The sequence below is a fragment of the Hominiventricola filiformis genome, from assembly GCF_020686965.1.
GTDB lineage: Bacteria > Bacillota > Clostridia > Lachnospirales > Lachnospiraceae > Hominiventricola > Hominiventricola filiformis.
The window spans coordinates 173014-230684 of sequence record NZ_JAJEPS010000003.1 but is presented as its reverse complement, the minus strand read 5'-3'; the positions used below and the strand labels follow the sequence as shown (position 1 = coordinate 230684).

Annotated in this window: 53 protein-coding genes (2 of these 53 only partly in view); 48 read left to right on the top strand and 5 right to left on the bottom strand. The window is 45.8% G+C overall.

What is annotated here, in order from left to right; translation table 11 throughout:
- The 12 genes from LKD36_RS05380 to LKD36_RS05325 form a co-directional block, all read left to right on the top strand.
- Positions 1-1334 carry the 3' portion of an MFS transporter gene (locus tag LKD36_RS05380; protein ID WP_308458983.1) on the top strand. The gene continues 61 nt to the left of window position 1, outside the view, so the window shows 1334 of its 1395 coding nt (coding positions 62-1395); the start codon falls outside the window, past its left edge; the stop codon is at positions 1332-1334.
- A gap of 13 nt (positions 1335-1347) precedes the next feature.
- Positions 1348-2151, top strand: coding sequence for a sugar phosphate isomerase/epimerase family protein (locus LKD36_RS05375; RefSeq protein WP_308458982.1), 804 nt, complete (start codon positions 1348-1350; stop codon positions 2149-2151).
- Positions 2152-2165: 14 nt separating this feature from the next.
- Positions 2166-3302 (top strand): Gfo/Idh/MocA family protein, encoded by a 1137-nt coding sequence (locus tag LKD36_RS05370; RefSeq protein ID WP_118769211.1) that lies wholly within the window; start codon positions 2166-2168, stop codon positions 3300-3302.
- A gap of 69 nt (positions 3303-3371) precedes the next feature.
- Complete coding sequence (locus tag LKD36_RS05365) at positions 3372-4403, top strand: zinc-dependent alcohol dehydrogenase (protein ID WP_308458981.1); 1032 nt, start codon at positions 3372-3374, stop codon at positions 4401-4403.
- Between the two features lie 27 nt (positions 4404-4430).
- Positions 4431-5294: a transketolase gene (locus tag LKD36_RS05360; RefSeq protein ID WP_308458980.1), complete on the top strand. Its 864-nt coding sequence runs from the start codon at positions 4431-4433 to the stop codon at positions 5292-5294.
- Between the two features lies 1 nt (position 5295).
- Positions 5296-6243, top strand: a complete 948-nt coding sequence (locus tag LKD36_RS05355) for a transketolase family protein (RefSeq protein ID WP_308458979.1) — start codon at positions 5296-5298, stop codon at positions 6241-6243.
- A 12-nt stretch (positions 6244-6255) separates the two neighbouring features.
- Positions 6256-7413: an iron-containing alcohol dehydrogenase gene (locus LKD36_RS05350; RefSeq protein ID WP_308458978.1), complete on the top strand. Its 1158-nt coding sequence runs from the start codon at positions 6256-6258 to the stop codon at positions 7411-7413.
- A gap of 15 nt (positions 7414-7428) precedes the next feature.
- Entirely contained in the window at positions 7429-8415 is a 987-nt protein-coding gene (gene pfkA, locus LKD36_RS05345) for a 6-phosphofructokinase (protein WP_308458977.1), read from the top strand.
- Positions 8416-8776: 361 nt separating this feature from the next.
- Positions 8777-9361 (top strand): DJ-1/PfpI family protein, encoded by a 585-nt coding sequence (locus LKD36_RS05340; protein ID WP_308458976.1) that lies wholly within the window; start codon positions 8777-8779, stop codon positions 9359-9361.
- 138 nt (positions 9362-9499) lie between these two features.
- On the top strand, positions 9500-10567 hold the full coding sequence (locus LKD36_RS05335) for a FecCD family ABC transporter permease (protein WP_308458975.1): 1068 nt from the start codon (positions 9500-9502) through the stop codon (positions 10565-10567).
- A 12-nt stretch (positions 10568-10579) separates the two neighbouring features.
- Positions 10580-11362, top strand: a complete 783-nt coding sequence (locus LKD36_RS05330) for an ABC transporter ATP-binding protein (RefSeq protein WP_308458974.1) — start codon at positions 10580-10582, stop codon at positions 11360-11362.
- 15 nt (positions 11363-11377) lie between these two features.
- Complete coding sequence (locus tag LKD36_RS05325) at positions 11378-12382, top strand: ABC transporter substrate-binding protein (protein ID WP_308458973.1); 1005 nt, start codon at positions 11378-11380, stop codon at positions 12380-12382.
- Positions 12383-12481: 99 nt separating this feature from the next.
- Here LKD36_RS05325 and LKD36_RS05320 read toward each other — a convergent pair whose 3' ends face one another.
- Positions 12482-12823 carry a hypothetical protein gene (locus LKD36_RS05320; protein WP_308458972.1) on the bottom strand — a complete coding sequence of 114 codons (342 nt, stop codon included), beginning with the start codon at positions 12821-12823 and terminating at the stop codon, positions 12482-12484.
- A 531-nt stretch (positions 12824-13354) separates the two neighbouring features.
- Between LKD36_RS05320 and nikB the strand changes: the two genes are divergently transcribed.
- From nikB to LKD36_RS05260, 12 genes are all read left to right on the top strand, one after another.
- Entirely contained in the window at positions 13355-14299 is a 945-nt protein-coding gene (gene nikB, locus LKD36_RS05315) for a nickel ABC transporter permease (RefSeq protein WP_308458971.1), read from the top strand.
- A complete protein-coding gene (nikC, locus tag LKD36_RS05310) occupies positions 14296-15159 on the top strand; it encodes a nickel transporter permease (RefSeq protein ID WP_308458970.1) in 864 nt (287 codons plus the stop codon). Before nikB ends, nikC begins: the two co-directional genes overlap by 4 nt.
- Positions 15160-15188: 29 nt before the next feature.
- Complete coding sequence (locus LKD36_RS05305) at positions 15189-16778, top strand: ABC transporter substrate-binding protein (RefSeq protein ID WP_308458969.1); 1590 nt, start codon at positions 15189-15191, stop codon at positions 16776-16778.
- Positions 16778-17563: an ABC transporter ATP-binding protein gene (locus LKD36_RS05300; RefSeq protein WP_308458968.1), complete on the top strand. Its 786-nt coding sequence runs from the start codon at positions 16778-16780 to the stop codon at positions 17561-17563. The genes LKD36_RS05305 and LKD36_RS05300 overlap by 1 nt, the downstream gene beginning before the upstream one ends.
- A gap of 2 nt (positions 17564-17565) precedes the next feature.
- The gene (locus tag LKD36_RS05295) at positions 17566-18324 is read left to right on the top strand and encodes an ABC transporter ATP-binding protein (protein ID WP_308458997.1); all 759 of its coding nucleotides are present in this window, start codon (positions 17566-17568) and stop codon (positions 18322-18324) included.
- Entirely contained in the window at positions 18324-18566 is a 243-nt protein-coding gene (locus LKD36_RS05290) for a hypothetical protein (protein WP_308458967.1), read from the top strand. The genes LKD36_RS05295 and LKD36_RS05290 overlap by 1 nt, the downstream gene beginning before the upstream one ends.
- A gap of 419 nt (positions 18567-18985) precedes the next feature.
- Positions 18986-19465, top strand: coding sequence for a gamma carbonic anhydrase family protein (locus LKD36_RS05285; RefSeq protein ID WP_308458966.1), 480 nt, complete (start codon positions 18986-18988; stop codon positions 19463-19465).
- The gene (locus LKD36_RS05280) at positions 19462-20601 is read left to right on the top strand and encodes an MFS transporter (protein WP_308458965.1); all 1140 of its coding nucleotides are present in this window, start codon (positions 19462-19464) and stop codon (positions 20599-20601) included. Before LKD36_RS05285 ends, LKD36_RS05280 begins: the two co-directional genes overlap by 4 nt.
- Positions 20602-20640: 39 nt before the next feature.
- A complete protein-coding gene (locus LKD36_RS05275; RefSeq protein WP_308458996.1) occupies positions 20641-21972 on the top strand; it encodes an MATE family efflux transporter in 1332 nt (443 codons plus the stop codon).
- Positions 21973-22135: 163 nt separating this feature from the next.
- Entirely contained in the window at positions 22136-22606 is a 471-nt protein-coding gene (locus LKD36_RS05270) for an RNA polymerase sigma factor (RefSeq protein ID WP_308458964.1), read from the top strand.
- Between the two features lie 15 nt (positions 22607-22621).
- A complete protein-coding gene (locus LKD36_RS05265) occupies positions 22622-24055 on the top strand; it encodes a DUF4367 domain-containing protein (RefSeq protein ID WP_308458963.1) in 1434 nt (477 codons plus the stop codon).
- 191 nt (positions 24056-24246) lie between these two features.
- Positions 24247-25581, top strand: coding sequence for an MATE family efflux transporter (locus LKD36_RS05260; RefSeq protein ID WP_308458962.1), 1335 nt, complete (start codon positions 24247-24249; stop codon positions 25579-25581).
- A gap of 62 nt (positions 25582-25643) precedes the next feature.
- Here the strand turns inward: LKD36_RS05260 and LKD36_RS05255 are convergent, their stop codons facing one another.
- Positions 25644-26003, bottom strand: a complete 360-nt coding sequence (locus tag LKD36_RS05255) for a molecular chaperone Hsp90 (protein WP_118769235.1) — start codon at positions 26001-26003, stop codon at positions 25644-25646.
- A 359-nt stretch (positions 26004-26362) separates the two neighbouring features.
- Here LKD36_RS05255 and gltB point away from each other — a divergent pair, with 359 nt between their 5' ends.
- From gltB to LKD36_RS05185, 14 genes are all read left to right on the top strand, one after another.
- Positions 26363-30913, top strand: coding sequence for a glutamate synthase large subunit (gltB, locus tag LKD36_RS05250; protein ID WP_308458961.1), 4551 nt, complete (start codon positions 26363-26365; stop codon positions 30911-30913).
- Positions 30914-30928: 15 nt separating this feature from the next.
- The gene (locus tag LKD36_RS05245; protein WP_308458960.1) at positions 30929-32413 is read left to right on the top strand and encodes a glutamate synthase subunit beta; all 1485 of its coding nucleotides are present in this window, start codon (positions 30929-30931) and stop codon (positions 32411-32413) included.
- Positions 32414-32590: 177 nt separating this feature from the next.
- Positions 32591-33799, top strand: coding sequence for an ROK family transcriptional regulator (locus LKD36_RS05240; RefSeq protein WP_118769237.1), 1209 nt, complete (start codon positions 32591-32593; stop codon positions 33797-33799).
- A 119-nt stretch (positions 33800-33918) separates the two neighbouring features.
- The gene (locus tag LKD36_RS05235; RefSeq protein ID WP_118769238.1) at positions 33919-34785 is read left to right on the top strand and encodes a class II fructose-bisphosphate aldolase; all 867 of its coding nucleotides are present in this window, start codon (positions 33919-33921) and stop codon (positions 34783-34785) included.
- A 25-nt stretch (positions 34786-34810) separates the two neighbouring features.
- Positions 34811-35494 (top strand): D-lyxose/D-mannose family sugar isomerase, encoded by a 684-nt coding sequence (locus tag LKD36_RS05230; RefSeq protein ID WP_118769239.1) that lies wholly within the window; start codon positions 34811-34813, stop codon positions 35492-35494.
- A gap of 14 nt (positions 35495-35508) precedes the next feature.
- Positions 35509-36630, top strand: a complete 1122-nt coding sequence (locus LKD36_RS05225) for a carbohydrate kinase family protein (protein ID WP_308458959.1) — start codon at positions 35509-35511, stop codon at positions 36628-36630.
- Between the two features lie 188 nt (positions 36631-36818).
- A complete protein-coding gene (locus LKD36_RS05220) occupies positions 36819-37853 on the top strand; it encodes a sugar ABC transporter substrate-binding protein (RefSeq protein WP_308458958.1) in 1035 nt (344 codons plus the stop codon).
- Positions 37854-37939: 86 nt separating this feature from the next.
- A complete protein-coding gene (locus LKD36_RS05215) occupies positions 37940-39424 on the top strand; it encodes a sugar ABC transporter ATP-binding protein (RefSeq protein WP_308458957.1) in 1485 nt (494 codons plus the stop codon).
- A 25-nt stretch (positions 39425-39449) separates the two neighbouring features.
- Entirely contained in the window at positions 39450-40421 is a 972-nt protein-coding gene (locus tag LKD36_RS05210; RefSeq protein WP_118769242.1) for an ABC transporter permease, read from the top strand.
- Between the two features lie 123 nt (positions 40422-40544).
- Positions 40545-41489, top strand: coding sequence for a sugar ABC transporter substrate-binding protein (locus tag LKD36_RS05205; protein ID WP_118769243.1), 945 nt, complete (start codon positions 40545-40547; stop codon positions 41487-41489).
- Between the two features lie 10 nt (positions 41490-41499).
- Positions 41500-42810 carry a sensor histidine kinase gene (locus tag LKD36_RS05200; RefSeq protein WP_308458956.1) on the top strand — a complete coding sequence of 437 codons (1311 nt, stop codon included), beginning with the start codon at positions 41500-41502 and terminating at the stop codon, positions 42808-42810.
- On the top strand, positions 42803-43480 hold the full coding sequence (locus tag LKD36_RS05195) for a response regulator transcription factor (protein WP_118769245.1): 678 nt from the start codon (positions 42803-42805) through the stop codon (positions 43478-43480). Before LKD36_RS05200 ends, LKD36_RS05195 begins: the two co-directional genes overlap by 8 nt.
- Positions 43481-43490: 10 nt before the next feature.
- On the top strand, positions 43491-44804 hold the full coding sequence (locus LKD36_RS05190; RefSeq protein ID WP_118769246.1) for an ABC transporter substrate-binding protein: 1314 nt from the start codon (positions 43491-43493) through the stop codon (positions 44802-44804).
- An 18-nt stretch (positions 44805-44822) separates the two neighbouring features.
- Positions 44823-46094, top strand: coding sequence for an AI-2E family transporter (locus tag LKD36_RS05185; protein WP_308458955.1), 1272 nt, complete (start codon positions 44823-44825; stop codon positions 46092-46094).
- 21 nt (positions 46095-46115) lie between these two features.
- On the opposite strand, the gene LKD36_RS05180 is transcribed toward LKD36_RS05185, so the two are convergent.
- From LKD36_RS05180 to LKD36_RS05170, 3 genes are all read right to left on the bottom strand, one after another.
- Positions 46116-46556, bottom strand: a complete 441-nt coding sequence (locus LKD36_RS05180) for an aspartate carbamoyltransferase regulatory subunit (RefSeq protein ID WP_308458954.1) — start codon at positions 46554-46556, stop codon at positions 46116-46118.
- The gene (pyrB, locus tag LKD36_RS05175) at positions 46550-47470 is read right to left on the bottom strand and encodes an aspartate carbamoyltransferase (RefSeq protein WP_118769249.1); all 921 of its coding nucleotides are present in this window, start codon (positions 47468-47470) and stop codon (positions 46550-46552) included. Before pyrB ends, LKD36_RS05180 begins: the two co-directional genes overlap by 7 nt.
- A 98-nt stretch (positions 47471-47568) precedes the next feature.
- On the bottom strand, positions 47569-47958 hold the full coding sequence (locus LKD36_RS05170; protein WP_308458995.1) for a putative ABC transporter permease: 390 nt from the start codon (positions 47956-47958) through the stop codon (positions 47569-47571).
- Between the two features lie 92 nt (positions 47959-48050).
- Here LKD36_RS05170 and LKD36_RS05165 point away from each other — a divergent pair, with 92 nt between their 5' ends.
- The 10 genes from LKD36_RS05165 to LKD36_RS05120 form a co-directional block, all read left to right on the top strand.
- Positions 48051-49331 carry a bifunctional folylpolyglutamate synthase/dihydrofolate synthase gene (locus LKD36_RS05165; RefSeq protein ID WP_308458953.1) on the top strand — a complete coding sequence of 427 codons (1281 nt, stop codon included), beginning with the start codon at positions 48051-48053 and terminating at the stop codon, positions 49329-49331.
- Between the two features lie 35 nt (positions 49332-49366).
- Positions 49367-50497, top strand: coding sequence for a prephenate dehydratase (gene pheA / locus LKD36_RS05160; protein WP_308458952.1), 1131 nt, complete (start codon positions 49367-49369; stop codon positions 50495-50497).
- A gap of 102 nt (positions 50498-50599) precedes the next feature.
- Positions 50600-51775, top strand: a complete 1176-nt coding sequence (locus LKD36_RS05155) for an NAD(P)-dependent malic enzyme (protein WP_308458951.1) — start codon at positions 50600-50602, stop codon at positions 51773-51775.
- 145 nt (positions 51776-51920) lie between these two features.
- Positions 51921-52388, top strand: a complete 468-nt coding sequence (locus LKD36_RS05150; RefSeq protein WP_308458950.1) for a ribosome maturation factor RimP — start codon at positions 51921-51923, stop codon at positions 52386-52388.
- A 17-nt stretch (positions 52389-52405) separates the two neighbouring features.
- Positions 52406-53551: a transcription termination factor NusA gene (gene nusA, locus LKD36_RS05145; RefSeq protein ID WP_118769254.1), complete on the top strand. Its 1146-nt coding sequence runs from the start codon at positions 52406-52408 to the stop codon at positions 53549-53551.
- 29 nt (positions 53552-53580) lie between these two features.
- Entirely contained in the window at positions 53581-53835 is a 255-nt protein-coding gene (rnpM, locus tag LKD36_RS05140; RefSeq protein ID WP_308458994.1) for an RNase P modulator RnpM, read from the top strand.
- Complete coding sequence (locus LKD36_RS05135; RefSeq protein WP_118769256.1) at positions 53792-54130, top strand: L7Ae/L30e/S12e/Gadd45 family ribosomal protein; 339 nt, start codon at positions 53792-53794, stop codon at positions 54128-54130. The genes rnpM and LKD36_RS05135 overlap by 44 nt, the downstream gene beginning before the upstream one ends.
- A 17-nt stretch (positions 54131-54147) precedes the next feature.
- A complete protein-coding gene (gene infB, locus LKD36_RS05130; RefSeq protein ID WP_308458949.1) occupies positions 54148-56958 on the top strand; it encodes a translation initiation factor IF-2 in 2811 nt (936 codons plus the stop codon).
- Between the two features lies 1 nt (position 56959).
- Positions 56960-57343 carry a 30S ribosome-binding factor RbfA gene (gene rbfA / locus LKD36_RS05125; protein WP_118769258.1) on the top strand — a complete coding sequence of 128 codons (384 nt, stop codon included), beginning with the start codon at positions 56960-56962 and terminating at the stop codon, positions 57341-57343.
- 2 nt (positions 57344-57345) lie between these two features.
- Positions 57346-57671 carry the 5' end (the start) of a DHH family phosphoesterase gene (locus LKD36_RS05120; protein ID WP_118769259.1) on the top strand. Its footprint extends 634 nt past the window's final position, so only the first 326 of its 960 coding nucleotides appear in the window; the start codon lies at positions 57346-57348; its stop codon lies beyond the right edge, outside the window.

Sequence of the window (57671 nt, the reverse complement as noted above, 5' to 3'; positions counted from 1 at the left end):
TTAGAGAGCAGATCTGTTACGGCCTGGGGGATTCGGCCTGTAATGTGGTCTATGGACTTTGCAGTACGCTGCTTACATTTTTCTATACTGATTATGTGGGGGTAAATCCACTGACAGTCGGTATGGTCTTCCTGATTACAAGAGTGTTTGACGGAGTATCAGATCTGATTATGGGATTTATTACAGACCGTACAAAATCCAAATGGGGAAAAGCAAGACCATGGATTCTGTGGATGTCTGTGCCCTACGCAGTCACATTTGTACTGCTGTTCCTGATACCGGCGAATGCAAGTAACATGGTTCAGGCAATTTACATTTTTGTAACGTACAATCTGGTAAACACCATTGTGTACACTGCATTGAATCTTCCGTACTCTACGATGGCATCTCTGATTACCAGAGATGGTCAGTCGAGAGCATCTACTCAGGCAATCCGTATCTTCTGCGGACCTGGAGGAAAAATGGTTGTTACGGTAGCAACGCTTCCGATGGTTACCATGTTTGGTAATGATCAGCGTGCATGGATTATCACAGCTGTAATTTTCGCAGTGATTGCACTGATTCTTCTTCTGATCTGTTTCTTCAACATTGAAGAAAGAGTTGTTGTAGAAGCGGCAGAAAAAGAAAAAATACCGGTAGGAAAGAGCCTGAAGGCACTGTTTTCCAATCAATACTGGGCTATCTGTCTTGGACTCTGGGGATTCATGGTAATGATGAGTACAGTATCCGGTACGATTGCAACTTACTATTGCAAATATGTATTACATAATCAGGATCTTTACAGTCTGATCTATGCAGCGGAACTGATTGCACAGTGCGTAGTTGTACTGATCGTTCCGAAGCTGATACCGAAATTCGGAAAACGAAATCTGACAATGTATGGAATTTTTCTGGTGATAGCAGCACAGATTGTCTGGATGACAAGTCCGGTAAGTGTAACGGTAGCTGTTGTCAGTGCGGTATTAAGAGGTATCGGAGTTGCACCGCTCTGGGCCTGCGTATTTCCGATGATTGCGGATTCTGCAGAGTTCGGACAGTGGAAAACTCATGTGCGGCAGGATGGCATGATTTTCTCTGCAGCATCTGTAGGATCAAAAATCGGCGGAGGACTTTCTTCAGCAGGAATTGGTCTTCTGATGACTTCTGTTGGATATAACGGACTTCTTGCAACACAGTCTGAAGAAGTTATGAAGATGATTAAACTGATCTGCATGTATGGACCGATTTTCTTCTCGGTTATTATCATTGTACTTTGTCTGCTGTATAAACTGGATAAGATTTATCCGCAGGTAATGGCAGATCTGGCAGAGAGAGACCGGCAGGGAATTTTATAAGGAGATATGGAACATGATAAGTCAGGCAATTAATCTAGAGCCTTTATATCCGGGGGCGACACTTTGCGAAAAAATTCGAAAGGTATCGGCTGAAGGATTTAAAGAAGTAGAATTCTGGGGCTGGGATCAGCTTGATCTGGAAGAAGTCAGAAGGACCTGTGAAGAGACAGGTGCAAAAATCAGGGCATTCAGTGGAACTAAAGAATGGTCACTTTGCGATGTGACTCATCGGACGGAATATATGGACTGGGTTCAGAAAAGTATTGAAGCAGCAAAAAAATTGGACTGTGATACACTGATTCTTTTCCCGAATCACTTTACTTCCAATGGCTGTGCAGATTTCAGAAAACAGTACAGCCAGGATGCGATGATTGCAAATGTTGCTGCAACATTGACCATGTTAGTGCCGATATTAGAAGAACATCATATGACAGTTCTTCTAGAACCTCTTGCGAATAAAGGTACCGATGCAGGCATGTCAGTGACAGATACCAGTCAGGGAGCAGCAATTGTCCGGGCAGTGGGAAGTTCTCATGTGCAGCTGCTGTGTGATGTGTTTCACATGCAGATGATGCATGGAAATCTGTTGAATAACCTTCTGACTAATTTGGATATTGTACATTATATCCATATTGCAGATGCACCTGACCGTCATGAACCTGGAACAGGTGAGATTAACCTGGATTATCTGGCAGAGCAGATACAGAACAGTGAGTTTGAAGGAACTGTATGTATGGAATATTTTCCGGCAGCAGAAACAGAAAAAGGAATGCCGGCAGTGAAAGATTTTTTGAAAAACTTAAATAAGGGATTATAAGGAGGAATTTAATCATGGCAGAAACTTTAAAATACGGAATGGTTGGTGGAGACTTAAAAGCATTAATTGGTGAGTGCCACAGAAAAGCACTTGCGCTGGACCCGAGAGCAGAGCTGGTATGCGGATGCTTCTCCGCAATTGATGAACTGAATGATGAGTGTGCGGCGGCTTATCACGTAGATCCGTCACGTGTATATTACGATGCAGAGAAGATGGCAGAAGCAGAAGCAGGAAAAATTGATTTTGTATCGATCTGTACTCCGAACTTTGTACATTATTCAGCTGCAAAAACCTTCCTGGAGCATGGAATCAATGTAGTATGTGAGAAACCGCTGACTCTGAAGATTGAAGAAGCAGAAGAACTGGAGCGTATCGCAAAAGAGAAAAACCTGATTTTCGCAGTAGATTACTGTTATTCAGGATATGTAATGTGTAAAGTGATGAAACAGATGATTGCTCGCGGTGATATCGGTGAGATTATTTCCATCAATGCGGATTACATGGAAGGATGCTTCCTGCCGCTGCTCAGCGAGAAAGAGCAGGTGAATGCACGAATCTGGCGTACCGATCCGAAATATTCCGGAATTTCCAACACCTGTGCAGATGATGGTACTCATGTAGAGCATCTGGTAAATTATGTAACCGGTCTGAAAGTAAAGAGACTGCTGGCAACCGCAGATACATTTGGAAAGAAACTGGATCTTAATGACAATATTATTCTGGAATATGAGAATGGTGCACATGGTGCATACTGGTTCTCTCAGGTAGCATGCGGATCTCCGAATGAGATTAACCTCCGTATTTATGGAACAAAAGGATCTCTGGAGTGGCATCAGACCAGACCGGATGAGGTTCGTTTCGCTCGTGCCGGAGAGGCTGCGCAGATCCTCTGCCGTGCCGGTGATGGAATTGATGTTCCGGCTGGAAATCTGGCACGCGTACCGTTCGGACATCCGGAAGGATATTACATTGCAATTGCCAATGTATACCGCAGTGTAATCAACACAATCCTGAAAGTAAAAGCAGGCGAGACCCCGACCGAGGAAGATCTGGACTTTCCGGGAGTAGATACCGGTGTAAGCGGTGTGAAATTCTACTATGCAGTAATTGAGAGTGCTCAGAACAACTCTAAATGGGTTGAACTGGATTAATACTCATTCATCTCTGCCGGACAACCCACCCGGCAGGGATGAAACCCTCAGAAAAAGGAGTGTATCGTAATGGCAAAAATGCAGAAAGCAATTATTTATAAAGGACCTGGAAAGTTTGCTTATGAGGAGCGTCCGATCCCGGAAATTAAAGATAAGAATGATGTAAAAATCAAGAGCTATGGATGCTCTATCTGTGGTACGGATGTCAATATTTTTGCAACTCCGCAGAGACATCCGTGTAAGCCGGACATTATCTTTGGTCATGAATTTTGCGGAGAAGTAGTGGAAGTTGGTGAAAACGTTACCAGTGTAAAGCCGGGAGATAAAGTAGTCATTGATCCGCATGGTCCGTGTGGCGAATGTGAAAACTGTCTGGCAGGCCTTCCTGAAGCGTGTAAAAATATTATTTCCAGAGGCGTATTCGCAGATGGCGGCCTTACTGAATATGTTGTTCTTCCAAAACAGTACTGTTATAAAGTGGCTCCGGAGACAAAACCGGAATTTATGGGAGTGGCAGAACCGCTTGCAGGCTGCGGATGTGCGCTGGAAAAACTGAATGTGCACGTAGGCGATACGGCAGCAGTACTTGGTGCAGGACCGATTGGTCTGATGTTCATAGCACTTCTGAAAGCGAATGGATGCAGAAAAATTATTGTATCTGAGCCGATTGAGCATCGTCGGAAACTGGCTCTGGAAGTTGGTGCAACGAGAGTTGTAAATCCGGAGGAAGAAGATCTGGTGGCAATTGTCAAGGAAGAAACAGACGGTCTTGGTGCCGATGTGGCAGTGGAAGCGGTAGCGGCCATGCTGGTAGACTGTATTTATCTTGTCCGTCCGCATGGAAAGATTCTTCAGTTTGGTCATGACGAACTCACTCATCCGGAATTCCCGGTTGCGGAACTTCTGAAAAATGAAATTGAAGTGTATGGCGGTTATCTTGGAAAATATTATATGAGAAAAGTTGCACAGATCATTGAATCCGGTATTCTTCCGCTCGATAAGATCGTGACAGATGTGATTCCGGCATCCAGATATCAGGAAGCACTTGATCTGGCAGCATCCAAACAATGTGGAAAGGTTTTTGTTGCAATTGATTTTTAATCAGTGATGAAATTGGAGGTTTCAAATATGGCAGATAAAAAAGAAGTATTGCGTCTGATGGATCTTGCATATCAGGCTCGGCAGAATCTCTGTAAAATGTGCTGCTCTTACAGCGGTAATGTGCATATGGGCGGCGATATGTCTATGATGGAAGTACTTACAACACTGTTCCATCATACAATGAATGTCAGTCCGGAACTTCAGGGAGACCCGGAGAGAGACAGGTTTATTCTTTCAAAAGGACATGGAGCTGTCTGCATGTATATTGTGATGGCTTTAAAAGGATTTTTTGATTATGATGAAATCTGCTCTACTTATGGTGAGGTAGGAAGCAAGTTTGGACAGCATCCCTGCAAAACCAGACTTCCGATGCTGGATGTTTCCACTGGATCTCTTGGCCATGGACTTCCAATTGGAGTAGGTCTGGCAGCATCTGCGAAACAGAAAGGGCAGAAGCATCGCGTGTTTGTTATGATGGGTGATGGAGAGACCTGCGAAGGAAGTGTATGGGAAGCAGCAATGGCGGGGCGTGCACTTCATCTGGGAAATCTGGTCGGTATCGTTGACCGAAACAGACAGCTGATGACCAGTTTCTCTGAAGATTCTATTTTACTGGAGCCGTATGCAGATAAATGGAGAGCATTTGGCTGGAATGTAATAGAAGTAGAAGATGGAAATGATATGAAACAGGTTGTGGAAGCACTGGATTCCATTCCGGACAGCAGCAGTGATATTCCGACCGTAATTATTTCCAATACCGTAAAAGGTAAAGGTGTATCTTTTATGGAAAAACAGATTAAATGGCATTGTGGAAGTCTGACAAAAGACGATCTGCAGACGGCATTATCTGATCTGGAAGCTGCTTATGAGAAGCAGAGAAAGGAGCTTTAATATGAGTAAATCTTATACACTTGACGAATATAATTCTGCAAGAACCGTCGTTGGAGATGCTATCACGGAACTTGGTGCAAAGGATGAAAGAGTATGGCTCCTTACTCCGGATATTGGATGGGGATGCAAGGATTTTAAAGAGCAGAATCCAGATCGCTTTATTGATACAGGAATTGCAGAACAGGATGTCGTTGGTGTTGCATCCGGTCTGGCATATGATGGAAATATTCCTTTTATTATCGGTATGATGCCATTTATGAGCATGAGAGCACTGGAACAGGTGCGTACTGATGTATGCTATCCAAATCTTCCGGTACGAATCATTGCAAACTATGCAGGACTGACAGGAAATGGAGGTTCCACCCATTACGCAATGGAAGATATGGCACTGTATTCTTCCTTGGTAAATATGACGGTTATTGCGGCTTCTGATCCAACTCAGTTGAAACAGGTTATTCAGAAGAGTCTTACTTATCCTGGCCCGATGTCCATTCGTATGGACCCGGGTAAGAAAAACAGAGTGATCTATCCGGCAGATGCAGTATTTGAGATTGGAAAAGGATATACTGCAAAGGAAGGAACAGATATTTCTATTATCGCATGTGGTGAGATGGTAGACTATGCACTTCAGGTGGCAGATCAGGCGGAAGAAGCAGGTATTTCTGTAAGAGTTATTGATATGTTTACAGTGAAACCTCTGGATGAGGAAATTGTCCTGAAGGCAGCAGAAGAAACCGGCAGAATTGTTGTCTGGGAGGATCATCTGATGAAAAATGGTCTTGCCAGTGCGGTTGCAGATACACTCGCTGATCATACAGTTGCATTGAAATCATTCAAACGTTTTGGTGTGCCACAGGTATATCCGGGATTTGGTAATCCGGAGCAGTTGTATAAGCTCTATGGATATGATGTAGATACGGTACTTGCATACGTAAAAAGCCTGTTTTAGGGGAGATTAAAGATGAGTGCATATTTATGGAATACGTTCTGTCCGACTCTTTTCGGAACAGGCGCAACACAGGAAGTAGGAATCAAAGCAAAAGAACTTGGTATGTCCAAAGTTATGGTCGTTACTGAGCAGGCTCTGATGGATTTTAAAGTAGCTACACAGGTAACGGAAGTGCTTGAAAAAGAAGGCCTGGAAGTATTTGTGTTTGCAAAATGCCAGGCAGATGCACCGAGCGCAATCTGCGATGAAGGAGCTGCGTTCTACAGAGAAAAAGGAGCAGATGGCATTGTGGCAGTAGGAGGCGGTTCTACCCTGGATACTGCGAAAGCAATCGGTATTATCATCAGTCAGCATGGAACCACAATTAGAGATTATTATCATCTGGAAGAGGATGCACATGAACTGAAACTGATTACCATGTGTACCACATCCGGAACAGGAAGTGAGATTTCCAAATGGTGTGTAATCGGAGATGAGGCAACCGGTGCGAAAGAGATGCCGGTCTATAAACCGGATATGGCAATTGTAGATCCGGTACTTACCTATTCGGTACCGGCAGGAACAACGGCGGCAACCGGTATGGATGTACTTGCCCACTGTGTGGAAGCAATTACCAACAAAAACTATAATCCATATGGTTATATTTTCGGCAAAGAAGGAATTAAACTTGCCATGAAGTGGCTTCCAATTGCCGTGAAAGATCCCTCCAACAAAGAAGCCAGAGAGAAGATGAGTCTGGCGGCAAACCTTGGCGGTATGGCCATTACCGCCAGCGGATGCTCTATTGGCCACAGTTTTGCACAGACATTTGGTGCAGTGAATCATATTCCTCACGGTCTGGGCTGTGCATGGGGACTTCCAGGGGTTATGGTATATTCAGCGAAATATGGAAACAGATCGGATCTGGAGATTGTTGCAGATGCACTGGGTGTATCTTATACGGATAAAACTGATACCATGGATCTGGCGAATGAGATGGCACAGATATTTGTAGATTTCATGAGAGAGATACGTATTAAATCTATCAAATCGCTGGGTTACAGTCTGGAGGATTGTCTGGCAGTTACTGAACGGTTCTTCCATGACGGTGCATTTGCAAATTCACCTGGTACACCCGGAGTTCCGGAAATACAGGAATTTATCAAATATACCTATCATATTTATCAGTAAGATCAGGAGAAAGAAATGGGAACGGTACATCATAGAATAGGAGTTCTTACAAGCGGCGGTGATGCCCCGGGAATGAATGCGGCAATCCGCGCGGTCGTGAGAAGCGCGGAATCCATGGGAATGGAATGCATTGGTATCCGGCGTGGATGGAACGGTCTGATAAACGGTGATATTGTCCGTATGGACGAGGACAGTGTGGCCCATATTATCAACAGAGGAGGAACCTGTCTGTTTACAGCAAGAAGTGACGAGTTCCGCACGAAAGAAGGTCGGGAAAAAGCATATCTGACCTGCAAACTCCTTGGAATTGACGGACTGGTTGCCATTGGAGGAGACGGAACATTTGCCGGATGTCTTGCATTTGCGAATGAGCATGATATTTCCGTAATCGGAATTCCTGCAACGATAGATAATGATATTGGCTGTACGCATTACAGCATTGGCTATGATACAGCAGCTAATACGGCGTTGGACTCAATTGATAAGCTCCGTGATACGATGCAGTCCCATGAGCGCTGTTCTGTAGTAGAAGTCATGGGACACAGGGCCGGCAACCTGGCATTGTATGTGGGACTTGCAGCGGGAGCAACCGCAGTCCTCGTGCCGGAAGAAAAATGGGATTTCGAAAAGGACGTTGCAGAGAAAATCCGCAGAGCAAGGCTGGCAGGTCGCACGCATTATATGATTGTTGTTGCGGAAGGCGCGACAAGTGCCTGTCAGGTTGCTGAAAAAATTAAAAAGTCGCTGGGATTAGATCCGAGAGTTACAATTCTCGGACATGTACAGCGAGGTGGAAATCCAAATGCGAGAGATCGGGTAACAGCATCCCGTATGGGATACTGGGCAGTGAAATGTCTTGCAGACGGGAAAACAAACCGTGTAGTGGTTCATCAAAACGGTGAAATTACGGATGTGGATATGGTGGAAGCTTTAAAAACACCGCACCAACTGCCGATTGGTGAACAGGAAGTTTTAAGTGCACTGACAGGTGCAAAAATATAAGATAAAATAACAAAAAAACGGCATATTTTGTTATTTTTAACTAAAAATTGTGAATGATACGCTTTCTCTGATATAGTAAGAAAATCTTTAATATATTGGAGAGAGCGTATTTTTATAAATTAACTGAAAAAGTGCGAGTTATAAAAATACAGAAACATCAAATAATGAAAAGGAATAGGTAAATATCCCCCGCCCCGGCTTGTGGCAAAGATATTCATTTGTTAAAGTAATAACCAGAGGAGGAAAGTCTCCGATATAAATCCCAAATAAATACTCTATCAACAAAAATGGCCGCTTGGTGGGAGTGGCTGTTTTTGCGTTATAGAAATGTAAAAATAAAAAACTAATTGGAGGGATACAGATGGAGGTAAATATTCTTTTATTTGATGACTTTGACACGATGGACGCATTTGGACCAGCAGAAGTGTTCGGATCGTCGCCGCAGCATTTTCATGTGAATTACCTGTCAGTTCCGGGAAATATCGTGAACAGTATGCAGGGTGTGAAAGTGTGGACAGAACCGCTGGAACCGGAAGAACTGCAGGGGATTGTTGTAATACCAGGAGGCAGGGGGGCAAGACGACTGCTATATCAGGATGCAGAAAGTCTGCGCCTTTTGAAGAAAATGGCGGAACGATCTGAGATTTGTATGATGATTGGCAGCGGATCCTTGCTGCTGATGCAGACAGGATCCCTGTTCCGGAGAAAGATAGCAGAATGTAAAACAGATGAAAACTGGAAACGTATGTTTACCGCAGGAGTTTCTACGGTTGTTGACGCAAGCTGGGTTGCAGATGGAAAATACTATTCCTCTTCCTGTACGATGACAGGAATTGACATGGCACTTAGCGTTGTAGCAGACATGGTAGATTTGGAAGTGGCAGAACGTATCGCCCAGAAATTAGGGCATGCCTGGGATGCCGAGGATGAAAATGTATATCAGTAAATGAAAATGATATTCCAAAATACAATAGCTTCATAATAAAACGGTATGTTTAGATATCCCCTGCGGTGGGTTGTGAACGATACGCTCCCTCTGATATCATATAAAAGATCTTTATGATATCGGAGGGAGCGTATTTTTATGAATTATTTGAAAAAATCATTTAATCGTGAGAAACCCAATATGCCGATCATTATCATTTTTCTGGCAGCATTGTCGTTGATTACGATTCTCCTCGCTACAGGGCTTGGCCCGGTATCGGTGAAGCCGGGAACGACGGCAAACATATTGTTGAGCAGAATTCCGGGTATTGGGAACAGTATTCCTCACACGTGGGAACAGCTGGATCAGAATATTGTGCTCGGCTTGAGACTTCCAAGAGTCTGTCTTGGCATGGTAGTGGGAGCATCTTTGGCAGTGTGTGGTGTCACCATGCAGGCACTGGTACGGAATAATCTGGCAGATCCTTTTATTCTTGGTGTTTCATCGGGAGCTGCCGCATTTGCCACCCTTGGCATGCTGTTTGGTGTGTTTTCTTTTCTGGGCACCTATTCCCTGTCCATTAGTGCATTTATCGGATCTGCCATCACAATTATCTTTGTGTATATGATTTCCAGAGTACGGGGCAGAATCAATATCACGCAGCTTCTGCTGTCCGGTGTGGCCATCTCCATGATCATGGACGGTGTGACCAGTATCATTAAACTGGGAGCGCCCAATGCACTGGGACTTCACAATGCGGAGTTCTGGATGTCAGGAAGCCTGGCAGGTGCCAAATGGGCTTATCTGAAATTGCCATTTCTGGTACTGGTCCTTTGTATGGCATTTTTGCTTCTGAACAACCGAGGGTTAAATCTCTTGCTTCTTGGAGATGAAAGCGCAGGAGCCTTGGGGATAAATGTCAGAAGGCTGCAAAAAGAGTTGGTGTTAGTGGCATCCATGATGGCTGGAGTTACTATTGCCGTCAGTGGAACCATTGGTTTTGTGGGACTGATGGTACCGCATTTTACCAGGCTGCTGGTAGGAGGAGATCACAAAAAGGTATTACCGATCTCGGCGCTGCTGGGTGGAATTTTGGTGGTGTGGGTGGATGTGGCAGCCAGAATGCTCATTGCCCCGGAAGAACTTCCGGTTGGAATTCTGACAGCTGTCATCGGAGGTCCGATCTTTATCTGGATGTTGAAGAAAAATAGCAGAGAAAAGAAGTAGGAGGGAACAGGGATGAGATTACATGTAGAGGGCCTGACTTATTCTTACGGAGAAAAGGATGCAGTAGATCAGGTGTCACTGCAGGTGGAACGAGGAGAATTTGTGGGACTGATTGGTCCTAACGGCAGTGGAAAATCAACGGTATTAAAAAATATATACCGAGGCCTGACACCGGATCGGGGAAGCATCAAACTGGACGGAGAAAATCTGCTGACCATGCCATATAAAAAATCCGCATTAAAGATGGCAGTGGTAGGTCAGGAAAACGAAGTTCCTTTTGATTTCCTGGTGGAAGAGATCGTTGCTATGGGAAGAAGCCCTCATAAGAAATTGTTTGATATTGACAATGTCCACGATAAAGAGATCGTACATCATGCGTTGGAACACATGGGGATGGCACATATGGCGAAGAGAAGTTATCTGAATCTGTCAGGCGGAGAGAAACAAAGAGTCCTCATTGCCAGAGCCATTGCCCAGGAGAGCGATTTCCTGATTCTGGATGAACCGACCAATCATTTGGATATCAGTTATCAGATGCAGATCTTTGATTTTATTAAGAGACTGAATGTGACGGTACTGTCTGCGATTCATGACCTGAATCTGGCGGCGCTGTATTGTGACAGATTGTATGTACTGAAAAATGGAAAAATTGTATTACAGGGAACTCCGGAAGAGGTACTGACAGCAGAACATATTTATGAGGTATATGGAGTAAAAAGCTCCGTATCCATACATCCGGTTACCGGGAAACTGGCAATTACTTATTTGCCGGAAGCATTACAGAATATCGCATAGAGGGAGAACTATTTTATGAACAAGAGAGTAGTAGCAGTATTATTGGCAGGAGTTATGGCAGTATCCACGCTTACGGCATGTGGATCCCAGAAAACGGAGGAGACGGCAGCACCGGAAGAACCACAGGTGGAAAATGATGGGCAGGAAACATCGGACAGTGCCTATCCTATGACATTTGATAACTATGGGAGAGAAGTAACGATCACACAGAAACCACAGAAGGTGTTGACACTGGGACCAAACTGTACGGAACTGTTTGCGGCACTTGGACTGGGAGATTATGTAGTAGGACGATCACTGATCAATCATAGTCGCGGTCCTCTTCCGGAATATGCAGATGTGGTAGATAACATTCCGGAACTGAATTATTCTTCAGCAACTAGAGAAGCAATTCTGACCAGCGGAGCAGACTTTATCTATGCGCTGGACTGGGAAATTAGTGACGAAGGCTGCAATATTGAGGAAGTGGAAAGCTATGGAATGAATGTCTATGTGAATTCTGCGACGACGCTGGAAGAACAGTACCAGGAAATTCTGGACATTGGAAAAATCTTTGGTGTGGAAGAGACTGCAGAGGCATTTGTGGAAGATCAGAAGACAAGAATCGCAGCAGTCCAGGAGAAAGTCAAAGATCAGGAACCGGTGAAAGTGCTGGTCTATGACAGTGGAAATGACGGTGTCTTTACCTGCTCTGGCACCAATTTTGAATCTTTGTTAGTTGGATTTGCAGGAGGAGACAATATTTTCAAAGATCTGAATGAAAAGCAGTGGGTAACAGTCAGCTACGAAGAAGTGCTGGCAAGAAACCCGGATGTGATTCTGATCCATGATTATGATTCGCCGTCTGTGGAAGAAAAGATTCAGGAGATTAAATCTAATCCGACATTGTCACAGCTTGACTGCGTAAAAAATGAACGGTTCGCAACCATCACACTGGAGAGTGTGCTTGCAGGAGATCGGATGGCCTATGCAGTAGAGAGTATGGCTTCTGAATTTTATCCGGAACTGTTTACAAAATAAGAAAGTTTCCTATATAAATCCCAAATAAATACTCTATCAACGAAATAGCTGCCTGATGTTGGGGCAGCTATTTTCGTTTGGGTCTATTTGTTCAAAGGCTTATTTTGTATTCCAGCATTTTTGAATATATTCATTTGCGGTATCTTCTGACAGATGAAGCCTGTTTTTTAAATGGAGTTTTGCATCATTTGCAGAACATCCCAGTTCTTTTAATAGATCAAGTATACCTGCAATGCCGCGTTTTTCACCCTCGGCGAGACCATCTTCATAAATTTCATCAATTGCACATCTCATGTCGATTCCTCCTTTTTCTGTTTCAGATGCCTTTTTCATTTTTAACATTTGTTTGTTTCCGACATAGTTCCAGATTGTATCATAAGTTTCTTCATCTGGCTGCTGGAAGAACCCATTCCCGCATGTTTCATATCCAGTTGTGTTCATCGTCGGGAATACTGCTCGAATTGAGCTTCCGAAAACGAGAATTTACTTATTTATGATTCTGGGAAAATTTGGGCAGATAGCTATCTTATGCCTTTGCTCCACCCACAGAATCTTGCACGGACAGTGATTTTCTCGTGTTTTCGTGCGTTTCTGCGGTCGATTTCACGGCTGATGGGCAGATGGCTGTGGAATGGCCCCATACACCCAATAATTCTTTTTCCTGTGGGTGCCAGAGCCATGGTCGTGAGTTATATGTCCAATGACACTGTTATATTGGCGAAAAGAGGAGAGTTTTCAAGAAAATGGAGGATGAATTTGGGTAGAGAGGTAGACTAAAGTTCCATACACCCAGGCACTTTCACACAACTTGCAGGTAATCATCGCGGTTGACAATTTTGTAAAAAAGCTATAACAAAATGGAATGAATCATAAGAAAAACGGAATGGATACAGAACCCCCGCCCGGGGTTTTGACGACTGTGAAAAACTGTTATACTCATTGTATTTGAAAGCGGAAGAGGAAAGTGAACGAATGAAAAAATATGTATTAAAACGTTTACTGCAGTTGATTCCCATCCTGCTGGCAATTACATTTTTGTCTTTCGGCATGATGCGGATTGCCGGAAGCGATGTGGTGGAACAGAAGATGGAGAATACGGGCAGTGATATCTCTCAGGAGGTAGTCGACGCAGCCAGAGAGGAACTGGGACTTGATAAGCCGTTTCTGATCCAGTATGTGGTCTGGCTGGGCGGTCTGCTTCATGGAGACATGGGAACCAGTTATGTGTCTGGGAAATCTGTATTCAGCACGTTTATTTCCAAACTTCCGGCAACCCTGCTTCTGACTGCTGTATCTATTTTACTGACGATTCTGATATCTATTCCACTTGGAATTCTGTCAGCGATTCATCAGAATCGCTTTTCAGATTATCTGATCCGAACATTAAGTTTCATCGGTAACAGCCTTCCGAACTTTTTTGTGTCTTTGCTTTTGATGTATTTGTTTGCCATTCGACTGGGATGGTTTCCAGTGATTGCAAAAGGTGTCAGTCTGAATAGTGTTGCCATGCCGGCTATTACACTGGCCATTGCCATGAGCGCAAAATATGTACGACAGGTAAGGGCTGCCGTTTTAGAGGAATTAAGTCAGGACTATGTGGTAGGCGCAAAGGCAAGAGGCGTCAGATTTTCCACTATTTTGTGGGGAAGCGTGATGAGAGCCTCACTGGTAACGATCATTACGTTATTGATGTTGTCGGTAGGAAGCCTCCTGGGCGGAACAGCCATTGTAGAATCGATCTTTATGTGGGATGGCGTAGGAAAGATGGCGGTGGATGCCATCAGTATGAGAGATTATCCCATGATTCAGGCCTATGTTATGTGGATGGCTATTATCTATGTGGCAGTCAATTTGTTGACGGATATTTCCTATCGGTTTCTTGATCCCAGGATCCGTCTGGGAGGTGAGGAAGGATGATAGAGGAACGTGAGGTGACAGTCAGAGTTCAGAAAGTGAAAAAGAACCGAATCCGGATGAAATTATTCTTTTTTGCAACACTTGCAGTATTGCTTCTGCTGGCTACGATATTTGCAAAACAGCTGTGTCCCTATGATCCCTATGCACAGGATCTGGCGCAGGCCATGAAGCCGCCGAGTGCGGCGCATCTTATGGGAACGGATACTTACGGAAGAGACATGTTTTCCCGTGTGCTGATTGGAGCACAGACCAGTATTTCTTCTACCTTTGCACTGGTAGCGATCATTACTGTTTTCGGGACCTTTGTTGGTGTCGTGTGTGGCTATTATGGTGGTCGTGTGGATGCGCTTGTCATGCGGCTTTCGGATCTCTGTCTGGCTTTTCCGGGGTTGGTATTTGCCATGGCGGTAGCTGTTATTTTGAATGGTGGTGTACAGAATGCGGTCATTGCACTGGCACTGATCAGCTGGCCGAAGTATTCACGAATTGCCAGAAGCCAGACCCTTTCCATAAAGGAACTGCCCTATATCCATGCATCGAAGCTGGCGGGAGATACTGCGATTCAGGTGGTGTTCCGGCATGTTCTGCCGAACATCATCGGGCCGGTTCTTGTCACTTCCATGCTGGACATAGGAACGATGATGATGGAGATTGCAGGTCTTTCCTTTCTGGGACTGGGAGCACAGCCTCCGGTTGCAGAATGGGGAAGTATGATGAGCAGCGGACGAAGTATGCTGCAGACTTATCCTTGGATTGTGTTATCACCAGGAGCAGCCATCTTTGTATCTGTCGTAATATTTAACCTGCTCGGTGATACGATCCGTGATTACATGGATCCCAGGAACAGCCGTTCCAGGTAGATATAATATAGAAAAGGGAGTATAAATATATGAAGAAAAGAACAGGTAAAATTTTTGCATTATTGCTGTCATTGACGATGGTAACCGGCATGCTGGCAGGTTGTGGTGCTGAAAAAACCGAACATAACGATGCCGCTACGCAGACAGAGGCAGCCCAGGAAGGAAAAAAGACGTTTGTCTTTGGTGATACCACATTTAATGCGGAAAATGAGGAATCCAATATCAATCCCCACAGTGCTTACTGCGGATGGGCATGTATCCGTTATGGTGTCGGAGAGACATTGATGAAAATCAATGATTCCATGGAACTGGAGCCGTGGATTGCAGAAGGATATGAATTGGTAGACAATCTGACATGGAAGATCACGCTGAAAGATGGTGTCTGCTTCTCCAACGGAAAGCCTTGTGATGCGGAAGCAGTAAAGAAATGCCTGGAAGATTTGGTAGCAGTTCATGAACGTGCGGCAGGTGATCTGAAGATTGCTTCTATTGAGGCAGATGGTCTGGTACTGACCATTCATACGGTGGAAGAGTGTCCGAGTCTGATGAACTATCTGTCTGAACCCTATGGATGCATTATTGATATGGATGAAGGTGTGTCGGATGATGGAATCGTAGTGGGAACCGGTCCATATGTAGCAACGGAACTGGTGACGGATGATCACCTGAATCTGGTAAAAAATGAAAATTACTGGGATGGTGATGTCAATATGGATGAGATTACTGTCCGCACCATTTCCGATGGAGATACCCTTGCGCTGGCACTTCAATCCGGTGAGATCAATGCGGCATACGGTATGGCTTATGCAAGCTATCCGATCTTTGAAAATGATAATTTCAATTTCACCAGTGTACAGACCAGCCGTTCTTTCTACGTACAGATGAACTATGCATCTCCGGTTGTAAAAGATGATGCAGTTCGTGAAGCAATTGCCATGGGAATTGATAAGGAATCCTTCGTCAGTGTACTTCTGAACGGATATGGATATGTAGCGACCGGTGCATTCCCGGATACGGTAGAATTCGGTGGATCGACGCTGAATGCGAAGACTTATGATCCGGAAGGCGCAAAAGCAGTTCTGGAAAAGGCTGGCTGGACAGACAGTGATGGTGATGGTATTCGTGAAAAAGACGGTCAGAAGCTGACTATCAAATGGCTGACCTATCCGAGCCGTCAGGAGCTCCCGCTGCTGGCGGAATCTGCCCAGAGCACCTTAAAAGATATCGGAATGGATGTACAGATCAATGCAACGGCAGATCATAACACGATTGTGAAAGACACTTCTGCCTGGGATGTCTATGTAGGAGCCAATGTCAACTGCGGTCTCGGAGATCCGACGAACTTCTTCTCCACACATTGTCTGGATGCATCCACCAAGAATCGTGGACAGTATCACAGCGATAAACTGGAAGAACTGGCAGTACAGTTAAACAGTACATTTGACAAAACAGAAAGAGATCAGATTGCCATTGAGATGCAGCAGCAGCTTCTGGATGACAATGCATTTGTATTCTGTTCTTTCCTGAAAATGAGCATGATCAGCCAGGCAAATGTGAGTGGTCTTACGGCCCATGCAAGTGATTATTATGAACTGACAGCAGATCTGGATATAAACTGATGGAAAAAACATTGTTGAATTACGATTCTGTGGAGATTTCTTTTGACGGAACCCCGGTGGTTCACGACATTTCCTTTTCCCTGCAGCCTGGAGAAATTCTCGGGCTGGTAGGAGAATCGGGAAGCGGTAAAAGTACATTGATGAAAGCGGCTATGGGGCTGCTTGGCGATACGGGACTGGTTACCAGAGGAGATATTACATTCGGGGGAAGGAGTCTTGTGGATATGCCGGAATCAGAACTTCGGGCTGTCCGGGGTGCTAAGATTGGCATGATTTTTCAGGATGCCGGTGCCTCTCTTTGCCCGATTCGAACCATTGGTGATCAGATATATGAGAGTATGCGTGCCCATGGAAAGATTGTGAACGCAGAAGCAAAAGAACATGCACTTGAACTTCTAACAAAATTGAATTTTAAAGAACCGGAACGGATCTGGGAGAGTTATCCTTTTGAAATGTCCGGAGGTATGAATCAGAGAGCAGGAATTGCCATTTCTATGCTCATGAATCCGCCGGTACTTTTTGCGGATGAACCGACCAGTGCCCTCGATGTGGCAGTACAACGGCAGGTAGTACAGGAAATGCTTCATGTCCGTGAGTTATTTGGAACCGCAATTATTATCGTAACCCATGATATTGGCGTGGTATCCGCTATGGCAGATACGGTTCTGGTATTGAAAGACGGCAGAAAGATGGAATATGGTCCTGCGAAAGAAGTACTGGAACATCCACAGAATGATTATACAAAAGAGCTGCTTTCGGCGGTGCCGAAACTGAAGAGGAGTTAATGATGGAGCCGATTTTAAAAGTCAATCATCTGAAAAAAGTGTTCCATCAGCGGGGTAAAAGAGATGTGTTCGCCGTGGAAAACATCAGTTTTTCTTTACAGCCGGGAGAGATCCTTGGAATTGTAGGAGAATCCGGAAGTGGAAAAAGTACAGTTGCAAAACTTATTACGCGGCTTGTGGATCCAACAGAAGGAGAAATTATTCTTGATGGACAGGATATCACGCATCTGAAAGGGACTGCACTGAAAGATGCCTACGGAAAGCTGCAGATGGTGTTCCAGAATCCGGTTGGTTCCTTTGATCCCAGAAGAACACTGGGGGATGGAATTGGAGAAAGTCTCCGCAACAAAGGAATGTCAAAGGTGGAGAGAAGAAAGAAAGCAGCAGAACTGCTGGAACAATGCGGGCTGGATGCTTCTTATGCAGACCGCTATCCCCATCAGGTCAGTGGAGGACAGTGCCAGCGGGCTGCCATTGCCAGAGCACTGGCAGTGGATCCAAAGGTGCTGATCTGTGATGAAGCCACCAGCGCATTGGATGTAACGGTGCAGAAACGGATCATTGAACTGTTGCGTAGGCTGAAAGAGGAGAAGAATCTTTCATATCTCTTTATCTGTCATAATCTGGCTCTGGTACAGGAATTCTGTGATCGGGTATTGGTCATGAAAGACGGAGGAATTGTGGAGGAGGGTACACCGGATGACGTGATCTGCAATCCGCAGGATGAATATACAAAGATGCTGGTGGAGGCAGTGCTGTAATGGGACTGTTGCAGAATAGATGGAGTCATCTGTTCTGTATCAGTCCTTTTTGTGTGATTTTAATAGTCATTTTCTATTTTGTAGGGCAGATAGAAAATAAAAGTTATTTTTTGCCCAATCAGGCAGTGCAGATACGCGAAAATTCTATAAAAAATAAGTCTTTTTATTTGATTTGGACATATAGAAAATCTGTAATATCAGATGCCCAGAAAATTAGGAAAATTTGGGCAAAAGATGCATAAGAATCTCTATATGTCCAATTTATTTAATTTCTGAAACTATATAGCGAAAAATATTTTTTTCACTGCAAATATTGGGCGTGGAAAGGCACAAACATTCCATATACCCAAATGGATCAGTTGCGAGGTAAGTGTTGCCTTCATACAAAATATTCCACAAGTGGGCGAAGTCCATCGTCCGGCCTCCGGTTGCATGAAACCATGCATGAATGGTGTGATAAATAAAAAGGAGGCTGTACGTATTCTATTTCTTGAATATGATATGCTCCCTTCTAGGTAGATAAGTGAAATAATAAAAACTTGTCACTTAGATAGAAGGGTGCATATCATATTTTGCAACAGCCCCATTCATTTTAAGCGTATTCTTTTCAGAAAAGCGGGTCTGTGATAAAATGAAATAAAACAGCAGGAGAGATACGATTATGAAAAAACCGGAAATAGATGCACAGGCAGTGGTTGCCACAGGCGCAGTTGTCCTGGGTGATGTGACGATAAAAAAGGATGCCAGCATCTGGTATAATGCAGTAGTGCGTGGGGATTCAAGTGAGATTCAGATAGGGGAAGGAACCAATGTACAGGATTTGTGTGTGCTTCATGTGGATGAGAATTGTCCGCTGAATATCGGTAGGAATGTGACTGTAGGACATGCTGTGATTCTTCATGGCTGCACCATTGGAGACGGCGCTTTGATCGGTATGGGAGCTATTATTCTGAACGGGGCAGTAGTCGGAAAGAACAGTATGGTGGCAGCAGGAGCTTTGGTCACATCGAATACAGTGATCCCGGATGGAGCACTTTATATGGGAAATCCTGCAAAATTCAGGAGAATGCTGTCAGATGAAGAAATTGCAGCAAACAGGGAAAATGCGAAGCATTATGTGAAAGAAAGTAAATGCATATGAAAACGAAAATGGAAAAATTTGCGATTCTTTCTCTGTCATGGATGTTGATTTCTACCTATTCGGTATCGACAGCCCTTCCGGCAATGAAAGAATATTATATAGAATACAGCGGAAGTCAGGTGGAGTTTCTGGTGTCTGCAGCGGCGCTTGGGATTACCTTCACGATCCTTTTTAATACGGTGATTGCAAAATATCTGAGAGAACGGCTGATGGTGGCAGGAGGGCTTCTCCTCTTGTCTGTAAGCGGGATTGTTCCGGTATTTACGGATATCTATCCGGTGATTCTCGGTTCCCGTTTTCTGCTTGGCATCGGAATTGGTCTGGTCAATGTAAAGGCGATCAGCATGATCAGCGAACGCTACAGTGGAAGAGAACAGGAGACGCTGCTTGGGTTTCGAAGCTCTTTTGAAATGCTGGGAAATGCAGTGCTGACATTGATAGCCGGACAGCTTCTGGCCTTTGGATGGCAGAAAGCGTTCAGCGTTTATGCACTGGGCTTTCTCGTACTGGCATTGTACCTTCTGTTTGTGCCGGAAAAAGAAGGAAATGTTTCAGATACAGCTGCGGCTGGTGTTTTAAATGGAAAATTTGAACGTAAAAATGCAGAAACTGCAATTTTTTATACAATCTGTGGTTTCTTACTGGTGGTAGCAAACGCCGCCTGCTCGTTGAGAATTCCGGTACTGGTAGAAGAACGCGGCTTTGGAACAGCATCAACAGCCAGTATTGTGCTGAGCATTTTGATGATCGTGGGGATTCTGGCGGGATTTCTCTATGGAAATCTGCTGAAAATTTGTCGAAAAAAAATATTTTTCTTCTGTCTGGCAGGATATTGTGCAGGAATGGTTCTGATGGCGGCAGCAGGATCCTTTCTTTTGTTTATGGCAGGAGTTGTGATTACGGGATTTGCGCATACGACTGGGATTACCTGCGTATTTAACGGTGCAGCGGCTGATGAGCCAGGAGAACTGCTGTCTGTTGTAAATTCCATTGTACTGGTGGGATGCAATCTGGGATCTGCATGTGCACCGTTTCTGATCGGGGGAATCGAACTGGTATGGCCGGTTTCTTTTGCAGCATTTCCGGTCATTGGAATTGTATTATTACTAATTGGATGGATGAGGGGAAGGGATTAAGTGTCTGAAGGAAAGATCAAAAACAAATACGAAATTGATATGTGCAACGGGACGATCATGGATAAGCTGATCACATTTTCTGTCCCACTGATGTTATCCAGCGTTTTACAGTTAATGTTCAATGCAGTGGATATCATTGTGGTCGGTCGATTCAGCGGCAGCCAGGCGCTGGCGGCAGTTGGCTCTACAACGGCGTTGATTAATATTTTTGTAAATCTGTTTATCGGTATTTCTCTGGGAGCCAATGTGCTTGCAGCCAGATTTTATGCACTGGAGCTGAAAAAAGAAATGTCAGAAACCGTGCATACAGCCATTACCTTTGCGTTGGTCAGCGGAATTGTGGTGGCGGTATTTGGGGTGACTCTGGCAAGATTTGCACTGGAAATCATGGCAACTCCGGAAGATGTCATCAATAAGTCTGTGCTTTACATGAGGATTTATTTCTGTGGAATGCCATTTTTTATGCTGTACAATTATGGGGCTGCCGTGCTGAGAGCAGTGGGAGATACGAAAAGACCGCTGTTGTTTCTGATTATATCGGGTGTAGTCAATGCGGTTCTGAACCTGTTTCTTGTGATTGCATTTCACCTGGACGTAGCGGGTGTGGGAATTGCGACGGTGATCTCCCAGTGCATTTCCTGCATTCTGGTTTTGCGGTGCCTGTATCACACGGAAAGCAGCTATCAGCTAAGATTTTCAAAACTTTGTCTGAAAACAAAATATCTGAGTCAGATCTTTGCCGTGGGAGTGCCGGCCGGAATTCAGAGCACGGTTATCAATCTGTCAAATGCCATGCTGCAGTCATCCGTCAATTCCTTTGGGTCTATTGCCATGGCAGGTTATACGGCAGCCAACAATATTCTTGGATTCCTGTATGTATCCATCAACTCCGTGACACAGGCATGCATGAGCTTCACCAGCCAGAACTATGGTGTGAAAAAATGGAAACGAATGGACAAGGTGTTGATTGACTGTATTATCCTTTCCGTGATAGTTGCACTGACTCTTGGAAACGGTGCATATCTGCTTGGTCCTAAACTACTGCGGATCTACAGCGAGCAGGCAGATGTAGTTGCCTGTGGGATGGAGATTCTGGCCTATACGACCATTACGTATTTTCTGTGTGGACTGATGGACCTGTTTCCCGGAGCGCTTCGAGGCATGGGTTATTCGACAGTTCCCATGATCCTGTCCATTATTGGTACCGTAGGTATGCGGATTATCTGGATCTGCCTGTTATTTCCGACACACCGGTCGCTGACATTTTTGTTTCTGTCTTATCCGGCATCCTGGGCTGCCACTGTTGTGATGCAGGTGATCTGCTTCTGGTTTGTGAGGAAGAAGATACGTAACACCCGTCCGGGCATATAGCCCTAGAATGCAGATCGATCAATTTAAAGGAGCGAAAAGAAATGTAAAAGTTTCTTTTCGCTCCTTCCTTTTGAATGAAAATTATTTTTAAAACACTGCGACCAAATGGAGATTGCATGCATCTAATCTATGTAAATACAAAAAAGCCGGCGGGAAGGATACTATGAAAAGAGAACAACTGGGTCAACTGATTCTGGCATCGGAGGACAGCATGTATCATGTGGCGAAATCATTACTCTATAATGATGCGGACTGTCAGGATGCCATTCAGGAGGCCATCGCAAAAGCATTTGACAAGATTGGAACGTTAAAACAGGACACTTATGCAAAGACCTGGCTGCTCCGTATTCTGATCAATGAATGTTATGGAATCATGCGTAAGGAAAAGAAGATCATATCATTGAAGACTTGTGAGCAGGAAGAACCGTGGATGGAGAGACAGGATTATTCGGATCTGTATGAAGCGTTGATGGGGCTTACAGAGGAAGCAAGACTGGCAGTGACCCTGTATTATATGGAAGGATACAATATTCGGGAGATTGCCAGAATGACAAAAGTGACAGAAAGTGCGGTCAAGAGCCGACTTGCCAGGGCGCGGACAAAGCTGAAGGAAGAATTATCCAAAGAAGATTAAAGGGGAGGATGAACGATGAAGTTGGAAAATATGAATCAGGAATTTCCGAAGATGCCGGATGCTATGCGGAAGATGATAGAGCAGGAAGTAGAACAGCAGTTACAGAAAAAGACAAGTAAATTCACAGGCCGCCGAGTGATGATCGCTGCGCTGGCAGCAACTCTGGCGCTGGGAACCACCGCATTTGCAGGTGTTTTATATCGAATGAAAAGTAAGCAGGTGGGAACCTATGCAGTGAAAACAACGCAGGAAAAAGAAGCAGGAACAGAAAATGAAACGATGCAGCCGACAGGAGAGAGCCATTATGTGAAGCTGACTGCGGAGTGGCTGCCGGACGGAATGGTGCAGACAGAAGAAGGAAAATATAGCTTTGAAGATACTTATGCGCAGGGTGGCGTGAGCATGCTCTGTTACTATATGGATACGGGAGACTCCGCTTTTGAAATGCTGACACAGCAGGTGGTAGAGAGTGAAACATTGAATATTGATGGCAGAGAAGGTATATACCTGGGACAGCAGACACTGAGCAATGAACTTACATTTAACCAGCAGCTCTATGTGGCGTACCCGGATCTTCATCTGGTACTGGAAATAACAGCGGCATCAGATGTGCCAAAAGAGGATGCCATCCAGATAGCGGAGCATGTGACATTGACACCCGCGGAACAGTCCGATGATAAAGATGTGATGATGTGTTATAACTGGAGCAGTTATCTGACTGCGGATGAAGGACAGGAGATGATAGATGAATCGAACCTTCCTGTCACATCAGTATCCATGGAGCACCTAGAAAAAGCACATCCAATGGGAGAAGTATTGGATATATCTGAAAACGATCTGGAAAAACATCCAGGACTGACAGCAAAGGTAACGGATGTCCAGATTGGGGATAATCGCTCCATGTTGTCAGACTCCATGCTGGGAGAGGATGATAAGCAGGCTTTTGCATCAGATGGAACGCTGCTTCCAGTCACACTTACCTATGTGAAAGAAGGAGATGGAGTCAATACGCTGGATCAGGTGATCCGGACGGAAGAAGAGCCGCAGAAGCTGGTCTGCGTGACTGTGGATTATACCAATACCGGTGCAGAAACATGGAAAGACATTATGTTCAATGGAACGATCAACATTCTGGAACCGGCTGGAGCTGAGGCAAAGATCTGGAGAGCGGATACCCAGACCCCGTCAGAGAATGATGCATGGACCTACGTGGCTGTGGCCAGTCATTCTTTCAATACGGAGGTAGGACTGTATGATGTGAAAGGTGGGGAACGTTCGAATAACTATATTGATTCCCTTGCACCGGGAGAGACAGTAACGGTACATTGGGCATTTGCTGTACCAGAAGAAAAACTTGGGGAAATGTATTTTGACTTAGGAAATACCTGCAATTTAACATCTGATCTTACGGATGGATACGTGACAGACATTAGACAGCAGGCACAATAGTTACCCTGCCCATTGTAAAATATCCTTGACAACCTCTGAAAACTAGTGTTAAGATAAAGTTCCTAAACCCGATAAGGGTGTGGATTTTACCAGAGAGATCTGATTTTCGCCACACAGTTGTTTTGCGAAGCAGCTGTATGGCGATTTTTTTATGTCTTTTTTCAGAACCATACTTCAAGGAGGATACAACAATGAATGATACTTTTATGAAAGAGAAGCCGGTATTTGGTCTTGTACTTTCGATGTCATTACCCATGGTACTTTCTATGATGGTAAATGCGCTATATAACATCGTAGACAGTTATTTTGTAGCGAGAATCAGCGAAGATGCCATGACAGCACTTTCCCTGGTCTATCCGGTGCAGAACCTGATCAGTGCAACGGCCATCGGTTTTGGTGTGGGAATCAATGCGGTCATTGCCTTTTTCCTGGGAGCAGGAGATAAGAAAAAAGCGAACCAGGCGGCCACGATGGGAATGTTCTGGAGTCTGGTGCAGGGACTGACATTATCTATCGTCTGCATCTTGATTATGCCGAAATTTCTGACCTTGTTTACCGATGATGCAACAGTTATTGATTATGCTATCCGCTATTCCAGAATTGCTTTTCTCTTTGGAATGATTATTTCCAGTGGTCTTTCTTTTGAGAAAACGTTCCAGGCAGTGGGTCGGATGAAAGTATCCATGCTCAGCATGATGGCCGGATGTATTTCCAATATTGTTCTGGACCCGATTCTGATCTTTGGCCTTGGCCCGTTCCCGGCCATGGGCATTGAAGGGGCAGCACTGGCGACCGGAGCCGGACAGGTGATTACACTTGTAATTTACATTATTATCTATATGGTAAAACCGATTCCGGTAAAGATTTGTATTTCCGGAGTTAGCTTTAAAGGCGGTATCAGCAGAAGGCTTTACTCTATCGGCATTCCGGCTATCCTGAATATGGCGCTGCCATCCCTTCTGATCTCTGCACTGAATGGTATTCTGGCAGAGTTTTCTCAGAGCTATGTGTTGGTTTTGGGGGCTTATTACAAACTGCAGACCTTCCTGTATCTGACAAGCAGTGGTATCGTGCAGGGAATTCGTCCATTGATTGGATATAATTATGGTGCGCGGGAATATGATCGCGTTCATAGAATATATCGGACAGCCCTTGGTATGTCATTGGTTGTTATGCTTGTGGGAACGGTTCTCTGCCTCTCCATTCCAGGAAGCCTTATTGGAATCTTTACCAGCTCAGCAGAGACTGTAGTGATTGGAAAGACAGCACTTCGGATTATCAGCGGCGGATTTATTATTTCTGCGGTATCTGTCACTTCCTGTGGTGCACTGGAAGGACTGAACATGGGCTTTCCTTCACTGCTGATTTCCATGCTCCGCTACATCCTCATTATTATTCCGGCGGCATTTTTGTTAAGCCGGATACTGGGAGCGAATGGCGTATGGCATGCCTTTTGGGTGACCGAGTGGATTACTGCAGGTGTGGCATGGCTGATTTATAAAAAGAAAACATCCTGGGAAAAATAAAAAAAGCCTGGCATCGACTGTCTCGTTCAAAGGGACGGTTGGTGTCAGGCGTTTTTAATGCTTTATTTAAAAAGCTCTTCTTTTCTTGCTAAAATTGCCTCACATGCAGCGCATGCCGGGCAGTCACAGTATTTTGCGCCTGCGGCTTTGATCTCTTTGCCGTGAGCAGCCACATTCTTTGCCATCTCAGCTCCGAATATTTTTGCACCCATATCGGATTCTGCAAAGGCGATGAGTCCGTCTATGGGCATGATATCTGCTTCCAGTTCTGCCACGTATGCTTTGGTCGCTTCTGCCTCTTTGTCAGTGCCGGCAGCTGCCAGCCAGTTGTTTGCAGCTTCTTTTAATTCTGCACAGCAGCTGTGGGCTGCGGTCAGTTCTTTGGTCTTCTCAGTTACAAATGCAAGTGTCTCTTTGGTCATGATAAAGTCCCCTTTCTAAATAGATATAGCTATTGTAACACATAAGAAAAACATGTAAATCATGAGAAAATTCCAAAAACAATCCGGAAAACCGCTGTGAAATGAATGGGATTAAATTTTATGGTGAAAAATCCTAATCCAATATCAGGAAAATACTTCGAAATTGTGCGCGAATGAATGAAGAAAATGCGAAAATTTATAAAATAGAGAAAAAATATGCCATAAAATTTTCTGTTTGCAAATAATCTGACGATTCTGTAAAAATTTCTTGTTTACATCTTGAAAAAATGGGTGTAAACTTTTAGAAAACTTGCAGGTTACATGAAATGTCAACGATTCAAGAAAGAAAGGTACAGCTTATGAACGAACAGAGAAATCAGGAATGTCCCAGACCGGGAATGTATGACCCGAGCTTTGAACATGACAACTGCGGTATCGGCGCTGTCGTAAATATTAAAGGCGTCAAATCGCACAAGACGGTAGAAGATGCACTGAGCATTGTAGAGAATCTGGAACACCGCGCCGGCAAGGATGCGGAAGGCAAGACCGGAGACGGTGTTGGTATCATGGTTCAGATTTCCCATAAATTTTTCTCTAAAGAGTGTGCGAAGCTTGGTATTGAGCTTGGAGGGGAGAGAGAATACGGTATCGGAATGTTTTTCCTTCCCCAGGATGAGCTGAAACGCAACCAGGCGAAGAAAATGTTCGAGATCATCGTAGAGAAGGAAGGCATGAACTTCCTTGGATGGAGAGAGGTAACCACCAATCCGAAGGTGCTGGGAAGTAAAGCATTGGAGAAGATGCCGAGTATTATGCAGGCATTTATTCAGAAACCGGAGGATGTGGAAAAAGGACTGGATTTCGACCGGAAGCTTTACATCGCAAGACGTGTGTTCGAACAGTCCATCGAGGACACCTATGTGGTATCCTGTTCCAGCCGTACCCTGATTTATAAAGGTATGTTTCTGGTAGGACAGCTTCGTTCCTTCTTCCTGGATCTGCAGAGTCAGGACTACGAGAGTGCCATCGCACTGGTTCACTCCCGTTTCTCGACGAACACTATGCCCAGCTGGGAGCGTGCACATCCCTATCGTTTCCTGGTACATAACGGTGAAATCAATACGATCAAAGGTAATGCCGACAAGATGCTGGCCCGCGAGGAGACGGTAGAGTCCGAGCATCTGAAGGGAGAATTCCATAAGATTCTTCCGGTTATCAGTGCATCTGGTTCCGACTCTGCCATGCTGGACAACACACTGGAATTCCTGGTGATGAGTGGTATGGATCTGGCGCTGGCAGTGATGATCCTCATTCCGGAGCCGTGGCTTAACAACCGCACGATGTCCCAGAAGAAGAAAGATTTCTATCAGTATTATGCGACCATGATGGAGCCGTGGGATGGACCGGCATCTATCCTTTTCACCGACGGAGATGTGATGGGAGCCGTTCTGGACCGTAACGGACTTCGTCCTTCCAGATACTATGTAACCACGGATGATCAGCTGATCCTTTCTTCCGAGGTTGGTGTGCTGGATATTGATCCTTCCAGAATTGTGGAAAAAGAAAGACTTCATCCAGGCAAAATGCTGCTGGTAGATACCAAACAGGGACGGATTATCGATGACGATGAACTGAAAGAATCCTATGCAAACCGTCAGCCCTATGGCGAGTGGCTGGATCACAATCTGGTCAATCTGTCTGAGCTGAAGATTCCGAACCAGAGAGTGGAAGAGTATACACCGGAAGAACGGGCAAAACTACAGAAGGCATTCGGCTATAATTATGAAGACGTGAGAAATTCCATCATGAGTATGGCTGCCAACGGAAGCGAAGCAATTTCTGCCATGGGTATTGACGTACCACTGGCTGTTTTATCAGAGCATCATCAGCCGCTGTTTAATTATTTCAAACAGCTGTTTGCACAGGTTACTAACCCGCCTATTGATGCCATCCGTGAGAAGATCGTAACCTCTACCACGATTTATGTTGGAAAGGCCGGCAACCTTCTGGAAGCAAAACAGGAGAACTGCTGCGTTATGAGGATTAACAATCCGATTCTGACAGAGACCGACCTTCTGAAGATTAAAAATATGAAGGAGCCGGGATTCAAAGTAGAAGTGCTCCCGATTACTTATTATAAGAATACCAGCCTGGAGAAGGCCATTGACCGTCTGTTCGTAGAAGCAGACCGTGCTTACCGTGACGGTGTCAACATCCTGATTCTGTCTGACCGTGGCGTGGATGAGAACCATGTGGCAATCCCGTCTCTTCTGGCAGTATCCGCACTGCAGCAGCATCTGGTACGGACGAAGAAGAGAACTTCTGTTTCTATTATTCTGGAGTCTGGTGAGCCGAGAGAAGTACATCATTTTGCTACGCTCCTTGGCTATGGCGCCTGTGCAGTGAACCCTTATCTTGCACATGAGAGTATCCATGAGCTGATTGATAAGAAGATTCTGAATAAGGATTATTATGCGGCAGTGGCTGACTATGATCAGGCAGTTATTAATGGCATTGTAAAGATTGCTTCCAAGATGGGCATTTCCACCATCCAGTCTTACCTGGGTTCCAAGATTTTTGAGGCAATCGGTATTAATAAAGAAGTCGTAGATAAATATTTTACCAATACCGTCAGCAGAATCGGCGGTATCGGTCTAAAAGAGATTGGTGAGCAGGTAGAACTCATGCATTCTTCTGCTTTCGATCCGCTGGGACTGACCACCAGTCTGGCACTGAACAGCCTGGGACTTCACAAAGAAAGAAGTGCAGGAGAGGAACATCTCTACAATCCGAGAACCATTTCTCTCTTACAGCAGTCCACAAGAGAAGGCAATTATCAGCTGTTTAAACAGTACACTTCTCTGGTAGATGGTGAAAATAACCATGGACAGTTGAGAACACTACTGGATTTCAAATATCCGAAGAAAGGCATTCCGCTGGATGAGGTGGAAAGCGTGGATTCCATTGTGACCCGCTTCAAGACCGGTGCCATGTCCTATGGTTCCATTTCCCAGGAAGCCCATGAGTGTCTGGCTATTGCCATGAACCAGTTACATGGTAAATCCAATACCGGTGAGGGCGGTGAAAGTATTGAGCGACTGACTATCGGACCGGATGGACTGAATAAATGCTCTGCCATTAAACAGGTGGCAAGCGGACGTTTTGGCGTGACCTCCAGATATCTGGTCAGTGCCCAGGAGATTCAGATCAAGATGGCACAGGGCGCAAAACCTGGCGAGGGTGGTCATCTGCCGGGCGGAAAAGTATACCCGTGGATTGCAAAGACCCGTCTTTCTACTCCGGGTGTGAGCCTGATTTCTCCGCCGCCTCATCATGATATTTACTCCATTGAGGACCTGGCACAGCTGATCTATGACCTGAAAAATGCGAACCCGGCAGCCAGAATTTCTGTGAAACTGGTATCCGAGGCAGGCGTTGGTACCGTCGCAGCCGGTGTTGCCAAAGCAGGCGCACAGGTCATTCTCATATCAGGTTATGATGGAGGTACCGGAGCAGCTCCGGCAAGTTCCATCCACAATGCAGGACTTCCATGGGAGCTTGGTCTTACCGAGACCCATCAGACTCTGATTATGAACGGTCTGAGAAATAAAGTCCGTATTGAGACAGATGGCAAGCTTATGAGCGGCCGTGACGTGGCAATTGCTGCCATGCTGGGTGCCGAGGAGTATGGATTTGCAACGGCTCCGCTGGTAACTATGGGATGCGTGATGATGCGTGTCTGCAATCTGGATACCTGCCCGGTAGGCGTAGCTACCCAGAATCCGGAACTGAGAAAACGGTTCCGCGGCAAACCAGAATATGTCGTAAACTTCATGAGATTCATCGCAGAAGAGCTGCGTGAATATATGGCAAAACTTGGCATCCGCACGATCGATGAGCTGGTAGGACGTTCCGATATGCTCTGCGTCAAAGAGGGCAGAACCGGAAGACAGGCTACTATTGACTTCGCGAAGATTCTGGACAATCCCTATGCCGGAAAAGGTCAGAAAGTTATTTTCGATCCGAAGCATGTTTACAACTTTGAGTTGGAAAAGACACTGGATGAGAAGGTGCTCATGAAAGAATTCAAGTCTGCCCTGGCAACCGGACAGAAGAGAAGTATTGAGCTGGATGTGAGAAATACCAACCGTGCATTCGGTACCATGTTCGGTTCTGAGATCACCAAACGTTATCCGGAAGGGCTGCCGGAAGATACCTTTACCGTAAAATGTACCGGTGCAGGCGGACAGAGTTTCGGTGCCTTCATTCCGAAAGGACTGACGCTGGAGCTGGTTGGAGATTCTAATGACTACTTTGGAAAGGGACTTTCTGGTGGAAAACTGATTGTTTATCCGCCGAAGGGTGTGAACTTCAAAGAGGACGAAAATATCATTATCGGTAACGTAGCCCTTTACGGAGCTACCAGTGGTGAAGCTTACATCAACGGTGTGGCAGGAGAACGTTTCTGCGTCAGAAACTCCGGTGCACGTACTGTTGTAGAGGGAACCGGAGATCATGGCTGTGAGTACATGACCGGTGGCTGCGCAGTCATCCTTGGAAAAGTCGGTAAAAACTTCGCAGCAGGTATGAGCGGCGGTATTGCTTATGTACTGGACGAAGACAGCGACCTCTATATGAAAGTCAACAAAGCGATGGTAACGCTGGAAGAAGTTACTAACAAATATGATGTGCAGGAACTGAAAGACATGATTCAGGAGCATGTCGCTTACACCAATTCCGAAAGAGGAAAACAGATCCTTGATAACTTTGAGCAGTATCTGCCGAAATTTAAAAAGATCATCCCGAATGATTACAAGAAGATGCTCAGCATGATTGTCCAGATGGAAGAAAAAGGCATGAACACAGAGCAGGCGCAGATCGAAGCATTTTATGCGATCAAGAGAGGATAGGAGGTACGAACGGAAATGGGAAAACCAACAGGCTTTTTGGATTATGAACGTAAAAATGCAAAGGCAGAAGCGCCTTTGGAGAGAATTAAACATTTCAACGAGTTCCACACACCCCTGTCCAGAGAGGAACAGGAGAAACAGGGAGCCAGATGTATGGCATGCGGCGTGCCCTTCTGCCAGGCAGGACAGATGCTGGGCGGTATGATGTCCGGCTGTCCGCTGCAGAACATGGTGCCGGAGTGGAACGACATGCTCTATATGGGAAACTGGGAGGAGGCGTATTACCGCCTCTCCAAGACCAGCAACTTCCCGGAGTTTACAGGACGTGTATGTCCCGGACTCTGTGAGGCAGCATGTACCTGCAACTTAAACGGAGATCCGGTAGGAAGCAAGGGCAATGAGCTTGCCATTATTGAAAATGCATACAAGAAAGGCTATGCCCATGCAAGACCTCCGAAAGTACGTACAGGTAAGAAAGTAGCTGTCATCGGAAGCGGTCCTTCCGGACTGGCGACTGCAGACCAGTTAAATCACCGCGGACATTCCGTAACTGTCTATGAACGCCGTGACCGTGTGGGAGGGCTTCTGATGTACGGAATCCCGAATATGAAGCTGGAAAAGCACATTGTAGAGCGTAAGATCAAGATTATGAAGGAAGAAGGCGTTACCTTCATCACCAACTGCAATGTAGGGGTGGATGTAAAGCCGGAGCAGCTTTTAAAAGAATATGACCGCGTCGTACTCTGTTGTGGTGCTGCCAATCCCCGTGATATCAAAGCACCCGGAAGAGATGCCAAAGGAATCTATTTTGCAGTGGATTTCCTGACGGCTACCACGAAGAGCCTCCTGGATTCCAACTTCGCTGATAAGAAATTTATTCCGGCAGAGGGCAAGAATGTGCTGGTTATTGGCGGTGGAGATACGGGAAATGACTGTGTCGGTACTTCCATCCGCCTGGGATGCAAATCTGTTACCCAGCTGGAGATGATGCCGAAGCTTCCGGATACGAGAGCGGAAAATAATCCGTGGCCTATTTGGCCTAGAGTCTGCAAGACGGATTACGGCCAGCAGGAAGCCATTGCTAAATTTGGACATGATCCGCGTATCTATCAGACTACGGTTCAGGAGTTCATCAAGGATAAGAACGGCAATGTCAAACAGGCAAAGATTGTCAAACTGGAAAGCAAGAAGGATGAGAAGACCGGACGTATGATGATGGTCCCGGTAGAAGGTAGCGAATTTGTACTGGATGTAGAACTGGTACTCATCGCAGCCGGATTCCTTGGAAGTCAGGATTATGTGACCAAAGCTTTCGGAGTCAATGTGGACGGCCGTACCAATGTGGCAACGGAGCCGGGAAAACATGCCACCAACGTACCGAATGTCTTTACTGCAGGTGATATGCACATCGGCCAGTCGCTGGTGGTACGTGCCATCCGCGAGGGAAGAGATGTGGCAAAAGAGGTGGATGAATCCCTTATGGGTTACACGAACCTTTAAGTTTTGTGAAAAGTGAATGATTACCAGATGCTGGATTTGTGCATTGTGTACAGAGGACCAGCGTCTGGTAATTTTTTTTGCATATTTTCATCAAAAACTATTGACAATTAGTAAAAGGGATGTATTATATGAAATATAAAGTAAAAACAATTTACTAATAAACAGGAGTGAAGGCAGATGACGAAGACAGGAGTGAATAATAAACTTTTAAAACAGAAAAATCGTGGTCTGCTGTTGAAATTAATTGCAACCGGGGAATGCAGTTCCCGCATTGAACTGGCACAGAAGACAGGACTTGCCAAGATGACGGTCTCCAATATTGTCAGTGAATTTATTGAAAGCGGGATTCTGGAAGAACGGGAAAAATTGCAGACAGATACCAAGGGACGGAATCCGGTACAGCTTTCCATTGCGCAAGGAGCACCCAAATTGCTGGGTGTTCATGTTTACAGAGAAGAATACAGCGTGATTTTGTGTGACCTGATGCTTCATATTATAAAGAAGATCAGTGTGCCGATTACAGAAGAAAATGCAGATACACTGGTGCAGGAACTTCTTGGGAAGATTGATGAGATGCTGGCGGCGTTCCCGGAGGAGAAGATATTAGGAATTGGAATCGGTGCCATCGGTCCTGACGACCTGATCCGGGGCAGAATTTTAAAGCCTACAGATTTTCATGGAATTCACGATCTGGATTTGAAGAAAGAGATTGCGGAGCATACACACCTCCCGGTTTATTTTGACAGTGAGAGCAATGCCGCTGCTATGGCAGAAAAATATTATGGAAGCGGAAGTGACTGTGAAGACTTTATTTATATCAATCTGGCAAATGGTGTGGGTACCGGGCTTGTAGTTAACGGAAAACTATATAGTAACACCAGCGGCATGACCTGCGAGTTCGGTCATGTGAGTATTGACTGGAAAGGACGAGCCTGCAGCTGCGGCGGCAGGGGATGCCTGGAAACCTATATTTCCAGAAAAGTGCTGGAAGAAGAGCTTGCAGATGCAGCAGGAGAGAAGAAAAGTTTCCGCGTGTTCTGTGAGGAGATGGATCATGCGCTGGAAAGACAACGTACAGGGGCAGTTTTTACAGAGCGGGAAACAAAGATGGATCAGGTTTTCCGTGATATGGCGGAATATCTGGCCTGTGGAATTACTAATTTTGTCAATGGCCTGAATCCGAGAAAGGTGATCGTTGGATATGACGGATACTGGATTCCGGATATTTATTTAAAACTGGCGGAACGACTTGCCAATGAACGGCTGTTGACCAGGCGCTACCGAAAGATTCAGGTGGTAAAGTCCTGTTTTGGTTCAGAAGCGGCGATCTATGGCAGTGCGGCTTCTCTTCTGACAGCCATTTTTGAAGGGGAACTGTTTGAGTAAAATGGTTATGACAAATGTCATGCGAGATCATTAACATTGGACACCTGCCCGGGGCAGGCATTCATGTTAAAATATAAAAAATTCTGTACATAAGTTACGGAAAAAGGAGGACAAGGTATATGTTGGTAACATTAAAGGAAGTTCTGAAAGTAGCAGAGGAGAAAGAGATTGCCATCGGTGCATTCAACGCACCGAATCTTGAGAGCCTGCAGGCTGTTATGGCAGCTGCGGAGGAGATGGATCTGCCGGTGATCATTCAGTTCGCACCGGTGCATGAGGTACATAATCCGCTGGCACTGATGGGACCGCTGATGGTAGATTTTGCAAAGAAAGCAAAAGTTCCGGTATGTGTACATCTGGATCACGGTGACAGCATTGACCGTGTGAAATTTGCACTGAGCATGGGATTCACTTCTGTTATGTATGACGGATCCACTCTTCCTTATGAGGAGAATGTGGCAAATACCAAACTGGCAGCAGAGCTGGCACATGCACAGGGCGCTGATATCGAGGCTGAGCTTGGAAGCATGGGCAAAACCGAGTCCGGCGAAGGTGTAGGCAGCGGTGAAGATGATGAGACCAAGATTTACACAGATCCGGTACAGGCAAAAGATTTCGTCGCAAGAACCGGCGTTGACGCACTGGCATGTTCCTTCGGAACTACCCATGGTATTTATCTGAAGAAACCGCGCCTTGACTTCTCTGTCGTAGAGAATGTCCGCAAAGAGACCAACGGCATTCCGGTCGTTATGCACGGCGGCTCCGGAGTCAGCAAAGAAGATTTTCATGCAGCCATTAAGGCAGGTGTTCGTAAGATCAACTACTTTACTTATATGGACCGCGCAGCAGGAATTGCTGTACAGAAGTGGGCAGCAGAGCTCAAAGAAGGAGTTCCGCCATTCTATACCAGCGTAACTGCAGTGGCAAAAGAAGCCATGAAAGAAAATGTAAAAGAAGCAATGCGTACTTTTGCACGTCAGGACTAAGGATGAAAAAGGGGGATTTATCACAATGAAACGTTCCAGAATCAATCAGGTTATTAAGGATATGGAAGCTCTGGCAAAAGAAAATGGATTTCATCTGCCGCCGTTTTGCAGCTGGACGCCGGAAGAGTGGGATGAAAAAGGTCATGAGTGTGACGAGATCCGTGATAATAAATTAGGATGGGATATTACAGATTATGGCCTTGGCAGATTCGATGAGCTGGGATTTGCACTGGTCACCATCCGTAATGGTAATTTGAAAGACCCGAAATATAAAAAACCATATGCAGAAAAACTGCTGATGCTCTATCCGGGACAGGATTCTCCACTTCATTATCATTGGAGCAAGATGGAGGATATTATCAACCGCGGTGGAAATGATCTCTATATTACCGTATTTAACGGAGCAGAAGGCAACAAAAAACTGGATACAGATGTGACAGTTGTCACAGATGGTGTTAAGAGAACTGTTCCGGCAGGAACCAGAATCAAACTGACTCCGGGTGAGAGCATTACGATCACCCAGTATCTGTACCATGATTTCGTTATGCCGAAAGAGGGTGGCCCGGTTCTGTTAGGTGAGGTTTCCATGTGTAACGATGATGAAAATGATAACTGCTTCTATGAGCAGATGGGACGTTTCCCGGAGATTGAAGAGGATGAGCCGCCTTACCGCTATTTATGTACCGAATATCCGGCAGCAAAAGACTGATGGAGGATATCTCTATGGAAAAGAAAATCGTAGTGGCCGGACATATCAGTGTGGATATTACACCGGTATTTCAGAGTAGTAAAAAGAAAAGTATTTCCCAGGTATTGTGTCCGGGCAAACTGATCCGTACCGGTGAAGCGGTTGTCTACACAGGAGGTGTCGTGTCAAATACAGGTCTTGCCCTTCATAAGATGGGAGCGAATGTCCGCCTGGCAGGAAAGATCGGAAAAGATGCCCTGGGCGAGATGATGCTGGCCATGATGAAACAGCATGGGACAGAAAAAGATCTCATCATTGATGAAAATGCGGACACTTCCTATACGGTTGTCATTGCACCGCCGGGAATTGACCGGATTTTCCTTCATGGACCGGGGGCCAATGATACATTCGTGGCAGATGATCTGTCCGATGATCTGATTGACGGAGCGGCACTGGTGCATTTCGGATATCCGCCTCTTATGAGAAAGATGTATGAAAATGACGGAGCAGAGCTGGTAAAACTCTGTAATAAAGTACACGCAAAGGGTGCCGCCATGTCACTGGATCTGGCGGCTGTTGATCCGGAATCTCCGGAGGGACTGGTGGACTGGAGAGAATTCCTTTCCAATGTACTGCCTCATGTGGATTTTTTTGTGCCTAGTATTGAAGAACTGTGCTTTATGCTGGATCGCCCGCGCTATGATGAATGGATGGAACGGGCTGGCGAAGAGGATGTAACAGAGATTCTTGATCTTGAAAAAGATATCCGTCCGCTGGCTGCACAGGCCATGGAGCTGGGTGTGAAAGTACTCATGCTCAAATGTGGAGCCAGAGGCATGTATTATCAGACCGCCGGAGCAGATCTGATCGGAAAAATTCCGGTAGCGGTGGAACTCAAAGTAGAAGACTGGACGGAAAAATCCGGATTTCAGAAGAGCTTCATTCCGGAAAAAGTGCTTTCCGGAACCGGAGCAGGAGATTCCAGTATTGGATGTTTCCTTTACTCCATGCTGAAAGGTTATCCGGTAGAACGCTGCATTCAGCTGGCGGCGGCGCAGGGGGCATCCTGCGTGGAAGCTGTGGATACTTTAAGCGGACTTCATACCCTTCCGGAACTGGAAGAGAAGATCGCGGCAGGATGGAAGACCGCAGAATAAAAAAGCGACAGGAACCGTGTTCATGTGACAAACCGCATGACATGGTTCCTTTTTGCTGTGACAACCGCCATATAGAATATGACAAATGTCATGAAAAAGTTGTTACATTGTACAGGTGTACAAAGACAGGAAATCATTTATGATACAAACATCACAAAACAAAATCATTTTAGGGGAGGAAAACCAAAATGAAAAAGAAAGTTTTTTGTGCACTTCTGTGTACAGCAATGGTAGCATCTTTAACCGCTTGCGGCGGCAGCTCATCTTCTACAGCAGCAGATACTTCTTCTGATGCAGCAGCTGAAGAGACCACCGAAGCAGCAGATGATACCGCAGAAGCAGATACTGCTGATGCAGCAGCATCTGAGGGAGGAAAAATCTTCGGTTATACCTGTATGGACGGAACCAACCCGTTCTTCGTAACTCTGGAAGGTGCAATCCGTGAAGTGGTTGAGAGCCACGGTGATCAGCTGATCTCCATGGATCCGGCAAACGATTCCAATACTCAGGTTAACCAGATCGAGGATATGATCTCCAGAGGCGTTGAGGTCATGTTCGTAAACCCGGTTGATGCTGATGGTATCATCCCGGGACTGGATATGCTGAAAGAGGCAGGTATCCCGATGTTTGGTTTTGATACTCAGGTTGGTGACATGAGCTACCTTACTTCCTATGCAGGATCTGATAACTACAATGCAGGTTATGTTTGTGGTGAAGACCTGGCTAAGAAAGTTCCGGACGGAGGAGATATCCTTGTACTGGATTCCCCGACCATGCAGTCTGTAACAGACAGAACCAACGGATTCCTGGACGCAATCAAAGAGTCCGGTGTTACCTTTAACGTAGTTGGACAGCAGGATGCTCAGGGCAACCAGCAGGTTGCTAACGAAAAGGCACAGGATTTATTAACTGCACATCCAGATGTAGTTGCTATCTTCGGTGGAAATGACCCGACCGCTCTTGGTGCTTATGCAGCAGCTGACGCAGCTGGTGTAACTCCGCTGATCTACGGTGTTGACGGATCTCCGGACGTAAAAGCTCTTCTGAAAGATACCATCCTTGAAGGAACTGGTGCCCAGTCCCCGATCACCATTGGTGAGACCATTGCAAACACTGCATATGAATGGTTAGATGGCAAAGAAGTTGAGTCCTTCATCCCGATCGATACCTTCCTGGTAACTGCAGACAATGTAGACCAGTACGGAACTGACGGATGGCAGTAAGTAATTAACAGAACAGAATAACTGGGGGCTTTGCTTCGGGAGCGGAGCAAAGCCTCTTTCTGAGATGAGACAGGTGGTGGCGATTGGTGAGTGAACAGTACTTACTTGAGATGAAAGGAATCTGTAAATCCTTCCCCGGTGTAAAGGCACTGCAGAATGTAGATCTTCAGCTGAAAGCCGGTGAGGTACACGCTCTCCTTGGTGAGAACGGAGCGGGTAAATCCACTTTGATTAAGGTACTGGGTGGAATCTACCATGCAGAAGAGGGAGAAATTATCATTGACGGGCAGAAAGTGAATATTGACGGCGTCGTGGCAGCCCGCCATGCTGGTATTTCCATTGTGCACCAGGAGCTGGTGCTGGTTCCCTATATGACAGTTGCGGAGAATATCTTCTTGGGCAGAGAGCCGGGAACCAAGATGAACGTAGACCGCAGAAAGATGGTAGAAGAAGCACAGAAGCTTTTGGATACCTATGAAATGAATATCGACGCAAATATGCTGGTTGAGCGTCTGACCATTGCTCAGCAGCAGATGGTGGAGATTGTAAAAGCAATTTCCTTTAATTCCAAAATTCTGGTTTTGGATGAGCCGACTTCTTCCATTTCCGATAAAGAGGTTGGTTTCCTGTTTAATACCATGAGAAACCTGACAAAAGCAGGTGTAGGTATTATTTACATTTCTCATAAGATGAGTGAGCTGGCTGAGATCTGCGACCGTGTAACGGTTATGCGAGATGGCCAGACCGTAGGAACAAAAGTAGTAAAAGAGACAACAACGGACGACCTGATCGCCCTGATGGTTGGTCGTGAACTGACCAATTATTACACCCGTGACTATCTGGAGCCGGGAGAAGTGATCTTAAAATGTGAGCATATCTCCGATGGTAAGATGGCCAAAGATGCAAGCTTTGAATTACATAAGGGTGAGATTATCGGTTTTGCAGGTCTGGTAGGTGCTGGACGAAGCGAGACCATGAAAGCGATTTTCGGACTGGCACCCCATGCAACCGGAGATGTATACGTGAAGGGAGAGAAAGTAAAGATCAAATCCCCGATCGATGCACTGAAATACGGTATTGCGCTGGTACCTGAGAACCGTAAGGAAGAGGGACTCTACAAAGTACAGAGTGTCCGCTTCAATTCCACCATTGAGGTGCTTGGAAGCTTTATCAGACATCTCCATGTGGATGGTAAGAAAGAAGAAGAAATTACACAGAAATATATTGACATGATGAAGACAAAGACTCCGAGTCAGGATCAGATCATCGGCAACCTGTCCGGTGGTAACCAGCAGAAAGTAATAATTGGCCGCTGGCTTGCTACCGAGCCGGATATTTTGATTCTGGATGAGCCGACCCGAGGTGTTGACGTCGGTGCAAAAGCAGAGATCTATGCCATCATGAATGAGCTGGTGAAGCAGGGCATGTCGATTATCATGATATCCTCTGAGCTTCCGGAGATCATTAACATGAGCGACCGTATCTATGTCATGAATGAGGGACGTGTAACCGGGTGTCTGGATCACGACACCGTTACCCAGGAAAGCATCATGACACTGGCGGCGAAATAGTGTAAGCGAAGGAGGAGAAGACATTATGGCAACCAGATTCAAAAATGGAGTTGTAAAATATTTTAAAGACAATATTGGTATTATCATTGCATTAGTGGCAATGTTTATATTCCTGACCGTATTTCCGACTACGAGAAGTACCTTCCTGACCCCGAAGAATATGTTTAACATTCTTCGTCAGAATGCTTCCAACCTGTTCCTGGCAACCGGTATGACCATGGTTATTATCCTTGGCGGTATCGACCTTTCCGTAGGTTCTGTTATCGCTCTGTCCGGTGTTGTGGCAGCAGGATGCGTGGTAAACTTTGGACTTCCGGAGGCTGTTGGTTTTATCGCGGCAATTGCAGTTGGTGCAGCAGTAGGTCTGTTCAACGGTTTCATCATCTGTAAGACCGACATCCCGCCTTTCATTGTAACGCTGGCCTCCATGAATATTACAAAAGGTATTGCACTGGTACTGACTGGCGGTGCTCCAATTCGTTGTATGACGGATGCATTCAAATTCCCGGGTGCCGGTTATGTAGGACCGGTTCCGACTCCGGTTATTTTGATGTTTATCATATTTATTCTTGCGGCACTTATGATCAACAAAACCCAGCTGGGACGTCACATCTACGCAGTAGGTGGTAATGTACAGGCAGCAAAGTTTTCAGGAATCAGTGTTCAGAAAGTAAAATTTATCGTATATGCATATACCGGTGTTATGGCTGGTATTGCAGGTGTTGTCATCGCATCCCGTCTGTATTCCGGACAGCCGACAGCCGGCGACGGAGCTGAGATGGATGCTATCGCATCTGTAGTAGTTGGTGGAACTTCCATGAGTGGTGGTTCCGGACGTATCGGCGGTACTTTAATCGGTGTCCTGATCATCGGTGTTCTGAATAACGGACTGAACCTGATGGGAGTGGATTCCAACTTCCAGTATATCGTAAAAGGTCTTGTAATCCTGCTGGCTGTATACGTAGACTTCCTGCGTAATAAGAAAGCTGGACGTTAAGATTGAATAATCTTTCTAAAATCCTCTGTATCGTATGGTGCAGAGGATTTTTTTGCGCCAAATTTATGGAAGGATCCTGGCAGTAGTGTTATAATAAATTTCATGAGGAGGAAGGAAAGGCAGATGAAAAAATACCGTTTGACTGCATGGATTCTGATCTGCGTTCTGTTGCTTGGCGGATGCGGGATTATTGAGAAACAGAAAGACAGTCATGAACCGAGAATTTTTGGCGCAACTTACATGACCAGGAACAATCCTTATTTTGATGTGCTTCATGAAGCAATACAGGAAGTAGTGGAAGCTAATGGGGATATCCTGATTTCCAGAAATCCATGTCAGGATCAGGAAAAGCAAAATGGACAGATTCTGGAGATGATCGAGGAAGGCATGCAGGTGCTGTTCTTAAATCCTGTAGACCTTGATAAAGTCCGGCCTGCTCTGGAAGCTTGTAAAGAAGCTGGTGTAGTCGTCATTGATATTGATACCATGGTAAAAGATATGGAATATGTGACGGCTGCCATAGAGACGGATAATTATCAGGCAGGGGTTCTGTGTGCTCAGGATATGATGAACAGAATGGATCATGCACGCATTGTGGTTATCAATAATCCGATTCAGGCATCGATTAATAACCGGATTCAGGGCTTTATGGATACTGTGGCAGATTATCCGGCTTATAAGGTCATCGCAGAAGCAGGGGGTGCCGGAGAATTTGAAGTGTCTGCAGATGCTATGGCAGTACTGTTGAAAAAAAATATTGATTTTGATGTGGTGATGGGAGGCAATGATCCGACTGCACTTGGTGCGCTGGCAACGCTTCAGCAGTATCACAGGGAAGATGGAGTGCTGATCTACGGCATTGACGGATCACCGGATTTTAAGTCCATGCTGAAGCTGGGATATGTGACGGCAACCAGTATGCAGAGTCCCAAAACCATTGGAAGAGTAGCGGCAGAGACTGCCTACCAGTATCTTGACGGACAGAAAGTAGATCCGTATATCAGTATTGAACCGACACTGATCACCAGAGAAAATCTGGGAGACTATGAGATCAACGGCTGGCAGTAAGGAGCAGAATATGAACGATAAAAAAGACCAGTATGTCACGCTGTTTCAGGCGGGCATGCTGATATTGAATATACTGGCGGTCGGACTGATCTGCGGATTTATCTATGCCACAACAAACCGGATCCTGGCCCATTATGATGCCAGAACCTTTCTGGACAGCGTGGTGACGATACCGGTAAATCCAGGGGAAAATCTGCTGCTCTGTATGGGACTGATGATGGTGATGGTTATCACGTTTGCCCTGCGGCAGATCTGGCAGCAGGATCACAGCCGTCTGACGGTCTGCACACTTCTGGTGGACGCATTCGTATGTGTCGGGCTGGTCGTGCAGATGGATTTTAACTATAATGGTCTCTTATTGCTGGTATTTGCCAATGTGATTGCCTATGTCAAAGACGGAAAAGTGAAGATTTTTTTCGTGGCTACAGCTATAGCGGGATATCTGGTGGCGGACTATGAACTGTTGTCTATTTACACACCTCTTTACAGTGTGTCAGACTACATCCGATATTATCCGTCCAGTACGCAGCAGTATTTGTTCAGCATTTTCAATGTTATCATTTCGCTGAATATTATTCTGTTTATCGTCTACTGCGTTTATGTTATTAATGTGCAGCGTGGTACCATTGAAGAAGTCAATCAGCTCTACCACGAGCTTCAGACAGCCAATGAGCAGCTGAAAGAATATGCAGATATGTCCGAACGGATGGCTCAGACCAGAGAACGGAACCGTCTGGCCAGAGAAATTCACGATACGCTGGGACATACTCTGACCGGTATCACTGCAGGACTGGATGCCTGCCTTGCTATTATCGATGTGGCTCCAGACCAGACTAAGAAACAACTGGAGATGTTGTCTCAGGTCAGCAGGGACGGTATTAAAGAAATCCGGCGTTCTGTAAATGAACTTCGTCCGGATGCGTTGGAACGTTTAAGTCTGGAAGTGGCAATACGGAAAATGGTCATGGAAATGAGCCAGGTATCTGATGTGGAAATTCATTTTGAGACCGAGGAAAAACATCTGAAATTTGATGAGGATGAAGAAAATGCTATTTACCGTGTAATTCAGGAGAGCATCACCAATGCGGTTCGCCATGGACATGCGAAGAAGATCTGGATTACACTGAAAAAGATCGATGGTGAGATACTGCTGGTGATTAAGGATAACGGAATCGGCTGTGAAGAGGTCAAGAGCGGATTTGGCACCAAGCATATAAAAGAACGCATTGAAATGTTAAAGGGAACGGTATCCTTTGACGGCAGAAACGGATTTACGGTGACTGCAAGGATTCCGATCAGATGGGGAGAGACATATGATTAAAGTATTAATAGCTGATGATCAGGAACTGATCCGGCAGAGCCTGCAGATTGTGCTGAACAGCAAAGCAGATATCGAAGTGTGTGATGTGGCGGCGGACGGGCAGGATGTGATCCGCAGTATCCGGAAGGAAAAGCCGGACGTGATTCTCATGGATATCCGAATGCCTAAGATGGATGGAGTACAGTGCACCAAGATTATCAAAGAAAATTATCCACAGATCAAGATTATCATTCTGACGACATTTGATGATGACGAGTATGTCTACAATGCATTGAAGTTCGGCGCCAGCGGTTATCTTTTAAAAGGTGTGTCCATGGATGAATTGGAAAATGCCATCAAGACGGTATACAGTGGACGGGCTATGATCAACCCGGATATTGCGACAAAGGTATTTAAACTGTTTTCTCAGATGGCACAGGCAGACTACTCCATTACCGTTGGAAATAAAGCGGCGGAGGAGCTGACAAAGACGGAGTGGAAGATTATCGTACAGGTAGGAAAAGGTGCTTCCAATAAGGAAATCGCAGAAATTCTTGGGCTTTCTGATGGTACTGTGAGAAATTATCTAAGTACTATTTTGAACAAGCTGGATTTGAGAGATCGGACCCAGCTGGCAATCTGGGCTGTACAGACAAATGCAGCCGGAAAACTGGCGGAGCTGGAAGAGTAGGAGGCGCGGGATGAACAGACAGAGAAAAGTACTTGTCTGGGTGGGGGTCGCGGCTGTGGTTCTTCTTATGACTGTAACAGCATGGATCCATTACCGACAGGAGACAGTTCTGGAGTTTGGTATGTTTACCGGCAGTAACTGGAATGTGGCGAGTGCCAACAGCTTTGTCATCTTTGACAAGGCAATTGCAAGATTTGAAAAAGAACATCCAGGTGTGAAGATCCATTACTACAGCGGCATCAGTAAAGATGATTATTCCGAGTGGTTTTCCAGAAAACTGCTGGCGGGAAAGGAACCGGATGTGTTTATGGTGCTGGGCACGGATTTTAATCAGTTTTCATCCATGGGTGTTATGAAAAATCTGGAACCTCTGATGGAAAAAGACCCGGATTTTGAAACAGAAAAATATTACAGCAGTGCATTCCGGAGCGGACAGTACGGAGATGTGCAGTATGCACTTCCCTATGAGACAGTTCCTACGCTGATGTTTGTGAATAAAACCCTTCTGGCAAAGGAAGGAATCGCCCTGCCCAATCCGGACTGGAACTGGGATACCATGTATAGTATCTGCCAGAAAGTGACCAGAGATACCAATGAAGACGGTGTGATCGATCAGTTTGGATGTTACAATTTCGGCTGGCAGAATGCGGTATATTCCAACAATGGAGAGATCTTTGAACCGGATGGAAAAGAAAGCAATTTTACAGACGAGAAGGTGACGGAGGCAATCCAGTTTACCAGACGCCTGAATGATCTGTATCAGGGAGAAAAAGTGACGCAGGAAGACTTTAATGCGGGTCATGTAGTGTTTATGCCGCTGACTTTTGCTGAGTACCGTACGTATAAGACCTATCCGTATAAGATCAAACGTTATGCGAATTTCCAGTGGGACTGTATTACCATGCCGGCCGGTTATCAGGGGGGCAATCTTTCCCAGGTAGATACGCTGCTTATGGGAATCAGTTCTCATACGAAGTGTGAACAGCTGGCGTGGGAATTCTTAAAGCTTCTGACCTATGATGAAGACATTCAGACGGAGATTTTCCGGAATTCCCAGGGGGCTTCCGTATTAAAGGCAGTGACGGAATCCAGAGAGATGGAAAGCATCGTACAGGAGGACATGGAAGAGAGTGATACGGTTATCAGCGGCAGTCTTCTGGGCAGAATTATAGAAGACGGAAAGATTGAACCGCAGTTCAAACGTTATGAGCAGGCTCTGGCCCTGGCAGACAGTGAGATCGGACAGATTCTGGAAAATGATGAAACCATTGACAGCAGCCTTAAGATTCTGCAGCGTACCGTGAACAGCTATCTTCAGCAGTAGAAAAGAAAGGACGAAGGTATGAAGGAGAAGTGGAAAGATTACTATTATAAAGGACTGGCTGTTTTTCTGACGGTGGCCATGTGTATTCTGTTCTTCTTTGTAGTGTTCCGGCTGAAAGAACTGGGACATTATGTAAAAGTGATAGCTAATATTCTGATGCCGTTTATTTACGGTGCAGTGATTGCCTATCTTCTGACACCGGTATGCAATTCTATAGAAAATTATCTGGTCGATAAAGTACAGCTTACCCGCAGAACACCGGAAAAAAGAAAGAAGCTGCAGGGTCTCTTTAAAGGAATTGCAATTTTGGGCAGTATTCTGTTATTCTGCCTGATCATTTATGCGTTGATTGCCATGCTGGTGCCGCAGCTGGTGAACAGCATTCTGCTTCTGGTGGAAGCCATGCCTGGATATATTCAGACAGCAAGTGCCTGGCTGGAAAAGCTGGTGGAAGATAATCCGGTGATGCTGAATTATGTGGAGCAGTATTCCACGGATATTGTGGACTATGTGCAGAATTTTGCGAAGACGAGTCTGCTTCCTAATATCAATAATATTATTACCGGTGTGTCTTCCAGTCTTCTGACTATGATCGGTGTGGCAAAGAATCTGATCATTGGTCTTATCGTGGCAGTTTATTTCCTGAACAGCCGGGAAATGTTCTGCCGGCAGGCGAGGCTTATGGTGCAGGCATTTTTCCCTTATCGTGATCTGACAGAGATCAACGAAAGGCGCAAAAAAAGAGGGCAGAAACTGAAACTTCAGCGCGCAGAGTGGATTATTGAAGAGACGAATATTCTAAACGACTATCTGGGAGGATTTGTCAAGGGAAAACTTCTGGATTCACTCATTATCGGCCTGATCTGTATGGTGTTCACTGTTGTGGTAAATATGCCATATGCAGTTCTGGTTAGTGTGATCATTGGAGTAACCAACATCATTCCGTTCTTTGGACCGTTTATCGGTGCTATTCCGACGGCGGCGCTGATTCTGATGGTAGATCCGCTGAAATGTGTGTATTTTGTCGTGTTTATCATCATTTTGCAGCAGTTCGATGGAAATATTCTGGGACCGAAGATTCTGGGAAACACCACGCAGCTCAGCAGTTTCTGGGTATTGTTTTCGATTCTGTTGTTCGGCGGTGTCTTTGGAATTGTCGGCATGGTCATCGGCGTGCCGGTCTTTGGATTTATCTATCATTTAATCAAAGGATGGATGCACGACCGACTGGATGAGCAGGCGGCGGAGAAACGAGAACGTGAAGAAATAAAAGAGGAATCTGAGCAGTGATGCCAGATTCCTCTTCCTTTATTAAGCTTTTTTCTTTTTGTGAGTGTATTTCTCTTCGCAGTATTTACAGCGGTAGATACCCTTCTTCGGATCAGTCAGAAGGAAGACCTGCTCAAGCTCCTGCTCAATGGAAGTGATACAGCGCGGGTTTTTGCATTTTGCCACGTTATGAATCTCTTTCGGAAGAGAAAGAGTTTTCTTTTCCACGATCTTATCATTTTTTATGATATTGACTGTGATGTTGTGATCGATGAATCCCAGTGCATCCAGGTCAATTTCATCAATCGGGCACTCAATCTTAATAATGTCCTTTTTGCCCATCTTGTTGCTTTTGGCATTTTTGATAATGGCAACGGTACAGTCAAATTTGTCGAGTCCCAGATATTTATAGATTTCCATGCTTTTGCCGGCTTCGATATGGTCCAGTACGAAACCTTCGTGAAGTCCACCGATATTTAACATACTTTTACCTCCAGAAGTGTGAGAATCAGGGCCATACGAACGTAGACGCCATACTGTACCTGACGGAAATAAGCGGCTCTTGGGTCCTTGTCCACTTCGACAGAGATCTCGTTGACTCTGGGAAGCGGATGCATGACGATCATATCATCTTTTGCCAGTTCCATTTTCTGATTGTTCAGAATATAGAAATCTTTCAGACGTACATAATCTTCTTCGTTGAAGAAACGTTCTTTCTGTACACGGGTCATGTAGAGAACATCCAGATCCGACATTACATCTTCCAGACGTTCTACCTCGCGGTAAGGAATACCGTTGGCTTCCAGAACCTCTTCTTTAATATAACTTGGCATCTTCAGTTCTTCCGGAGAAATGAAAATGAATTTTACACCTTCATAGCGTGCAAGTGCGCGTACCAGAGAATGAACGGTACGGCCGAATTTTAAGTCTCCGCACAGACCGATGGTAAAATGATCCAGTCGTCCCTTCAAAGAACGGATAGTTAAAAGATCAGCTAATGTCTGGCTGGGATGCTGATGACCGCCGTCACCTGCGTTGATCACCGGAATGGAAGAAACAGCGCTGGCTACCATTGGCGCACCTTCTTTTGGATGACGCATGGCACATATATCGGCGAAACAGGAAATCATACGAATGGTATCAGAAACACTCTCACCTTTGGAAGCGGAGCTGCTTGCTGCAGAAGAAAAACCTAAAACATTACCGCCAAGATTTAACATGGCAGCTTCAAAACTAAGACGGGTACGGGTACTTGGTTCATAGAAAATGGTTGCAAGTTTTTTACCCTCACAGGCATGTGCGTACTTTTCCGGATGTAATTCAATGTCATGGGCGAGATCCAGAAGATGGTCAAGCTCTTCAACACTGAAATCCAGGGGACTCATCAGATGTCTCATAGATACCTCCTAATATTTGGATGTTTTATTAAAAACTCTCTAACCCGGAATAATACATCGTTCTCCTGAAAAATGCAATAGAAAAAAGAAAATTTTTTTCAGGAATCTGAATGCATCAGAAGACGTTCAAAAAAGAGTCCGGCACAGAACCAAAGAGGAGCAAAATCAAGCCGGATCACACGTTGGATATGAAAGGGGCTTTTTTCATAATTCCAGGGACATGCGTTCTTGTACCGAAGTAGAATACCGCTGGTATATTCCCCCAGATAAATGCACAGCATATAGATAAGACCGCGTTTCCAGAAAGGGGTGGAGATAAGCCGCCGCATCAGCGGTTCCAGAAAGGCGGCGCATCCGTAGATGGGAAACATCCAGAGGGAGGAGTGTCCGGTCAGTTTCGGATCCCGGACTCGAAAAGAATGAAGGCCGGTCCACAGGATTTCCATACACCATCCGGCCATACCACATCGCAAAAAATTTCGTTTCATCATATACATAGTATTTGAAATAGAAGACGGATTATACTATACTATATCTGATTATGCGCACAGCAGAGCAGGTGCGGGAAAGAGATAAAAAGATGACATACGAAGAAGCAAAAGCGTTTCTGGCAGACTGCAACCAGTATAAAGGGGAGATCTCGCTGGAACCGTTGAAAAAGATGCTTGCGATTCTGGGAAATCCGCAGGATCAGCTGAAATTTGTACATGTGGCGGGAACCAATGGAAAAGGATCCACGCTGGCATATGTTTCCACAGTTTTGAAAGAAGCCGGATACCGGGTGGGACGTTATATTTCTCCGACAATCTTCAGCTACCGGGAACGGATTCAGGTAAATGAAACCTACATATCCAGGGAAGGACTGGTTCGTCTGACGGAGCAGATCCAAAAGGCCGGTGAGCAGATGCTTGCAGCCGGAGACGGACATCCGACGATGTTTGAAGCAGAGACGGCACTGGCATTTTTGTGGTTTGTGGAGCAGAAGTGCGATATTGTCGTACTGGAAGTTGGTATGGGAGGACTTACCGATGCAACCAATGTGATAAAGAATACACTGGTGGCGGCATTGACACCGGTGAGCATGGATCATATCGGAGTTCTTGGCAATACACTGGGGGAAATTGCTGCTCAGAAGGCGGGAATTATCAAGAAGGGATGTAAGGTAGTAAGTGCTGCTCAGAAGCCGGAGAGCAGAATTGTGATTGAGCAGAAAGCAAAAGAGTGTGGATGTCCGATGAGCTTTGTGGATACCACACGGATACGGGACCGGAACCGAGGACTTATGAAGCAGAGCTTTTCCTATAAAGAAAGAACACAGGTGGAGATTTCGCTGGCAGGAGAGTATCAGTTTGAAAATGCAGCGCTGGCGCTTGATGTGTTGGATGAGCTGAATAAAATGGGATATGTGATTTCGGAGGAAGCCATTCGGAAGGGAATGCGTCATACGATCTGGCAGGGGCGTTTCTCGGTTGTTGCAAAAGAACCTCTTTTCCTGATGGACGGCGCGCATAACAGAGATGCAGCCCGAGTGCTGAGAGACTCCATTCTTCAGGATCTGAAGGGACGCCGTCTTATTTTTATTATGGGTGTGCTGGCGGATAAAGAATACGAAGTGGTAGCGGAGCAGACAGCACCGCTGGCTGAAGAGATACTGACGATTATGACACCGGATAATCCGCGGGCCCTGTCAGCTGAGGCACTGGCAGAGACAGTGAGAAAATATAATCCCCATGTCCGGGCCATGGGAAGTATCAGAGATGCAGTCCGGGAAGCAAGACGTCTGGCGGGATCAGAGGATGTGATTCTGGCATTCGGCTCCCTTTCTTATCTGGGAGAACTGTACCGGGAAGCGAACAAATAAGATATAAATACAGCAGGAAGGATACAAAAAGATACATGGAAGATTTAAACGAACTTCGGAAAGAAATTGATACCATTGACAAGGCCATGGTAGATCTCTTTGAAAAGCGGATGGATGTCAGCCGCAGGGTGGCAGAGTACAAGATTGCCAATGGGAAAAAAGTTCTGGACCGGGAGCGGGAGCAGCAGAAACTGGAGAGTCTTAGTGCACTGGCACATAATTCTTTTAACTGTCATGGCGTTCAGGAATTGTTCCAGCAGATTATGGCTATGAGTCGGAAGCTGCAGTATCAGCTGCTGGAGAAGGAAGGAGTATCTGGAAGCCTTCCGTTTACCAGAATTGATCAGATTGACCGAAAACACTGCCGCGTGGTGTATCAGGGACTGGAGGGCGCTTATCAGCATGAGGCAGCCATGCAGTATTTTGGAAAAGATGTGAATATTTTTCATATGAGTACCTGGAAAGAGTGCATGGAGGCTATCAAAGAAGGTATGGCGGATTATGCAGTCCTTCCTATCGAAAATTCTTCCGCAGGCGAGGTGGATGCTATCTATGATCTGCTGGAAGAATATGATAACTACATTGTGGGCGAACAGATCCTGAAGATCAATCATGCGCTTTTGGGACTTCCGGGTACAAAGCTTTCCGATATTAAGACTGTTTACTCTCATCCGCAGGCACTTATGCAGTGTTCTGTCTATCTGGACAGTCATCCGGAGTGGAAACAGATCAGTCTTTCTAATACAGCGGTAGCAGCAGAAAAAGTACACAAAGAACAGGATAAGACCCAGGCTGCCATTGCAAGTCCGGCGGCTGCGGAATTCCATGGTCTGGAAGTATTGGAGATGCCCATCAACCACAACCGATTTAACTCCACTCGTTTCATTATTGTCACCAACCGGAAAATGTATGCAGCGGATGCGAAGAAGGTCAGCATCTGCTTTGAATTGCCGCATAAGAGCGGAAGCCTTTACAATATTTTGTCCCATATGATCTATAATGATCTCAATATGTGCAAGATTGAGTCCCGACCGATTCCGGAACGCAACTGGGAATATCATTTCTTCGTGGACTTTGAAGGAAACTTAAATGACAGTGCAGTGAAAAATGCCATCCGCGGTATGATGGAAGAAGCTGTGAATTTTAAAATCCTTGGTAACTATTGATTGGTAAAAACAAATAAAAAATTGGAATTACCAATTGACAGAAGCGCCGGATAAGGATATGATAAAAACAGCTTAAACGTAAAGAGCAGGAGGAGAGCGAAGATGGATTACGCAAAAGAATCATTAAGACTTCACAAAGAGTGGAAAGGTAAGATCGAGGTGGTGGCTACTGTTCCGGTAGAGAATAAAGATGATCTTTCCCTTGCCTACACCCCGGGGGTTGCACAGCCGTGTCTGGAGATCCAGAAGGATGTGGAGAAGAGTTATGAGCTGACTCGCCGTCATAACCTGTGTCTGGTAGTGACTGACGGAAGTGCTGTACTTGGACTTGGTGATATCGGACCGGAAGCAGGTATGCCGGTTATGGAGGGAAAATGTGTTCTGTTCAAGGCATTTGGTGATGTGGATGCATTCCCGCTCTGCATCAAGAGCCATGATGTGGACGAGATTGTCAATACGATTTACCTGATTTCCGGCAGCTTTGCAGGTGTTAACCTGGAGGATATTTCCGCTCCCCGCTGTTTTGAAATTGAGAGAAAACTGAAAGAAAAATGTGATATTCCGATTTTCCATGACGACCAGCACGGTACTGCCATCATTACACTGGCAGGTCTGACCAATGCGCTGAGACTGGTTGGAAAGAAGAAAGAGGATGTCAGAGTCGTAGTCAATGGTGCAGGTGCAGCGGCTATTTCCATCACCCGCCTTCTTCTGACTGCAGGTGTAAAAAATATTACGCTTTGTGACCGTAAGGGTGCAATTTACGAAGGACGTACTGAGGGCATGAATCCGGTGAAAGAGGAGATGGCGAAAGTCACCAACCTGGAGAAGAAGAGCGGAAGCCTGGCAGATATGCTGGTGGGAGCAGATGTCTTCATCGGTGTCAGCGCACCGGGCATGGTAACACCGGATATGGTAAAGACCATGAATAAAGATGCTGTCATTTTTGCATGTGCAAATCCGACACCGGAGATCTTCCCGGATGATGCAAAGGCAGGCGGCGCAAGAGTTGTGGCAACAGGAAGAAGTGATTTCCCGAACCAGATTAATAACGTACTGGCATTTCCGGGTATCTTCCGCGGAGCTTTCGATGTGCGTGCGAAGGATATTAACGACGAGATGAAACTGGCAGCAGCCAAAGCGCTGGCAGATCTCATTACAGATGAGGAGCTGAGCGAGGATTACATCATTCCGAAGGCATTTGATAAGAGAGTCGGTAAGGCAGTTGCGAAGGCTGTTGCAGACGCAGCACGGGAAACCGGCGTGGCAAGACTGTAATTATCAGAAAAAAAGTCTTGCAATTATAGTATTTTGTGATATACTTGAAGATAACATGATACGTAGACTGAAGAAAGGGGTGGGCATTAAGTCCACTCCTTCTTATATGTCTGAATACTTTTTATCCGGAAGAGGAGGAGCATATTTGGCCAAGAAAGAGTTGTATGAGCAGAAGACGGAAGCCTTACTGCTGCCGATGATGGAAGAACATCAGGTTGAACTGGTAGATGTGGAGTTTGTGAAAGAGGCAGGAACCTGGTTTCTGCGTGCATACATCGATAAGCCTGGTGGAATCACCATTGATGATTGTGAGGTGATCAGCCGTGCTTTGTCAGATCGCATGGATGAGGAAGACTTTATTGAGGAAGCCTATATTTTGGAAGTGAGCTCTCCGGGACTCGGAAGACCGCTGAAAAAAGACAAGGATCTGGAGAGAAGTCTGGGAGAATCTGTGGATGTGAAACTGTTCCGGGCCATGGACAGACAGAAAGAGTTTACAGGCATTTTAAAGGCGTGGGATAAAGATACCGTCACGCTGGAGTTTGAAGAGGAAGCTGAGCTTGTGATCGAACGATCCAATATTGCGCTGATCCGGCTGGCGTTTGATTTTTAAGGAGGAAAATACAAAAAATGAACAATGAATTAAAAATGGCATTGGAAACCCTGGAAAAGGAGAAAGATATCAGCAGGGAAATCATGCTGGAAGCCATTGAGAATTCTTTAATTACCGCATGTAAGGGACATTTCGGAAGAGATACCGACAACTTCCGTGTGGAGATTGACCGCAACACCTATGATTTCCATGTATATGTGGATAAGACTGTTGTGGAAGAACCGGATAATGATGTAACTGAAATCAGTCTGGCGGAAGCTAAAATGATTGACAGCAAATATGAACTCGGTGATGTAGTCAGTGAAGAGATCAAATCCAAGGAATTCGGACGTATTACAACTCAGAATGCAAGAAACGTCATCCTTCAGAAAATCCGTGAGGAAGAGCGTAAAGTGCTGTTTGATCAGTACTATGCAAAAGAAAAAGACGTGGTTACCGGTGTGGTTCAGCGTTATATCGGAAAGAATGTAAGTGTGAACCTTGGTAAGGTAGATGCGATCCTGAATGAGAACGAGATGGTCAAAGGAGAAGTGTTCAAACCGACGGAGCGTATCAAAGTATACATTCTGGAAGTAAAGGATACCACCAAAGGACCTAGAATCCTTCTGTCCAGAACTCATCCGGAACTGGTAAAACGTCTGTTTGAGTCTGAGGTAACCGAGGTAAGAGACGGTATTGTTGAAATCAAGAGCATTGCCCGTGAGGCAGGTTCCAGAACCAAGATTGCCGTATGGTCCAATGATCCGAATGTAGATCCGGTAGGTGCGTGTGTAGGTATGAACGGTGCCAGAGTCAATTCCATCGTTAACGAGTTGAAAGGTGAGAAGATTGATATCATTAACTGGAATGAGAATCCGGCACTCCTGATTGAGAACGCGCTGAGCCCGGCAAAAGTTGTTGTCGTACTGGCAGATCCGGAAGAGAAGACTGCAAAGGTAGTTGTACCGGATTATCAGCTGTCCCTGGCTATTGGTAAAGAAGGGCAGAACGCGCGTCTGGCAGCAAGACTGACCGGTTTCAAGATTGATATCAAGAGCGAGAGTCAGGCAAATGCGATCGAAGGATTCTACGAGGGATTCTACGATGAAGATGACGACGATGAGGATGCAGAAAACTACGAAGAGCCGGAGCTCGAGGCAGAGACCGGTTCAGAAGAGGAGTAATTGCTTTGAGTACAGTCAGGAAAGTCCCGATGCGCCAGTGCATCGGATGTCAGGAAATGAAAAGTAAAAAAGAGATGATGCGGATTCTGCGGACGACGGAGAATGAGATAGTTCTGGATACGACCGGCAGAAAAAACGGTCGGGGAGCCTATCTGTGCAAAAATCCGGAATGCCTCCGGAGAGCGATAAAATCCAGAGGCCTGGAGAGGTCTTTTAAGATGGCCATCCCGCAGGAAGTCTATGATCGTCTTGAAAAGGAGATGGAAGGACTTGCAGAAGGATAAAATTCTGTCCTATCTCGGATTTGCCACAAGAGCGCGCAAAGCGGTGAGCGGAGAGTTCTCCGTTGAAAAATCTATAAAGCAACGTAAGGCAAAGCTTGTGATAGTGTCAGAGGAAGCCTCACAGAATACGAGAAAGAAATTCACGGACATGTGTGAATTCAGAAAGATTCCCCTGTACTTTTTTGGTACAGGAGAAGAACTGGGGCGCGCATGCGGAAAAGATTTCCGTATTTCAATGGCTGTTGAAGACGAAGGATTAGCCGGAGCGGCAGCCCGGGAACTTTCCCAGCAATAGTCACTGGAGGCAGATGTATGGCAAATAGAAATATTCGAGTTTACGAACTCGCTAAGGAACTGAACAAAACAAGCAGGGAAATCATTTCTCTGCTGGCAGAGAAAAATATAGAGGTGACAACACATATGGCAACATTGGAAGATAATCAGGCAGATCAGGTACGCGCCCAGGTGAATCAGGAATCTGCCAAGGCAGCAGAAGGTGCGGCACAGGATGCAAAACCGAAGAAAAAGAAATTTATTGTAGTACACAATCCAGAGAACAGTCGTGACAGAAAGAGCCCGGAGAGAAGACCGGCACAGCCGAAGACTCAGGCAGCCAAACCGGCACAGAAACCGGCAGCAGCTCCGAAGGCAGAAGCAAAACCGGCGGTAAAACCGGAAGTAAAACCGGCAGCAGCTCCGAAGGCAGCTGAGACAAGAACAGAAAACAAAATTGAGGGACGTCCTGCAGGAAGACCGCAGGGAGACCGTCAGGAATATAACCGCGGAGACAGACCGCAGGGAGACCGTCAGGGATATAACCGCGGGGACAGACCGCAGGGAGACCGTCAGGGATATAATCGCGGGGACAGACCGCAGGGAGACCGTCAGGGATATAATCGCGGAGACAGACCGCAGGGAGACCGTCAGGGATATAACCGCGGAGACAGACCGCAGGGAGACCGTCAGGGATATAATCGCGGAGGAGACAGACCGCAGGGCGGCGGATACAATCGCGGAGGAGACAGACCGCAGGGCGGTGGATATAACCGCGGAGGAGACAGACCGCAGGGCGGTGGATACAACCGCGGAGGAGACAGACCGCAGGGCAATGGATTTAACCGTGGAGGCCAGGGGGGCGGACGTGACGGACGCGGCGGCCAGAACGGACGTGGCGGAATCGGACGTCAGATGAATAAAGCATTTGATACGCCGGTAGAGACCAAGCCGGAAAACAGACGTTACGATAATCGTAACCATCAGAAACAGGAGAAACAGTATAAGGATGAGGATATCAGCAAACTGAAGAATCGTCCAGGACGTTTCATCAAACCGGCTCCGCAGCCTGTTGAGCAGAAGAAAGAAAGTACGGAACCGAAGAAGCTTCCGCTTCCGGAGATGATCAGTATTTCTGATCTGGCAGAGCGCATGAAGATTCAGCCGTCCGCAATCATTAAAAAACTGTTCCTGGAAGGCAAGATGCTGACTGTAAACTCTGAGTTGGATTTTGAGGCAGCAGGTGAGATTGCACTGGAATATAACTTTGATCCGGAACCGGAAGTAAAAGAGGATGTCATCGGAAAACTTCTGGAGGATGTGGAAGATCCGGAGGATACCCTTGTACAGAGACCGCCGGTTGTATGTGTTATGGGTCACGTAGACCATGGTAAAACTTCCCTTCTGGATGCGATCCGCCATACCAACGTAACAGATCGCGAGGCAGGTGGTATTACCCAGCATATCGGTGCTTACACCGTAACCATCAAAGACCGTAAGATCACATTTTTGGATACTCCGGGACATGAGGCATTTACCGCCATGCGTATGCGTGGAGCAAATTCCACGGATATTGCCATCCTGGTAGTGGCTGCAGATGATGGTGTAAAACCGCAGACTGTAGAGGCAATTAACCATGCCAAGGCAGCAGGTGTAGAAGTTATCGTTGCCATCAATAAGATTGATAAACCGGGCGCAAGCATAGACCGTGTAAAACAGGAACTGACCGAGTACGGCCTCATCTCTGAGGACTGGGGCGGAAGCACTATCTGTGTTCCGGTATCTGCAAAATCCAGAGAAGGTATTGAGGATCTTCTGGAAATGGTACTTCTGACTGCAGATGTTCTGGAATTGAAAGCAAACCCGAAACGTCAGGCGAGAGGTCTTGTTATTGAGGCAGAGCTTGACAAAGGAAAGGGACCGGTTGCTACCGTTCTGGTACAGAAAGGTACCCTGCATGTAGGTGATTTCATTGCGGCAGGCGCTTCCTATGGTAAAGTACGTGCCATGATGGATGATAAAGGACGCAGAGTCAAGGAAGCAGGTCCGTCCACGCCGGTAGAGATTCTTGGTCTTAATGACGTACCGATGGCAGGTGAGATCTTCGTATCTCCGGAGAGTGATAAAGAGGCAAGAACTTTCGCAGAGACCTTCATCAAAGAGAGCCGTGAGAAGATGCTGGAGGACACCAAGCTTAAGATGTCTCTGGATGATCTGTATTCCCAGATCCAGACAGGTAACTTAAAAGAGTTGAATCTGATCATCAAAGCGGATGTTGCCGGAAGCGTAGAGGCTGTGAAACAGTCCCTCCTGAAACTTTCCAACGAGGAAGTCGTAGTAAAATGCATCCATGGAGCTGTTGGTGCCATCAACGAGTCCGACGTTATTCTGGCAAGTGCATCCAATGCGATTATCATTGGTTTCAATACCAGAATTGATCCGGCTGCAAAAGAGACCGCAGAGCGTGAGAAAGTAGACGTTCGTCTCTATAGAGTCATTTATGATGCTATCGCAGATGTAGAGCGTGCCATGAAGGGTATGCTGGATCCGATCTTCGAGGAGAAAGTCATTGGACACGCGGAGATCCGTCAGATCTTCAAGGCATCCGGTGTCGGCAACATCGCAGGTTCCTATGTGCTTGACGGTATGTTCCAGCGCGGCTGCAAAGTTCGTATTACCCGTGAGGGCAAACAGATCTACGAAGGCGAGCTGGCTTCCCTGAAGCGTTTCAAGGATGATGTAAAAGAAGTAAAGGCCGGTTTCGAGTGCGGTCTTGTATTTGATAAATTCAACGATATCCAGGAGCTGGATGTGGTTGAAGCCTATACAATGGTAGAGGTGCCGAGATAGAATGAGAAAAAACAGTATTAAAAATACCCGGATCAATGGAGAGGTACAGAAAGTCCTCTCCGAGATTATCCGGGGTGAGATCAAGGATCCGCGTATCAGTCCGCTGACATCGGTTGTATCTGTATCAGTGGCTCCGGATCTGAAGACCTGCAAGGCATTTATCAGCGTTCTTGGAAATGAAGAGGCGCAGGCAAATACTATGGCAGGATTAAAGAGTGCAGTAGGTTATGTGCGCCGTCAGCTGGCAAAAGAACTGAACCTCCGGAATACGCCGGAGATCACGTTCGTGCTTGATCAGTCCATCGAGTATGGAGTGAATATGTCTAAAATGATTGATGATGTGGTAAGCAAAGACGGAGCGAGTGAAGAGAAAGACGGGGAATAAGTATGCAGCTGCAGAAAGAACTGGAAGGCGTTACTACAGTGGCCATTGCCGGTCATATCCGACCGGATGGTGACAGCGTTGGCGCCTGCATCGGATTATGGACTTACATCAATGATAATTTTCCACAGGTGGAAGCTGATATGTGGCTGGAAAAGCCGGATGACAAGTTTTCCATGCTCAAAGGTTTTTCGGAACTCCGTGTGCCTGACGGAGAGGAACGGGAATATGACCTGTTCATTGCCGTGGATTGTGCGGCATTGGATCGTCTGGGAAAAGCACAGCCGGCTTTCGAAAAAGCCGGAAAAACCCTTTGTATTGACCACCATGT

Excerpts from the sequence above, each read along its gene's own strand:
- LKD36_RS05375 (WP_308458982.1), top strand. The coding sequence starts at position 1,348 with ATGATAAGTCAGGCAATTAATCTAGAGCCTTTATATCCGGGGGCGACA.
- LKD36_RS05370 (WP_118769211.1), top strand. The coding sequence starts at position 2,166 with ATGGCAGAAACTTTAAAATACGGAATGGTTGGTGGAGACTTAAAAGCA.
- LKD36_RS05365 (WP_308458981.1), top strand. The coding sequence starts at position 3,372 with ATGGCAAAAATGCAGAAAGCAATTATTTATAAAGGACCTGGAAAGTTT.
- LKD36_RS05360 (WP_308458980.1), top strand. The coding sequence starts at position 4,431 with ATGGCAGATAAAAAAGAAGTATTGCGTCTGATGGATCTTGCATATCAG.
- LKD36_RS05355 (WP_308458979.1), top strand. The coding sequence starts at position 5,296 with ATGAGTAAATCTTATACACTTGACGAATATAATTCTGCAAGAACCGTC.
- LKD36_RS05350 (WP_308458978.1), top strand. The coding sequence starts at position 6,256 with ATGAGTGCATATTTATGGAATACGTTCTGTCCGACTCTTTTCGGAACA.
- pfkA (WP_308458977.1), top strand. The coding sequence starts at position 7,429 with ATGGGAACGGTACATCATAGAATAGGAGTTCTTACAAGCGGCGGTGAT.
- LKD36_RS05340 (WP_308458976.1), top strand. The coding sequence starts at position 8,777 with ATGGAGGTAAATATTCTTTTATTTGATGACTTTGACACGATGGACGCA.
- LKD36_RS05335 (WP_308458975.1), top strand. The coding sequence starts at position 9,500 with ATGAATTATTTGAAAAAATCATTTAATCGTGAGAAACCCAATATGCCG.
- LKD36_RS05330 (WP_308458974.1), top strand. The coding sequence starts at position 10,580 with ATGAGATTACATGTAGAGGGCCTGACTTATTCTTACGGAGAAAAGGAT.
- LKD36_RS05325 (WP_308458973.1), top strand. The coding sequence starts at position 11,378 with ATGAACAAGAGAGTAGTAGCAGTATTATTGGCAGGAGTTATGGCAGTA.
- LKD36_RS05320 (WP_308458972.1), bottom strand. The coding sequence starts at position 12,823 with ATGAACACAACTGGATATGAAACATGCGGGAATGGGTTCTTCCAGCAG.
- nikB (WP_308458971.1), top strand. The coding sequence starts at position 13,355 with ATGAAAAAATATGTATTAAAACGTTTACTGCAGTTGATTCCCATCCTG.
- nikC (WP_308458970.1), top strand. The coding sequence starts at position 14,296 with ATGATAGAGGAACGTGAGGTGACAGTCAGAGTTCAGAAAGTGAAAAAG.
- LKD36_RS05305 (WP_308458969.1), top strand. The coding sequence starts at position 15,189 with ATGAAGAAAAGAACAGGTAAAATTTTTGCATTATTGCTGTCATTGACG.
- LKD36_RS05300 (WP_308458968.1), top strand. The coding sequence starts at position 16,778 with ATGGAAAAAACATTGTTGAATTACGATTCTGTGGAGATTTCTTTTGAC.
- LKD36_RS05295 (WP_308458997.1), top strand. The coding sequence starts at position 17,566 with ATGGAGCCGATTTTAAAAGTCAATCATCTGAAAAAAGTGTTCCATCAG.
- LKD36_RS05290 (WP_308458967.1), top strand. The coding sequence starts at position 18,324 with ATGGGACTGTTGCAGAATAGATGGAGTCATCTGTTCTGTATCAGTCCT.
- LKD36_RS05285 (WP_308458966.1), top strand. The coding sequence starts at position 18,986 with ATGAAAAAACCGGAAATAGATGCACAGGCAGTGGTTGCCACAGGCGCA.
- LKD36_RS05280 (WP_308458965.1), top strand. The coding sequence starts at position 19,462 with ATGAAAACGAAAATGGAAAAATTTGCGATTCTTTCTCTGTCATGGATG.
- LKD36_RS05275 (WP_308458996.1), top strand. The coding sequence starts at position 20,641 with ATGTGCAACGGGACGATCATGGATAAGCTGATCACATTTTCTGTCCCA.
- LKD36_RS05270 (WP_308458964.1), top strand. The coding sequence starts at position 22,136 with ATGAAAAGAGAACAACTGGGTCAACTGATTCTGGCATCGGAGGACAGC.
- LKD36_RS05265 (WP_308458963.1), top strand. The coding sequence starts at position 22,622 with ATGAAGTTGGAAAATATGAATCAGGAATTTCCGAAGATGCCGGATGCT.
- LKD36_RS05260 (WP_308458962.1), top strand. The coding sequence starts at position 24,247 with ATGAATGATACTTTTATGAAAGAGAAGCCGGTATTTGGTCTTGTACTT.
- LKD36_RS05255 (WP_118769235.1), bottom strand. The coding sequence starts at position 26,003 with ATGACCAAAGAGACACTTGCATTTGTAACTGAGAAGACCAAAGAACTG.
- gltB (WP_308458961.1), top strand. The coding sequence starts at position 26,363 with ATGAACGAACAGAGAAATCAGGAATGTCCCAGACCGGGAATGTATGAC.
- LKD36_RS05245 (WP_308458960.1), top strand. The coding sequence starts at position 30,929 with ATGGGAAAACCAACAGGCTTTTTGGATTATGAACGTAAAAATGCAAAG.
- LKD36_RS05240 (WP_118769237.1), top strand. The coding sequence starts at position 32,591 with ATGACGAAGACAGGAGTGAATAATAAACTTTTAAAACAGAAAAATCGT.
- LKD36_RS05235 (WP_118769238.1), top strand. The coding sequence starts at position 33,919 with ATGTTGGTAACATTAAAGGAAGTTCTGAAAGTAGCAGAGGAGAAAGAG.
- LKD36_RS05230 (WP_118769239.1), top strand. The coding sequence starts at position 34,811 with ATGAAACGTTCCAGAATCAATCAGGTTATTAAGGATATGGAAGCTCTG.
- LKD36_RS05225 (WP_308458959.1), top strand. The coding sequence starts at position 35,509 with ATGGAAAAGAAAATCGTAGTGGCCGGACATATCAGTGTGGATATTACA.
- LKD36_RS05220 (WP_308458958.1), top strand. The coding sequence starts at position 36,819 with ATGAAAAAGAAAGTTTTTTGTGCACTTCTGTGTACAGCAATGGTAGCA.
- LKD36_RS05210 (WP_118769242.1), top strand. The coding sequence starts at position 39,450 with ATGGCAACCAGATTCAAAAATGGAGTTGTAAAATATTTTAAAGACAAT.
- LKD36_RS05205 (WP_118769243.1), top strand. The coding sequence starts at position 40,545 with ATGAAAAAATACCGTTTGACTGCATGGATTCTGATCTGCGTTCTGTTG.
- LKD36_RS05200 (WP_308458956.1), top strand. The coding sequence starts at position 41,500 with ATGAACGATAAAAAAGACCAGTATGTCACGCTGTTTCAGGCGGGCATG.
- LKD36_RS05195 (WP_118769245.1), top strand. The coding sequence starts at position 42,803 with ATGATTAAAGTATTAATAGCTGATGATCAGGAACTGATCCGGCAGAGC.
- LKD36_RS05190 (WP_118769246.1), top strand. The coding sequence starts at position 43,491 with ATGAACAGACAGAGAAAAGTACTTGTCTGGGTGGGGGTCGCGGCTGTG.
- LKD36_RS05185 (WP_308458955.1), top strand. The coding sequence starts at position 44,823 with ATGAAGGAGAAGTGGAAAGATTACTATTATAAAGGACTGGCTGTTTTT.
- LKD36_RS05180 (WP_308458954.1), bottom strand. The coding sequence starts at position 46,556 with ATGTTAAATATCGGTGGACTTCACGAAGGTTTCGTACTGGACCATATC.
- pyrB (WP_118769249.1), bottom strand. The coding sequence starts at position 47,470 with ATGAGACATCTGATGAGTCCCCTGGATTTCAGTGTTGAAGAGCTTGAC.
- LKD36_RS05170 (WP_308458995.1), bottom strand. The coding sequence starts at position 47,958 with ATGAAACGAAATTTTTTGCGATGTGGTATGGCCGGATGGTGTATGGAA.
- LKD36_RS05165 (WP_308458953.1), top strand. The coding sequence starts at position 48,051 with ATGACATACGAAGAAGCAAAAGCGTTTCTGGCAGACTGCAACCAGTAT.
- pheA (WP_308458952.1), top strand. The coding sequence starts at position 49,367 with ATGGAAGATTTAAACGAACTTCGGAAAGAAATTGATACCATTGACAAG.
- LKD36_RS05155 (WP_308458951.1), top strand. The coding sequence starts at position 50,600 with ATGGATTACGCAAAAGAATCATTAAGACTTCACAAAGAGTGGAAAGGT.
- nusA (WP_118769254.1), top strand. The coding sequence starts at position 52,406 with ATGAACAATGAATTAAAAATGGCATTGGAAACCCTGGAAAAGGAGAAA.
- rnpM (WP_308458994.1), top strand. The coding sequence starts at position 53,581 with ATGCGCCAGTGCATCGGATGTCAGGAAATGAAAAGTAAAAAAGAGATG.
- LKD36_RS05135 (WP_118769256.1), top strand. The coding sequence starts at position 53,792 with ATGATCGTCTTGAAAAGGAGATGGAAGGACTTGCAGAAGGATAAAATT.
- infB (WP_308458949.1), top strand. The coding sequence starts at position 54,148 with ATGGCAAATAGAAATATTCGAGTTTACGAACTCGCTAAGGAACTGAAC.
- rbfA (WP_118769258.1), top strand. The coding sequence starts at position 56,960 with ATGAGAAAAAACAGTATTAAAAATACCCGGATCAATGGAGAGGTACAG.